Origin of the sequence: Rossellomorea aquimaris (genome assembly GCF_020172085.1) — a bacterium.
GTDB classification, from domain to species: domain Bacteria; phylum Bacillota; class Bacilli; order Bacillales; family Bacillaceae_B; genus Rossellomorea; species Rossellomorea aquimaris_E.
Genome location: NZ_JAIVAT010000007.1, coordinates 917,898 through 973,075 on the forward strand (window position 1 = coordinate 917,898; position 55,178 = coordinate 973,075).

Genomic DNA, 55,178 nt, shown 5'->3' on the forward strand with positions numbered 1-55,178 from the left:
TGTTTTTGTGGATGAATCCTTTTATATCAAGAGTTTAGTAGTGAAACTAGAGGTCCGTCCCTCAAAACAAGTCCTCATGAAAAAAGATGCTTACCGAGGTAAGCATCTTTACTGGTTTTATGCGTTATACTGTTCAACATTCTTACTGTGACTTGATTCATTACGCTTGTTGGCAAAGTAACCTAAGAGCAAGATCAGGACCGTCAACCCAATGGTAATGATGGTGGTGATTGCTCCATGCTCTATATTTACCAGGTTTAAGAATTTCTCATCTGACACGATCATTTCTCCTGCTGTGTAGGCAAGGATCCCTGCTCCAAGGTATGCAATCCAGCGATATTTTTCGAGGATTTTTACAATGGCTTTTGATCCGAATATCATGATCGGAATCGAGATGAATACGCCAAGGGCGATCATGCCGATATGTCCATGCGCGGCACCGGCCACAGCAACGACATTATCAAGACTCATAGCGGCATCGGCAACGATGATGGTCATGATGGCCTGTCTAAGTCCGGTATGCGATTTGATATTGGCATCTTCTTCATCTTCAACGAGTACCTGATAGGCAATCCATAGAAGAAGGATGCCTCCGATAAGATGCACAAATGGAATTTGCAATAAATAAACAATAACGGCAGCAAATAAAATTCGCAGGATGACAGCTCCAGCCGTACCCCAGAATATCGCTTTGTTTTGGAGGTCTTTTGGTAATCTTCTTGTCGCCATGGCAATGACGATTGCATTATCTCCAGACAAAATGACGTCGATGGCTATGATTTTTAAAAGGGCAATGATTGCATCTGTCGAAATGGCAAGTCCAAGTGGAAATAAGAAATCCATATTAGTTCCTCCTTGTATAATCTATGAACGAAATACTAACTAATCTATAGTACCACAAATAATAGATTTATAAACTTCCAACATTTTAAAGATCCTTTTTCTTTATCCTTTAGAGGAAATTCGTGGTTAATAGAGAAAGTGACATGGAGGAGAATGAATGATAAAGGAGGAGCAGGATTGAGAGAAGAAATTCAATTTCATAAAACGATTCCGATCTTGAGAATATTTGATATTGAAAAGGCAAAAGAATTTTACATGGATATCCTTGAATACACTCTTGATTGGGAGCATGCATTTGAAACATCTTTCCCTCTTTACATGCAGGTGTCAAAGGGAAATAGCATTCTTCATCTTTCAGAACATCATGGAGATTGCAGTCCGGGTGCAGCCATTAGAATGGAAGTAGAAGGGATAGAAGAGTTTCTAACAGGCATTTTAAGAAAGAATTACCGGTTCGCAAAACCAGCAATAGAACATACCCCTTGGAAAACAAAAGAATTTCAAATAATCGATCCGTTTGGAAACAAGCTGATCTATTATCAAGAACTCACATAACATGAAAAATCCCCGACTCCATTTTAAGAGCCGGGGATTTTTTCGTTGATTAATATTGCGGGTAAGGCGGTGGATAAGGGTACGGGTAGGGATATGGATACGGTACTGGTACCGGATAGGGTCCCGGTGATGCCGCAGCTCCGACGGCCAGGCCTGTCACAGCACCTGCAGCGAATGGGTATCCACCGTGATGCCCCCAGTTCCAGCCATTATTCCAATTTCCTCCGTGTCCCCAGGAGGCATGCCCATGGCCATGGCCCCAACTGGCGTGACCTCCACCTCCGTGCACCCGACTATGCATACTCAATGGTAAATTCAATGTCAGTCTCACCTTTCTCAAAAAAGAGGAATTGCTACATCATATGTGGATTTTCCTTAAAGGGGATATAAAGTTTCACAGGATCACAAGGAAAAGCATTTCTCACGTGAACTTTATGAACAAAATACACAAAAGTTTTCTTTTGACGTTTATTTTCAATTTATTCTATTAAGTTTCGGAATTTTCTATAATGAAAGCGTTATCAAAAATATTCAAAGGGGGAGAAAATGAATGAAAAAGAAAAACGGTGTATTGGCTCTTATTTTATCAGGATTATTAGTCGCAACCACTGCATGCGGAAGCTCGGATTCTGCCAGTAATACTGAAACGGATGGGAAGTGGGCACCCTCAAAGCCGATTGAAGTCGTGGCTCCGGCAGGCGCTGGCGGAGGCTGGGATACAACGGCCAGAACCGTATCAAAGGTGATGGAAGAACAGAAAATCATTGACCAACGTATGGCTGTGGTCAATAAGCCTGGTGGTGGTGGATCTGTCGGCTGGTCCTATATTGATAGCAAAAAAGGGGATAATCATACAATGTTCGTGACATCTCCGCCAATCTTCTTTGTACCACTTAATGGGCAGTCTACATTATCGCATAAAGATTTTACTCCAATAGCGGGGGTGATTGCTGACTACGGGGCTTTTGTTGTAGATGCCGATTCTCCATACGATACGATGAATGATCTTGTGGATGCATTAAAGAAGGATCCGACATCTGTTTCAATCGTTGGTGTTTCTTCACCTGGAAGCATGGATCATATGCAATTCGTTAAGGCCGTTAAAGCAGCAGGAGTGGATGTGAAAAAATTGAAATATGTTTCCGCACAGGACGGTTCAGGTATGAGTATGCTCCTTGGCGGAAAAGTAGATGTCTATTCCACAGGACTTGCAGAAGCTTCTGAACAAGCACGTGCCGGCAAGGTGAAAGTTCTGGCTATCACAGCACCAGAACGCCTGGAAGGGGATACCGTATCAGATTTCCCTACGTTGAGAGAACAAGGGATCGACGATGAATTTGTTGTGTGGCGCGGTTTCCTGGGACCAAAGGATATGGATCCTGATGCCGTCGCCTATTATGAAAATGCGTTCAAGGAAATGATCGAAACGGATCAATGGAAGGAAATGCGGGACAAGTTTGGCTGGACGGATAACTATATGTCTTCTGAAGAGTTCAGTGATTTCCTGGATAAAGAATACAAGGAAATCGAAGCATTGATGGAGGAAATCGGCTTGAAAAAATAGAGGTGTTGGGAGCAGATTTCTCTGTTCCCTCCTTTCTTGATTGGAGTGAATCATATGAGAACCAAACCAGATCGCATCATATCAATTATTTTATTAGTATTTTCAGGGATCTATTTAGCTCTAAGTTATCAGCTTCCTGCATTTCCCTATGCCATCATAGATAGCGACGTGCTTCCAAAAGGGCTGGGATACCTGCTGATTGTATTAGCACTTGTCCTATTTTTTCAGGCAAAAGATGATACCGATGAAGATAAGAAAAGGCGATATGTTAAAAAAGAAGATGTCATCATTTTATTATCGGTGCTTGGAGCGCTGCTCATCTATATCTATTTATTAGAACCAATTGGATTTTTATTATCTACGATTCTGTTTCTGTTAGTGATCCCATTTGTCCTGGGGTTCAAGAAGAAAGTGACTACTGTATTAGTCGCCTTTCTCTTTTCAGGAATCATGTATTACTCATTTACCTATTTACTCAATATTACTTTACCACAGGGGATTCTACCCTTTTAGGAGGTGACCAGCATGATTGAAAGTATCTTATACGGGTTTCAAGTAGCCTTCACACCCGAGAACCTGTTTTTCGCATTTATCGGTGTTTTAGCAGGCACCATCATTGGCATGCTGCCAGGGTTAGGTCCAATCAGTGCCATTGCGATCATGATCCCACTCAGTTATGGAATGTCTCCCGCATCGGCATTGATTCTGATGGCGGGAGTGTATTACGGTGCCGTTTTTGGCGGTTCCACATCTTCGATTCTATTAAATGCCCCCGGGATATCGGGAACGGTGGCGACTGCGTTTGACGGATATCCCATGGCGAAGCAGGGGAAAGCAGGCAAGGCTCTCGCCATTGCCGCGATCTCTTCATTCGCAGGAGGAACGATCAGTGTCGTGGCCCTCATGCTCGTTGCCCCTTATATGGCGAAGCTTGCCATCACATTCGGTCCAACAGAGTATTTCGCCCTCATGCTGTTGGGACTGACTGCGATTTCGAGCTTATCTGAGGGATCGACGAATAAAGCACTGATCTCTGCGACAATTGGCTTGATGATCGCGACAGTGGGGATCGATCAGCAAACGGGAACGCAGCGATTTACGTTCGGAAACCCTGGTTTATTGGAGGGCATCGATTTTCTCATCATCGCACTGGGGCTATTTGCTCTTTCGGAAGTGTGTCAGCTCATCATTTCAAGGAATGAAAATTCGTTAAAGGGGAAGGAGGCAGTTGGTAGCTTAAAGCTGGAGAAGCATGAGTTGAAAGAAATGGCAGGTCCGATCAGCCGCCATTCTGTCCTTGGCTTTATTCTCGGGGTACTTCCTGGAGCAGGTGCAACGATCGCATCCTTTTTATCCTATATTTCAGAGAAGCGTTTATCCAAAGATCCATCTTCATTCGGAAAGGGAAATATTAAAGGGCTTGCTGCTCCTGAAACGTCTAATAATGCCGCAACAAGCGGCGCCTTTGTTCCTTTATTGACATTAGGGATACCGGGATCGGGAACCACTGCTGTCCTACTTGGAGCCTTATTGGTTGTAGGGGTGCAGCCGGGACCATTGATGCTGCAGGATCACCCGGATGTTTTCTGGGGAGTCATCGCCAGTATGTATATAGGGAATCTCTTTCTTTTAGTTCTAAACCTTCCACTCATACCAATATTGGCGAAAATCCTATATATTCCTAAACAACTGTTAATTGCCTTGATTATCGTGTTCTGCCTAATCGGGGTGTATGCCGTCAGCTTTAACACATTTCATTTATACCTTCTTGTCGGGTTCGGTGTGCTGGGCTATTTATTGAAAATGTTCAAGTTTCCTGCACCGCCATTTATTCTTGCGTTTATATTGGGTGGGATGATGGAGCAATCATTCCGGCAGGCGATGACGATTTCAAACGGTTCATACAGTGTATTTTTTCAAAGCAATATCACCATCGGGTTACTGGTTGTTTCATTCCTCTCCCTGGTTCTTCCGACTGTTGTAGGATTAAGGAAAAAAGGAAAGCCCGCTGAGTACAAGGAGTTAAAGAAAGAGGCTTGATCATGGAAAAAGCAGTGTGTCGACACACTGCTTTTTTTCTATTCCTGAAAGAAGTACCTTCGTTGAGGTCTGCCGACACCTCCATAGGTCAGTTCTACGATGATTTTCTTTTGTGATACAAGGTATTCCAAGTACCGTCTGGCGGTTGTGCGGGTAACGCCGACTTCTCCAGCCATTTCTTCTGCTGTATATCCCCGGTCATCTCCCGTTCTGATGCTCTTGAGAATGGATTCCAATGTAAGGGTATCAATGCCTTTCGGAGGCGGTTGGATGGTCTGGATGGTTCCGGTAGCTTTCTTTCTATTAAAAAGTCTATCCACTTCATGTTGATTTTCCACTTGAGAATGATTCATTCTCTCTTTATACTGTTGATATTTTAGCAGGGTGTCTTCAAACCGGTTAAAGATAATCGGTTTTAGTATATAATCGAATGCACCGCCACGGATCGCATTGGAAATATGCTCCGTCTCCTTGGCTGCAGTAACCAGAATGACATCTGTGTTTCGGTGGTTTTTTCTGATCTCCCATAAAAACTCACTACCGGTTCCGTCGGGAAAATACACGTCGAGGAGGATCAAGTCCGGCTTTACGACATGTAATACTTTTTTTGCTTCAGTTATCGTGGTGGCGATCCCACCCACCTGGAATCGTTCCAATTGAGCGATATACTGACTGGTGATTTCAGCTGTTTGAATGTCATCCTCTATAATAAATACGTTCCACTTACGCAATGTGCTTCCCCCTTACTATCGCTTTGGAATACTGACCGTAAATAAGGCTCCACCCAGTTCACTCTTCTCCACTGTTAAATATCCATTCAAATGTTCCACGCTTTTTTGTACGAGGTGAAGGCCGATTCCCCTGTCTTTGCCATGCTTAGTGGAGTACCCCTTCTTAAATATTGATTCTATATTCTGGATTCCTGCACCGCTATCTTCTATTTCAAAAAGGTAATCATTCCCGAGATCAGTCATGAACATTTGAACCTGCCTGTTATGTTTCGGCAGGGAAAGTAATTCTTCAAAGGCATTATCTAGAAGATTCCCGATGATCGTGATCAATTTTTCCCGCTGGACATCCGAAAGCGGTGTGGTGATCGAGCTATCAGGGTGAATCGAGAAAGACACCTTAAGTTCCTGAGAACGATTATATTTTCCAATGATAAGGCCGGCAAGGACCGGATCAGGAACTGCTTTCAATAAAAATTGAATCAGATCCTCATATCCGGATGATTCCTCTTGAATGAGAGTCAATGCTTCTTCGTGGTGATGAAGTTGAATCAGGCCTGCGATTGTGTTCAATTTATTACGATACTCATGTGTCTGGGAGCGTAAGATGCTTGAGTATTCCTGAACCTGGGAGAGTTCTTTGGAAAGCTGATCCATTTCATCTTTTCTTCTAAAACTGGCAACCACGCCTACAATCTTTTCTTTTTCCATAATAGGCAGTCTGTTCACAATAAGGTCATGATGATTCAATGAAATCTCATCATCCAGCTGACTTTCTCTCGTTTTCAGCACATCCATCATCTTCGTATCGGGGATGACGTCCAAAATATGTCTGCCCCTGTTGGAATGTTGATAATTCAATGCGAGGATCCTATGTGCATTCGCATTGATTTCAGTGATCAATCCATGTTGATCGATGGCGATGATCCCTTCACGGACCGATTCGATGATTGCCCGTTTTTCCTTGAACTGCATGGCTATCTCGGCGGGCTCCAACCCGAAGATCGCTTTCTTGATACCTTTTCCTATGAAAAATGAACCGATGATCCCGATTAACAGGATACCGGCGACGAGTGTCAATACCTTCGTCCGATATGGTATGACAATGTCGTGGATATTATCTTCGAGGAATCCGACAGACACCACTCCGATGATGTCCCCTTGAGCGTTTCTGATGGGTACCTTTCCCCTGACTGAAGGTCCCAATGATCCGGTTGCGTGAGAAACGTAGGATTCCCCCTGTATTAATGCCCGGTCATTATCACCACCCACCATTTTTTTGCCGAGCCGTTCAGGCAAGGGGTGGGAGTACCGGACAGAGTCTTTATTGCCGACGACAATGAAGGTTGCACCGGTTTCCTTTCGAATATCTTCGACAAGGGGCTGGATGATATCTTCCGGCTGGTTTGTACGAAAAGCTTCGATGACAGCGGGCATTTTTGAAACAGATTGTGCCACTGCAAGGGCTTGCTTTCCTTTCAAATCCGTCAAAGTACCTGATAACATCCGAAAAAAGATGATCGATAGAGATAAAATTAAAATGGAAAGAAGTGTTAATACGATCACGATGATTTTGGACTGAAGCGAGAACTGTTTCAACATGGTCTCCTTTTTTAGAAAATTCTATTATTACTAGAATAAAAGAGTTCGGATATTTGTACAAGGGGATGAGAAGAGGAGGGGGAAGGAAATGTAATAGGGTATATTGGCTTTAAGACAGTGCCGTGTTCACAATTTGGCACAAATTTATCCAGAAGTGGCCCAATAACTTTCTAAAGTGGCACAATTTTAGTGAAAAGTGGAACGATAAAAGTCCAAAGTGGCCCAAATGGTGAGGAAAGAATGGTTTAATACAGATGGGGGTAAATGATTTTCATCGCCATTCCACAGTAAAAAACGTGTACCAGGTACAAACATCAGTCATTGTACCTGGTACACGTACCACTTTACGCCCACATCCCAGGCTTGACGACCATGAACCACAGCATAGCCAAAAGCAGGAAGAGATAAATCCAAACGGTCCGGTGTAATTTTCTCACCAGCCGTTCCCGATCCGCATGATCCTCTCCGAATTTCCGCAGGGTCGGCGAGAATGCCCGTGCAAGAAAGAACAGGGAGCAGAACATGATGACGAGTGTCATGATGATCCACGGTGTTGTCCATGTCCATGGTCCGAGTAGTACCAGAAGAATGCCCGTTCCTACAAGGACATGCCCTGAATGCTTGGAAAGCTGCACGGTGATACGGAACGTGTCCAGATAGGTTGGGAGGATGGACTCTGAAGCGAAACGGATCTTCCTCATCATCGGCAATAATATGAAAAAGGGCCCTATGGAGGCCACGACACTGATGACGTGAAGGTAGATCAGTGTTCTGTATAGTAGATGCTCCATGATATGCTCTCTATTCAGTCACTAAGCTGAATTCATGGACCCATACTTTCATGTCGGGGTGCCAAGGCATTCCCGGATGGTAGGAAAGGATGGTGTTTTTATATTCCTCCACTGTTTGAAACCCTTCTTGACTGGCGTGTTCATTCGTCAGTTCGCCGAGTGATTGTGAATAGACATTTTCCACTATGTATTTCTTCCCCTGAAGCTCCATGATTTCCCCGATATCCGCGTATCTTCCATTACGGCGGGTCGCCGTTTTCTTTCCTTGAAGCACCTTTTCGACGTCTTCCGCTTTGGTGACAAGGCGTTCAATCGTACATGTCTTTGGTGGCAATGGTTGATTTGTCATTATTATCAAACCCCTTTCGACCTTTACTATAGCATAGTCCAGGTATGAGAAGAATGTGGAGATTTCACTTAGCCGATCTGTATTTCCAAATCTGGATTTCTTTCTCTGGCAGTGAAGGATAGGTGGTGCTATGATGGGATGAAATAATTGAAATAGAAAGAAGGCGCAGGAAGCTTTGAAAAAATGGCAAACGTATATGATTCTTGTGTTGATCATGTTGATATGGGGCTTCAATGTACCTGCATTAAAAACGTTGGTGAGTGAATTCACACCTGTTACGATCACCTCACTCCGTATTTTCACTGCAGGCGTTTCCGTGTTTATTATCCTTGGTGTGATGGGGAAGGTCAGGAAGCCGACACCTAAAGAACTTTTGTTCATCATTAGCGGAGGGCTGTTGAATGTGGTCAGTCACCATTATTTTTTATCAGTCGGGCTAACGGGGACGTCGTCTACTAATGGAGGATTGATCCTCGGAACGGGACCGCTCTTAACGGCTTTGATGGCTACGATCATCCTAAGGAATCGTCCGACCGTGATCAAGATCCTTGGGTTCCTTTCCGGAGGGATCGGAGTGGCAATCATCGTATTGTCTGGAGGTGAAGGAATAGGCGGATTGAAGATGGGAGACCTTTTCATTTTTGTTTCTATTTTTTCTCAGGCTTTGAGCTTCATCGTTATAAGTCGTGCTGCGAGAACCTTGGATCCACGGTTGCTGACGGGGTATATGCTTGTGTTCGGCTCCGTCGTTCTGTTTGTCATTAGTTTGTTCACAGAACCAGGTGGGCTGAGACAATTAGGAAATGCATCTGTTTCGATATGGGTATTGTTCTTTGCCTCGGCCATTTTGGCGACAGCTGTGGGACATATGATATACAACCATTCCATTGGAAAAATCGGTGCTGCGGAAACATCGATTTTCCTGAATCTCAATACATTCTTCTCCCTTGTCGGAGCATCCATATTCCTCGGTGAGTCTGTGACGACCTATCATCTGATCGGATTGGTGTTCATTGTACTTGGAGTCGTGTGCGGTTCCGGTACATTTGAAGAATTTGTGATAAGAAGAAAACAAAAGCGCTACTTAGAGAGAAAGCAGAATCATCAGATGTAGATGGTTCTGTTTTTTTTATCCATCATATTTCTCTTATCCACACAATAAAATAAATGGTCAGTACATTTTGAGGAGGACAGGTATGCTGAATGATCAAATTCAAAAACTGGTGAATAATCTGATTCAAATCGAGCATGTGTCGACTACCTTATATCTGGCCATGTCCGCCTATATGGCGAATCAGAATTATACGGGGATGGCGAAGTGGCTGAGGATCCAGTCAGAGGAAGAGCGCACTCATATGCTGAAGCTGATCGACTATATGACGGACAGGGGAGGCCTGGTAGACCTTCAACAGCTTCCCGCTCAACCGAAGGAATATGGAACCCCTCTGGAAACCTTTCAAAAGGTGCTTGAGCATGAGCGATTTGTGACGAATTCCTATCAACAGGCTTATCAGTATGCGGCCCAAAATGATCAACAGACTGCGGTGATCATCCAGGAATTCTTGAGAGAACAAATCGATGAAGAAGCTCAGGCACAAACGATAGTCGATCGGTTGAAAATGGCCGGGGACAATCCTGCTGCTGTATTGGTACTCGATCAAGAGCTTGGTCAGCGGACAGCGGCACCTGCTGCAGGAGCTGCACCTGGCGGCGGTTGATATCACCAAACGGAAACCTGCTTAGCCTTCATTAAGCAGGTTTTTTTATTGAAATCCATCCGGTGAGGATACACCATGATCATTAAGCCCATACTGAAGAATACAGACTCTTCTAAGGATGATCATATTGATTTATATCTATAACGATTTTGGCGGAACACATACCACATCTATGGCTGCAGCGTATCATTTACATATTTTGAAACCGGGAATTCTGTCTAATGAAGACATCCTTTCTGTCCCATTCTTTAACCAGCTTAAAAAAAAGGATAGGGGACGCATTTTTTATCATGGTAAGGATGAAGAAGGAAATCCAGTGTTCACGATTGGGCGCAGGAATTCAAAATATGTTGTCCCTGCTATGACAGATTTAAGCTACATCCTGCTTGAGAGGTACGGGCAAAACGAAAAGATCGTGATTTCCAACACATCACCAACGGTTCCGCCACTCATGACTGCTGGAGGCTTTTTCTCCCGTGAATTGGGGATCGACTCGATCGGTGTTCCTCTTCTTGTCAAAGGGGCAAAGCAGTGTCATGGTCTCATCCAGCATCTAGTGGATGAGACGAAAAGAGTAGCGGCTGCCTCCCAAGAACAAGTGACAGTACTGGAGAACAAAGAATATCAGTACAAAATGGGAAAAAAGGATATCTTCTGGAAGTGAAGCATATTATAATTAAGAAAATACTACTGGGTAAAAGGTCTGTTCTTAAGAGCTAGGGAAAAATGGAATGGACCCGTACATAATGGCCATACTACAGTAAAACGGAGGTGTCGATATTGGAAGGTAAACCATTTCACTTTGATGGCAGTCACCATTTCGCAACAGGGGAAGCACAAGAGAACACTCCATTCGAACTAACAGACGAAATGAGAAAAAATATCGGGGGAAACCCTTTTGAAGTGCCTGGTGAAGAAGAGTAAGGCATTTCCCAAAACGCTGCCCTAAACAGGCAGCATTTTTTTTATCTGTAAATGAGGATAATTCCATCCATATCTTCACAAAATACGATTGTCTATAAATAGAAGCAAAGGATGGATGATGATGGCACAAGTATTATATATAACCGCACATCCCCATGATGATACACAGTCGTATAGCATGGCGGTTGCAAAAGCATTCATGGATACATATAAGGAAGTGAACCCAGGAGACCAAGTGATTCACCTCGATTTGTATCAGGAACATATCCCACATATTGATGCAGATGTGTTCAGCGGTTGGGGGAAGCTTCAATCAGGTAAGGGATTTGAGGAGCTTTCGTCTGAAGAACAAATGAAAGTGAGACGCCTGAATGAATTATCAGATCAGTTCATAGCAGCAGACAAGTATGTATTTGTCACTCCATTCTGGAATTTTTCATTCCCGCCGGTGATGAAAGCATATATTGATTCCGTTGCAGTAGCAGGGAAATCGTTCAAGTATACAGAGCAGGGACCGGTTGGATTATTGACGGACAAGAAAGCCATCCATATCCAGGCCCGGGGCGGTATATATTCTGAAGGACCGGCAGCAGGGATGGAAATGGGGCATCGGTATTTGAGTATCATCATGCAGTTTTTCGGAGTCCCTTCCTTTGAAGGCGTATTTGTGGAAGGACATGCTGCCATGCCGGACAAAGCCGACGAAATCAAGCAAAATGCCATTTCTCGTGCGAAAGATGCAGCCCATACGTTCTAAGAATCAGAAAGAAATGGAAAGAAGCAGGGACAAAAGGGTTTCAGCAAAAGAAAAATCCGAACGAGTGATTGGAAGAAAATCTCGTTCGGATTTTTTCTTGTTTTTTTAAAAGTAAAGACTGTTTATTTAGCTGGATCTAGCTGTTGATTGGAGTGCAAGACGAAGACTCCTACGGGAAAAGCGGAATAGGTGAGTCCCCGCAGGAGCGAAAGCTGTGAGGAGGCTCGCCTTCCGCCCGAGGAAAGCGAAGTCTTGCACGGAAATCAACAGCGGTGAAACACGTGATCCCAGATGGTTCGCCTTTAAAGTTGGTTCATATAATGATGTCCCTGAAACTTTTTACATTTACACAATCGCAGACTTCTCCACTTCATTCCCTTTTGGCTCGGGAACGAAGGCGAGTACCACGATTCCAATGATAAAGAGGATGACAAGACTGAAAACACCACTGTTGGATGCACCTGTCACTTGAGCGGTGACAGCGACGAGCAGTGGACCGAGGATCGAAGCAAACTTCCCGAAAATATTATAGAACCCAAAGAATTCGTTTGCATTTTTCTTTGGTATCAGTTTGGCGAAATAGGCCCTGCTAAGTGCCTGTATTCCTCCTTGAGAAGAAGCGACAAGCATGGCAAGAATCCAGAAGTCCATGGTCGTTTCTAAGAAATAGGCGTAAATACACACAATGATATACACGCAGATTCCTACATACAACATCTTTTTGCCTGTGAATCTTTCGGCCAGCCTTCCATATAGAATCGCGAATGGCCCGGCCACCACCTGGGTCACAAAAAGAATGATCAAAAGATTGGTGGAAGTGATACCAAGGTCCGAGCCGTATGCCGTGGACATGGTAATGATCGTGCCAACCCCGTCAATATAAAAGAAATAAGCCAGCAGGAATAAGAAGAGTGCGCGGTATTTCCTGATTTCTTTCATCGTTTTTCCAAGTCGTTTAAAGCTGCGAGCCACAGCGTTCTCTTCACGTTGGATAAAGTAACGCTGGTGGACATTTTTTATGAGGGGAATGGTGAATAGCCCCCACCATAATGCTGTGATCACAAAGGCAATCTTGCTTGCAACGGTTACAGAGAAGGGAAGGATTCCATTCTGGGATAAGATGATGATGGCGATACTGATGATGAATGGAATCGTACTTCCGATATATCCAAATCCAAATCCCCGTGACGATACCCGGTTCATTCGTTCTTCCGTCGTCACGTCGGTCAAAAAGGCATCGTAGAAGACGTTCGAGCCTGCGGAACCGACGGCTGCCACTGTATAAAAGATCAACAAGAGCAGCCATTGATCACTTGGAACAAATGCGAGGAGGGCAGTGAAGGTCACCCCTAACGCAAAGAAGAAAGAAAAGAATTTCTTTTTGTATCCTTCATAATCGGCGATGGTTCCGAGTATGGGACCAATCATGGCAAGAATGAAGGTGGCAATGGCAATGGTATATCCTAAATAGGCCGTTGAATCCGCAGCGCTAACCCCGGCGTTTGTCGCGGCAGCTTTATAAAAAAGTGGAAAGACGGCGGTAGAAATGATAATGGAATACGCAGAATTCGCCCAATCGTAAAATATCCAGCTGCTTTCTTCTTTCGAAAATCGCTTCATTGTTTTTCCCCCTAAGGAAACAGAATCTTCTTTATATGTTCAGCAATGCTTCAATCGGTTCTCCATCGGTATCTTCCAAGGTAAGGCCGAGAAGTCTTGCAAATGTCGGCCCTTCATCGATGAGACGCATAGAAGGGATTTCGACGTTCGAGCGTATCCCTCTTCCGGCAGCCATAAAGATCGTGGAGTAGTCTGCCTTTTCTGGAGAATATCCGTGAGATCCATACGTATAACGCTTATTCTTCACATCTTCCTTCGTAACCGAATGAATGAAGGATCCGTCCAGCACATCTTTAAAGTAAAAGCCGGGTCGTGCTTCCAGCATAAAGGAACATTGCCCATCTGCCCCTTTTGCAGCGGCTTCTTCACCGGTGAGAATGAATTCGATTCCATTGGAAGGGTCCTGTTGCAGCTTGGACAAAAGGGACTTTACTTCTTGTACAGTTGCAGGATCTTTCGTGTAGACGTAGGCAGAGCCATCACATCCTTTGCAATAGGCTTTCCAGTCGGTCACCTTTCCCCGGTCCGTTACTGTGATCAATCCCTTTTCCTTTAGAAGGGTATTGAGTTGAACAGCCTTTGATTCATCCAAGGCACTATGATCTCCAAGGGCGACGATGGTCGATTTGTCATAGAGACCGTTATCCTGTAAAGCCTTTATGATTCTTCCTAATCGCTCATCATGTCGACGGAGGGCTGCATGTGCTTCCTCTGAAGCGAATCCATGGTAGTGACGTTGCGTATCAAGGTCTGTAAAATGGACAAGCAATAGGTCAGGTTTCCTTTTAATCGTTTCGATCGTCGATTCCAGAACGAAATCATCCAGTTCGGGCTGATCCAATCCCTTCCGGATGTGGCCAAAGAGGCGATTCATTTGCAATTGATAAAGTGGGGTGCCATTCAAAAGGGAAACAAGGATTTGATTATGCCAAGGACGATTGGCAAAGATTTCGGGCATGTTGTAATCAATATCCGCCTTCGCTGTCACCGGCCATAACAGGGCAGCGGTGGTCATATTGGCTTTCCTCGCTTCATCATACAAGGTGGTACCCTTAACCGATTTTCGGTGCCAGTGCCAGTCAGGGGAATCCCTCCCAGGCTGTAAGAGAGTATTATTCACAACACCATGGCGATTAGGGTATTTACCGGTGACAAGGGTTGCGTGACAAGGATATGTCACAGATGGATAGATGGTTTTGACATGCCTGCAAAAGGATCCTCGTGCAAGAAGTTCCTGGAAGTGGGGAAGGTCCTTTAATATGGGGTAATCCAAAGCAGATAAACAATCGAATGAGATGACAATCAAGTGCTCGGTCAAACGTTTCATATGTGCCTCCAGATTTCTCGTATGATTGTACTATATACCTATTAATATAGCAGAACATTCAGAATAAAAATATGAATTTTCAGTTAAAGGGATACGAATGTGTGTAAAGGGGGAAGGGGATGAAAGAAACAGGGAGGGAAGGACCCCGCCCTGTCACAATTCAAAGGTTAGATTTTCACTTTTTTTCCGATCCGGCTATCCTTGTGTACATCGACAGTGCCTGAGTATTCGATCGTATCAATGTCACAATTCTCCTTGATCACAACATTTTTACCACGAACGAGCTTCGCTTTCGTGTTTTCAAGGTGAACTTCATCGCCTTCAATCAATTCTGAAGATAAGATATCTTCCTTTTGCAGAAAGAAGTTGACCACTTGCTTGAACAGCCTGTTCGAGTTATGGTGAGTCACCGAAATCGTTTCGCCACCAATCTCTTTAATGAATGATTCGTGATTGATCTCTATTTGAACGTTGTCGGCATTCAACAGTCCGTCGATATGGACAGAGCCCGAAGAAGAAAAGGTTTCGACTTCACAATCCTGTTCCACCTTTAATGCTCCGCTTGCTTTGACTGTTCCGCCCTGGATCTTTCCACCTACCTTGCACGAACCGCTGACCTTGAATTTTTCAATAATCAGATCCCTGGCCACTTTACTTGAACCACTAATGTTCATTTCAGCCGCCATTACGGAGCCGTTGTACTTAGAACTTCCGCTCGTTGTAATCGTTTCTGCTTTTGTATCTCCTTCAATGGCGGAGGAACCGCTTGTTTTAATGACACCTGCTTTAACATCTCCTGCAACGGTTCCAGATCCTGAAATCTTCATCTCACGGCAATCAACATCTCCTGCAATCTTACCGCTTCCACTGATCTTGACTTCATCAAATTGTCCGCCGCCTGACGTTCCTGACCCGCTGATCTTCAAATCATGCAGCTTTTTCTTTTCCACTGTATTCATTCATTTTTCCTCCAATTTTAGGGATGTCATATCCCTTTCGTATTCGTTAATGTGATCTTCAATTCTTCCGTCATTTGTTGTAAATCGAATCTCAACACAACTTGAGCCATATGATCCACCAGAAAATCTGAAGGGAGGGGAAGGAGCAGCCATACATACGAAGTTCCTTTACGGATACCAATGAGCTCAAGGGAAGATTCTTTCAGTGGAGTAAACTTCTCATGAAGAAAAAGAAATAAGGTTTTCTGATCTTCTTGTGGTACCTGTAATTTTCTTGCCTTCTCAATAATCATCATATTTAGGATGTCACCGAATTCAATTGCGTTTTTAACCGGTACTAGTGATGTGCAGAGGTTCATCGTCTGTTCTGAAAGAATGTTATGTGAGCGTAATTCTTCTTCCTGGATTTCAATCTTCGTCGGATTGGGTGAAAAAAAATCCGAGAGCTCATCAAGTGAATAGCCATCTTTCATCTCTTTAATCGTGTCAATTCTCGCAAGCATCTTTTCCCTTGGGAAAAACGTTTCCTGACCGGTGTAGCTCGATTTCTTGATGAACCAGCTTTCAGGGATGATATTCTTTCGTTTCCAGCGGTACAGCTGTCCATATGATATACCGGTCAGCTCTAATACTTCCTTCTTTGAAATAAGGTCTGTTTCCAATGAGGGGTCACCTCTTTTTCGTAACAAAACATTGTTACGTTACTTTAGAGATAGTGTAACAGAACAATGTTACGTTCGTAAAGAGGGTTTGAAAAAATTTTGAACGGCATGGACCGGTGTGAGTCCATTCAGCATTAGAATGGTGTTTAATGGACCTGGTTACAACCATTTCATCCACTCCATCCCAAACTGTCCAATATATGTTTATAACAAAGCAATAAGGGTACTAGTGAAGCAGAATGTTTTACATAGTAAACTTCAATAATCACAGAGAGGGATGAAAGAATGGCAGACGATCATCGTACGCAAGTGAACGGAAAGACGAAGGATAAACAGCTTGAACAGTTCAGGGTTGAAGATGAAGGAAAGCATCTAACAACCAATCAAGGGTTGAAAGTATCAGAGGATGAATTCTCTTTGAAAGCGGGAGAAAGAGGACCTACGTTGATGGAGGATTTCCATTTCCGAGAGAAAATGACTCACTTCGACCATGAACGGATTCCTGAGCGGATCGTTCATGCACGGGGATTCGCGGCACATGGGGAGTTCGAACTCTATGATTCTATGAAAGAATATACACGTGCCAAATTCCTGCAGGATACATCAAAGAAGACACCTGTATTTGTCCGTTTTTCCACTGTAGCGGGATCGAAGGGTTCTGCTGAAACCGTACGTGATGCACGAGGATTTGCAACCAAATTTTATACCGAAGAAGGTAATTATGACCTTGTCGGAAATAATATCCCTGTTTTCTTCATTCAGGATGCCATCAAATTTCCGGACCTGATCCACGCGGTGAAACCGGAACCGCACAATGAAATGCCCCAGGCTGCTTCTGCCCACGATACGTTCTGGGACTTTGTAGCGAACAATCAGGAATCTGCACATATGGTCATGTGGGCCATGTCCGATCGTGCTATTCCTCGGAGCCTTAGAATGATGGAAGGATTCGGTGTCCATACATTCCGTCTCGTAAATGAAGATGGAAGAGCCCATTTTGTGAAATTCCACTGGAAGCCGGTACTGGGAACTCATTCCCTCGTATGGGATGAAGCCCAGAAGATCAACGGAAAGGATCCTGATTTTCATCGCCGTGACCTATATGAGTCCATTGAAAATGGGGACTATCCGGAATATGAACTTGGCGTGCAACTCATTAAGGAAGAAGATGAATTTCATTTTGACTTTGATTTACTCGATCCTACCAAGCTATGGCCGGAAGAGGAAGTCCCAGTGAAGATTGTCGGGAAAATGACCCTTAACCGCAATGTCGATAACGTCTTTGCCGAAACGGAGCAGGCCGCTTTCCATCCAGGCTCTGTGGTGCCGGGAATCGACTTTTCAAATGATCCGTTATTACAAGGCCGCTTATTTTCCTATACCGATACACAATTGATCCGCCTTGGCGGGCCAAACTTCCACGAGCTCCCAATTAATAGACCGGTGTGCCCTTTCCACAATAACCAAAGGGACGGATACGGACGCCACACGATCAATAAAGGTCAAGTGAGCTATCATAACAACTCTCTTGCTCACAATTCTCCAGCACCTGCTTCTAAAGGAGAAGGGGGATATACTCACTACCAGGAGAAAATGGAAGGACGCAAGGTCCGTGCCAGGAGTGAAAGCTTCAAGGATCATTTCTCACAAGCGACCATGTTCTGGAATAGCATGAGTGAACCAGAGAAAGAACATATCATTCAAGCCTTTAGCTTTGAACTCGGTAAAGTGAAGAGCAAATCAGTCCAGAAGCAGGTCGTTGATATGTTTGCACATGTAAGCATGGACCTGGCGAAAGGGTTTGCCGAAGCAATTGATATAGAAGTACCTGAAGGAGAAGGGTCAAAGGTAACGAAGTCATCTCCAGCCTTAAGTCAGGAAAATACGATTAAGAAACCCGCTACCCGCAAAGTAGGTGTCATCATTGGAAACGGTTTTAAGGGTGAAGAAGTGAAGATGGTTCTTACTTCCCTTAAGGAAGAGGGGATCCAACCTGAAATTATCAGTGATAAGCTTGGCTTTCGTAAAGGGAATAATGGTACAGAGCTTGAAGTTGACCATACATTCTTAACATGTGAATCCGTGTTATTTGATAGCCTTTACGTGGCAGGCGGAGAGGATGTAGATAAAAAATTCTATCAAGATACGACATACTTTGTGAAAGAAGCCTATTCTCACTACAAACCGATCGGCGCAACACATGAAGGGGTGAACTGGTTGAAAGACGCTGGTGTCACCGGTTCAGGAGTCGTAACGGGAGAGGATATGAAATCATTTGCCGATGAGTTCACAGCAGCCGTAGCTGCTCATCGTCATTGGAACCGTGAATTGATATAAGTTTATGCGGTAAGGAAGATTCTTTCTCTTTTCAAAGAGGAAAATGCTAGACCTGAAAAAAGGGTCTAGCATTTTTTTATTTCAAGAATGCCCTTTTTACTAGTAAATAGACGATAGTATCAATCGAAACTAGCAATCTAAACATATGATAAACATGTAAAAGTGCTTTGCATTCACTGGATAAGCAGGGTGCTATTGGTTGTGTGTCAGTCATTCTTAAAGTGAGTTTGATATTTTTGATTGCATTTGATTCTACTAACCGTTAGTACATTGATTTACGAGTTTTACATTGACATTTGCGAAGAGAGGGAGGGGAAATCAATGAGTGAAAAAAATAATCCGTTGGAAGAAATGATGGATTTAATCGGTCAATACACAAAAGAAGATGGCAGTAAATTGGACTTTGAGTCGGTAAAGGATAAATTAAGTTCATTATTTAAAGAGGATTCTCAAGGAAAGGGATCTGTTGATGTGCTTGGTTCACTTGGAAACCTGGGGGCTGTTGGTAACATGATGAATGTTCTTCCAATGCTTGAAAAGGTGGTGAGACAACATATGAACAAATATGGTTGCTGCAAAACACACAAGCAAAATTGCAAAAATGATTTGGATGACATCAAAGAACTTCTGGAAGATATTCTAGACGAATTGAAGAAAATTAAAAAATGTACCTGCCATAAAAAGAAGCATGGTTGTTATAAAGACAACTGGGAGCACTGGTATTAATCGAGAAAGTTGGCGTAAAAGCCAGCTTTTTTGTTTGGGTCTGGAATGGACACTATTTCACATGTTCATACATAGTAATTTCAATTAACAAAGTGCCTTGAAATGAAAAAATTCCCATAAGCAAAAATCTTGAAAGTCAAAAAAGGTCAAAGTATACTAAGTTTGTAAGGTCAAAGAAAGTCAAAGTCAACGATTGATCTTACCTAAACCAACTAACAATTGATTTAAATATAGAAAACTACAGGAGGTCATGTTTAATGAAATGTCAAGTATGTCAACACAATCAAGCAACGGTTGAAGTGTATACGCAGGTGAATGATCAGAAGTCCAGTATGAAGATGTGTTCAGCTTGCTTTCAAAAGCAGCAGACACCTTCTGGAATAAACGGAGGATTTCCTTTTGAAGAATTGTTCAAAGGAATGAACATGGCAGGAAACCCAACTCAGGGATTCCAAAAACAGCACCATCCATCTTCACCCCAAATCCAGAGTGGAAAAGGGGGAGGAGGCGTCCTTGATCAATTCGGTCGAAATGTCACAGGAGCTGCCAAAGCCGGTTTGATTGACCCCGTCATCGGTAGGGATAAGGAAGTGGAGCGTGTCATTGAAATCCTGAATCGCCGCAACAAAAACAACCCCGTATTGATTGGTGAGCCAGGTGTCGGTAAAACAGCAATCGCAGAGGGGCTTGCCCGTAAAATTGTGGCGGGTGATGTCCCATCCAAACTATTGAATAAAGAAGTATATGTGATGGATGTTGCATCATTGACTGCAGGTACAGGTGTACGAGGATCATTCGAAGAGAGGATGAAAGCCATCATCAATGAACTGCAGAATCGCGAGAATGTCATGCTGTTCATCGATGAAATCCATCAATTAGTGGGAGCGGGTTCTGCAGAAGGTTCCATGGATGCAGGGAATATCCTGAAACCAGCCCTGGCCCGTGGTGAGCTGCAGGTCATTGGAGCCACCACGCTTAAGGAGTATCGTCAAATCGAGAAGGACGCTGCCCTTGAACGCCGTTTCCAGCCGGTCATGGTGAATGAACCGACTCCAGAGGAATCGATTGAAATTCTTAAAGGATTAAAGGAAAGATATGAAGACTATCATGGAGTGGAATTTTCAGACGAGGCCATCGAGGCTTGTGTGAAGTTATCACATCGTTATATCCAGGACCGGTTCCTCCCGGATAAAGCGATTGATTTGATGGATGAAGCCGGTTCGAAACTCAACCTTCTCTCAGAAGGCAAAGATAAATCCGCCATCCACAAAAAATTAAATGATATTCGAATGAGGAAAGAGCGAGCAACGAAGGAAGAGAACTACGAACAGGCTGCCATTCTTAGGGATCAGGAAGCAGAATTGGAAAAACAGCTGGGCGAAGGATCATCCCAAGCAAAGGCTAGAGTAGAAAAGGAATTGATCCAGACGATCATCGAAGGAAAAACAGGCATCCCGGTTGGAAAGCTTCAAAGAGATGACCGGAAACGTATGAAATCACTGGAAGAAAACCTTGCCCATAAAGTGATCGGACAGGAGGAAGCGGTGAAAAAAGTAGCGAAGGCCATCCGCCGCAGCCGCGCTGGACTGAAAGCGAAGCACCGGCCGATCGGATCATTCCTATTCGTCGGACCGACGGGGGTAGGGAAAACAGAACTTACGAAAACTCTGGCAGAAGAACTGTTTGGTTCTAAAGATTCCATGCTTCGATTGGATATGAGTGAATATATGGAGAAACACTCTGTTTCTAAACTGATCGGGTCACCACCAGGATATGTAGGGCATGAAGAATCCGGTCAATTAACAGAGAAGGTGCGACGAAATCCTTACTCCATCATCCTTTTAGATGAAATTGAGAAGGCACATCCCGATGTTCAACATATGTTCCTGCAAATCCTCGAAGACGGGCGTCTTACGGATAGTCAGGGCAGAACAGTCAGCTTTAAAGAGACCGTCATCATCATGACAAGCAACGCAGGTGTGACAGACAAGAAGGAAGCGGTTGTCGGCTTCAACACCGGCGGCACAGACGCGATTAAAGAAACAAATATTCTTCAATCATTGGGTGCTTACTTTAAACCGGAATTCCTGAATCGATTCGACAGCATCATAGAATTTGGAACCCTTGAAAAAGAAGAGCTGCTTCGAATTCTCGACCTGATGCTGAATGAGCTGGAGACCGAGCTTAAAGAGCAGGGAATTACTGTGGAAATTGATGGGGAAGCGAAGCAGAAGCTTGTGGAACTGGGCTACCACCCTGAATTTGGGGCACGTCCATTGCGTCGTGTCATCCAGGAAAGAGTGGAAGATAAGATTGCCGATTTCCTTTTAGATGAAGAAGGCGTGAACGAACTGATGGTGTCAGTTGAAAATGATGAAATCATTGTGAAATAAATGAGAAAGAAGCATCCGTGAAGGGTGCTTCTTTTTTAATCTTTCCTTTTCAAAATCGCGATATAAATGGCCATTGTTAAATAAACGCCTAAAACCAAAATAATAAATAGTGGTGTAGAAAAGGAAGACATTGAAACACCCTCACTTTAAATCTTGTAAAGATGGATGGAAAATGAATAATAGGATGGCAATGATGGGTAAGGAGATCATGATGGCAAGGAGAGGTTTCTTATGATGTAACCCTAAAATTGAAAACATGATGATGTTAAACAATGCGGACCACCCTAAATTCCAGTCATTTTCATACAGGAACAGCCCTTTTTTATGAAACAGGAATTCAAGAAATGTGAAATAGGTTATCCAGCAGGTAAGATACAGCCATTTCTTTTTACCATAGGGATAGTAGCGAAGAAAGATCATGATCACAACAGGAATAATGAAAAAGGTGAACACGAGTTCAATAAGGGTATGGTTTAGCCAGTCCACCGTTACAGCCTGGTACTTCCATAAAGTATGATTATAAAAAATGACGTTATATGTAAGGTTACAGATGATATAATATTGAACCGTCGGGTAATAATCTTTCCAGCGTTTCCAATCAATAAAAAGCTTGGCAAAAATCAGATAAACAGCCACTACCAATAATAAATACATATCGCGTACAATCCTTGTTTTTAACACTCAGTATGGACGTAATGAGAGAAGAATAGACACTCAGGATAGAGAAAGTGCCTGATTCTCGTTGAATCAGGCACTTTAGTGTGTATTTATTCGATTTCTTCCAAAACTTTATCGATCGCTTGAGCGACACCATGATCGGTGTTGATGGCTGTTATCCAATCAGCCGCTTCCTTTACAGCTTCCTGTGCATTCCCCATCGCCACACCGAAGCCTGCTTCACGGATCATAGCAATATCATTCATGCTATCGCCAACTGCCATAACCTGATCCATTGAAAGGTTCAGCCATTTACACACCTTCACCAATGCTGCGGCTTTATTGACACCGGCGGGATTGATTTCAATATTGGTTGGAGATGAGTTTGTGATTTCAAGTGCTTCATTCTTCATCAGTTCATCCATCATAACTTTACGGACCTCATCATCCTGGATATCAAATCCGAACTTCAGCCAGTTATAGGTTTCAATGTCTTGGTCAAAAGGCTTCTTGCTATTGAATAACCCCTGGGAAGTGGAAGACCAAAAGTACACATCATGCTCCTCCTTCAACGCCCAAAGCTGTTTCACAAGATCAATATCAAGAGGGATGCTGTCTACGAGATTATATTCATGATCGTAGATTTCCCCGCCATTCACAGTCACAAGATAGGATGATCGGCCAAGCTCATCTGAAATATCCCGGCATGTGAAAAGGGAGCGACCGGTACTTAACACAACATGGATTCCCTTTTCCTTAGCCCGTTGGATGGCTTGTTCGTTTTCCGGGGATACTTCACCCTCATGGTTAACGAGAGTCCCGTCCATATCCAGTGCAATCAGTTTAATGTCCATTTTCTATCACGTCCTTCTATTCATTCATATACAGTTTAATATACTGGGAGCAAATCTTCTAGGAACGCGACTTGATTTCCCTATATTCACTTCTACGTATTACAATGGTAAAAGGCCGTATTTCGAGAGGGAAAGTAGAGGTGATAATCATGAAGCCGTTTACAGAACGAACGGTAAAAATCATAAAGATGATTCCTCCCGGGAAGGTCATGACGTATGGACAAATCGCTGCGCTTGCGGGCAGTCCAAGGGCGGCAAGGCAGGTCGTACGGATCCTCCATTCTATGAGTGAGAAGTACAGCCTCCCGTGGCACAGAGTTCTGAATAGTAAAGGGGAAATTGGTTTTCGAGATGAAGAGCAAATGATGACTCAAAGGCTATCACTGGAAGCGGAAGGGGTTCATTTTATTGGCCATAATCGGGTTGAGCTGGGGGAGTATCAGGTCAAAGAGGTGAACTTCATGGCCTCGAATGTCAATAAAGAATAGTCAGAATCAGGACACAAATAGCACCAATGCCCATGAATCCAAAAAGAACATATCCGATGATCCGGATCCCAAGTGGAAGACTTCCCAATTCGGGTTTGTTCATGGGAGCCCCTTCAATTTTTGACATATGATCGGTCACATCATTAAACGGTTCTTTAGAGTGAGTCATTGTATCCCTCCTGTTTCGATTTTACTATAAAAAGGTAACCTTATTTTAGGTTACCTTTTTACATTTAATGCAGTTGGCCATTCTTCATTTTTTTGAGCCATCTTCTTTGCTTGCTACCGATGACCCAATACGCTGCAAAACCAAATCCGGCAAGTCCAAAGCTTCCTTGCCAGAAAAGCTCCATGTCCATTGTCAACCCGGCAAATCCACCAAAGCTTCCTGCCAGTAGGAGAATGAATGCCTGCTTCTTTTGATTCTCATACATCTTAAAATGAAACTCATTTTGTTGATGATGATCTTTTTGCTCCAGTGCCTTTTCCGGGATATCCAACAGCTGTCGTACCTTCTGGACAGTCTGAAAGAGGGGTTGGGCCCCAACCCATTTCATGAGGAGATCCCATTTGTTCGTGTTACTGTCCTTCACCCATTCCAGGAAGGCAGGCTTGACGACATCAAGGGTTTCTTCATCCGGACTCAGTGTATGAACAAGTCCTTCGATGGTGGCAAATGAACGACCCAGAAAGATAAATCGGGTGGGCACCTGCACAGGAAGTGACTTCACCATATCGTTGATTTCCTTTTTTACTGAAATCAAATCCATTTGTTTGAACTGCTCCATATCGAGGGTGATAAACTCCTTCAGTACAGGCTCGATCGTTTTCGGACTTGCGTCGGGAAGCAGGAAACCAAGTTGAGCAAGTGCCTCTGATGCTTTTCGGAAATTTTTTAGAAGGACTCCTTCAAGAAGATGCTGAAAATGTGTGGAATCCCTTTTCGAAATTTCCCCGATCATTCCGTAATCCAGGAGAACGAAAGTCCCATCAGGTTGGAGGAGAATATTTCCGGCATGAGGATCGGCATGAAAGATCCCCGGCTCGAGCCATTGCGGGAGGAAGAGACGGAATAAATCTTGCGCCAGCTTCTTCCCGTCTAATCCATATACCCCTATCGCTTCTCTATCATTTAAACGGACACCATCAATCCACTCCATTACCAGCACCTTGTCTGTGCATAGCTCAGGGTACATAGAGGGGATTTTTACATTGGAATGTTCTTTAAACCGCTGTTTAAATGAGATGGCGGTATTCATTTCCTTGGAGAAGTCGAGCTCCTGTTCGATGACCAGTTTCAATTCCTTATAAAGCATTTTAAAATCAATGAACCCTTTCGGCATGGGAGCAAAATGTCGGGCAAACCAGATGATGATGGAGAGTGTACGAAAATCCGTCTTGACTAGTGAAGGGATCTCTGGCCTTTGAACTTTGATGGCCGCTTGTGTTCCATCAAGAAGGGTCGCTTTATACACTTCCCCAATGGAAGCTGAAGCAACGGCTTCATGGTCAATTCCCTGTACCTTGGAAGAAATGGAGCTTCCCCATTCTCGTTCAAGAACACTCTCGATTTCTTTCCACGGTGAAGGAGGGACGTGATCGACCAGATCCTGAATTTGACTGATAAACCCTTTCGGAAGCAGGTCCTCGCGTATACTCAACAATTGTCCAACCTTTATCAACACTCCATTTAATTCGAAAAGTGTTTCTTTAAATTCTTTTCCGATACGTTCCCAAAGTTTATCTTTTTCCCATTGGGACTTACCGCGCAATCGGTACCAATAGACCCTTACGACAATTGACAAGGCCAAAGATAATACCTTCCACATTCTCCAAAGCTTGTTCTCTGATTTCATGGTTTCATCCCCCGTAAACGGAAACTGTTTTTTCTCTATTATGTAATACGAGTGGGAAATAAGAAAGTTTCGGTTTTAGGTATGATCTGAACATGAGGGATATTTAATAGAGAAATGTACTCCATTATTAGGATGTTTAGATGGATGTAATGAGGGGGAGAGAAGAAAGATTGGGGACCGTTGCTACGATCATACCTTCAGATGCTGAACTATGGAGGAACTCCTTACACAAGACTATTTTGACACCTTTGTGAACGGAATGAATGCCTATTGTATTCCGGGTGGGGAAGAGGTATATTATAGGTGTAAAGTAAATGTGAAATGATTCACAATCATCCATTCTTCACTTAAGCTGAATTCTTCATTTCGTCATGATATGTGAATAATTTCACAAAAAACAACCGTAAGGAGATGATCCATCATGAAATGGTGGGAAAATCAAAAGGTGAGCGTTGTTTGGACGATGATGAGAATTTGGTTGGGTGTACAGTGGCTGGAGGCAGGTTGGCATAAAGTGAATGGTGGCTTTGATGCGAGTGGTTTTCTGCAAGGGGCATTGACCAAAGCGACAGGAGATCATCCAGCCGTTCAAGGCTGGTACGCTGAATTCCTGAATGGGGTTGCCTTACCGAATGTAGAACTGTTCAATGTTCTGATTCCTTGGGGAGAGATTATGGTGGGAATCGGATTGATTGTTGGATTTATGACCATACCGGCGCTGATTGCAGGAGCATTCATGAACTTAAACTTTTTACTCGCGGGAACCGTCAGCACGAATCCAATTCTATACACAGCAGCGATCATCCTTCTGTTTGCAGGAAGAGGGGCATATTGTTGGGGGGCTGATCACTGGATGATTCCTTATATGAAACAGATGTTCAACCATCATGAAAAGAAGCATAAAAAGCCGATTGTGGTTTGAAAAAAGGGACCCGAGCTGTCACAGCTGGGGTCCCTATTCTTGAATTTCCTCAAAACCTAACTTTTTTTAACGAACGGGAAAGTACTATTGGTTTTTCTTTACTCTTGCACGCTGGTTTGCAGCGTTTGCCCGAGCCTGTGCTTCCATATCTGCCTGATCGGCAAGTTCACGAGAGAACTCTTCATCAACACCATCAGATTTGAGCTGAGCGGGTGTTTGTGGCAGGCTGTTTTTGTTTCCTCTTTTGCTATGGCCGCGTGATCTTCCCAATATCAACATCCCCTTTTGGTTAAAAAATAAAGGTACAGGCTCACGGCCTGTACCTTTATCTTTCTTCAAAGTCAGGATTTTTAGTTAGGTAATAATTGACTATCTGTGGGCTTTTGAACTGAAGCCACCGGCACGGTCAGCTGCTTTGAACTCCCTGGAGTACGTTACTTCCTGTGCGCTTGATAGAACCGACTTGTTTTTGTCTTTCTTCTTCTTATTATCCATTCCTATGTACATCCCTTCTTTTCAAGATTAGTATCATTTTTGCCTTGAAAAGGAGGGGGCATACCTTCATTTAATGATAAATATCTTTCAGGGCACCCTTTAATTCTGGATATTGAAACTTGAATCCATTTTCTAAAAGGACGTTTGGCAGCACTTTTTGCCCTTCTAACACAAGGGAGCTCATTTCCCCCATCGCTACTTTTAACGCGAGTGAAGGGACTGGTATCCAGTGGGGACGTCCCATAACGGAACCTAGTGTCTTACCGAATTCTTTCATGGTGACGGGGGATGGTGCAGTGACATTTACCGGGCCCGCAATCCCATCCGTATCGGCCACAAAATGTACGGCTCGTGCGATATCTTTAATATGGATCCACGACATCCATTGTTCACCTGAACCGACCGTCCCACCGACGAACATTTTATAGGGGAGTGCGATACGTGGAAGAGCACCTTCGTCCTTGCCAAGAATGATGCCGAATCTCGTATAGGCCACTCGTATACCGAGCTGTGTGGCCTTGGCTGCTTCCTTTTCCCAAATCTGCACGGTTTCCCCGAGGAAATTATCTGCAGTCTCCGTTGAGGTTTCTGTATACGTATCACTCTTAGAAGAAGGGTAATAGCCGATTGCGCTGGCATTGATAAGGCATGCCGGTTTTTCATTCAGTGCCTTAATGATATTGATCACTTCTTGAGTGGAATGGATCCGACTATTGATGATGCGTTTCTTACGCTCGTCTGTCCATCGTCCACTGTTAATGGATTCACCAGCAAGATTGATAAATGCATGTATCCCTTCAAGCGTCTCTTCTGGTCTTGCGCCATCGGAAAGCCATTTCACATATGTCACACCTGGGCGTGCTTCGTATTTATCAGGATTACGTGTAAGAATCATGACTTCATGTTGATGTGAGAGAAGTTCCTCTGTCAGCGCACTGCCGACAAAACCTGTTCCACCAGTAATGGCAATCTTCATCTTCATCCCTCCAGTTATACTTATTATTTTACCTATCTTCAGAATAAAAAACATATGTTGAATGTGTTACGATTATGGTGAGGTGGAAAAAATGGGGAAGATTACGAAAATCACGAAACAAGTGAAAAACGATGAGCGTTATAATTTATTTATAGATGGAAAATATGCCTTCAGCGTCGATGAAGCTGTTCTTGCCAGATTTCAGCTGAGAAAAGGACTGGATGTGGATGAACTTGAAATTTCTGAAATCCAGTATGAAGACGACGTGAAAAAAGCATTTAACAAAGCGATTCAGTACCTTGCCTACCGGATGAGGACGGAGAAAGAAATCCGTGATTACTTGCAGGAAGGGGACCCTGAGGATGGAATCATCCAAGAAGTGGTCCATAAATTGAATGAAATCAAATACATCAATGATTTGGAATTCGCACATGCATTTGTCGGTACTCAGATGAATACGTCTGACAAGGGACCGACTTGGATACGGGGCGAATTAAGAAGGAAAGGGGTAGGGGACTCCCATATTGAAGAAGCGCTCGCTGCTTTTACACTGGAGAAGCAAGTGGATAAAGCAGTCGCATTAACAGAGAAGCTCCTCCATAAGTATCGAAAAGACTCCAGGATGATTGCAAAGCAAAAAATCGAGCAGAACATGATGAGGAAAGGGTACCCCGGGCCTGTCATGAAAATCGTATGGGAAACGGTCGAATCCGACAGGGATGACGATGAGAGATGGACAGCAGTTTATCATCAGGGATTGAAGGCTCACAGAAAGCTTAGTTCAAAGTATGACGGATATGAATATGAACAAAAGATGAAACAAACGTTGTATCGGAAAGGATTTTCCATGGAGGATATCGAAAAGCTATTAGTAGAATTAAGAGAAAATGAAGAATGAAGGAAAGAATTTTACAATTCAGCCCTCGTCATACGACGAGGGCTGTTTGATTATTTTTTTGATTCAATGACGATTTCATCTTTTTCAGGATAGTCATTCATGATCAGCTCTGCCACTTCTTTAGGGGAGCGGAGTCGTGAAGGGTCACTGATATGGTCGCTATTGTCCCAGAATGGAGTGTTCATTCCGCCCATATAGGCATTAACGATTCTGAGGTCAGTGTCTTCATATTCTTTTTGGAGACTTTCTCCAAATCCTCTGAGAGCGAATTTACTTGCGACATAGAGTGATTCATTCTTCTTTCCTCTAAGTCCGGCTGTAGAGATGATGTTCAGAATGGTGCTGTGTTGATCAAGAAGAGGCAGTAGGGCCTTCGTTAACCGGATCGGCCCAAGTGCATTGGTTTCGAACATGCTTACTAATTCATCGTCATTCGAATCTTTAAACGGACCGAAATAGCCTACACCTGCGTTATGTATGAGGAGCTGAATGCTGTGATTTGAAAAATGGTCATGCAGCTTTTCGATGTCATCATTTGAACGGATATCCAGTGTGGCAAATGAGGCTTCTCCGCCAATACTTTCAATTTCAGCCACTGCTTGTTTTAAAGTATCTTCGGTTCTTCCGAGCAAGAAGATATGAAATCCTTGTTCGCTTAGGAGTTTGCCTAATTCTTTACCGAGGCCAGAGCCTCCGCCTGTGATGATGGCTGTTTTCATGTTGATTCATCCTTTCTTGTGGGTGTCGGGTCTAATCAAAGCCCCTGCGCTTTTCTTATTGTATCATTTTCTCTATACTACTATTAGTAGAGGTGATGAGAATGGAACAAGAGAGAAGATATAGTGAGATGACGGAGCATGAGTTGAAGCAGGAGATTGCTTCGTTGAAGGAGAAGGCAAGGAAGGCTGAGCAGCTGGGGATTGTGAATGAGTTTGCCGTATTGGAGCGTAAAGCCCTTATGGCACAGGCTTACCTCATGAATCCTGATGCGTACAAGCCTGGCGGTATTTATGCGATTGAGGGTGATCCGGGTACATATTTCAAAGTGGATTACTTGAACGGTGTATTCGCCTGGGGATACCGCCTTGGTGGAGACGGTAAAGAAGAAGCCCTTCCGATTTCCCTTTTGGCAGGGGAAAAGAAATAGGGAAGAGGTCCGTCAAGAGGGACGGACCTCTGTAGGTCTAGGAACGCTTACGTGTCTGGTTCTCTAGAATGATTAAGTCTTGAGTTTGTGTCGTTTGTCCATTAGCCTGTGAATGGGCATGCTTCGGATTGTAGAATGCCTTGTTAAATGGACTGCTGTACTTGTTGCGGTAGAAGTTGTTTTTCATGTTTGCCATCGTGACTACCCCCTAATCAAAATGTCACTTTCTTAAAGTGAGTCGTGATCTCTTTGTCCAGAAGATTTCATACGTTCTTGTGGATGGGTATTGATGGTGCCGTTGGCCCTTTTAGATGCATATTCCGCCTTTGCTCGCGGTTCACCTTCGAATTTGTTGTTGTTCATGTTGGGGAACCCTGTCGATTTATTTCGCATAATGTGCCTCCTAAAAGGTGAAATGTACTGACTTATACCGTGAAGAAGCAAAGATTCAAACTAAGCTTAACCACGTATCTTTAGTATGGGTGAAATGGTCGACATTATCATGAATGTACGAACTAAATATATGGAAAAGGAGGAGACAATATGGAGTCAACATTCCACGAATTAACACAATTGTTAATGGAAAAAAATCAAAAGCTTTCCTATGAAAAAGCGAGGACCTGGATCGAACTCGTATGGGAGGATTTCGAAGCGACATATGCTAAAGCAGGTTATGACTATAAAGGAAAAGTCGTAACGGAGAAAGTCGTTCGACAGTGGGTCAATACATATGGTGAACAGATCCATGAGTTTGCTGCCCAAAACCCTAAATACAAGCATCTCATCGATGATAAAGACGACAATCAGGTGCATTGATGGAAAAAAATGAGGGACGGACCTTTAAAGGTCCGTCCCTCATTGCTTTAATCAATTAAAATGTCGATGTCGACTTTTGAGCGTAGTTTTTCTTCGCTGAACACCCAGCCTGTGTAGGAACTGACGATGTTCAGGTCTTTGTCCAGCTGCACCAGCGCGACGAAAGGATAGTGTCCATTGTTGCGATAACGGAGATCGATGAAGCGGACTTCATAATGGTCATCGTACTCATCCACTTCCCAGCGGTAAACCGGGGAAAAGGAGAGAAAAGCGGCCAGGTTTCTATCTTTTTGGGCGGCGCGGATGACGGGATTTTCCGGTATCGCCACGCGTTCGAATTTATCAAAAATCGTAATCGACCTTCTATAAGCCCTTGCCACGTAATAATGTTCTTTGGTGACGACGGCCAGGCGCCATTGGAAGAATCGGATCGTAGGGGAGACGATAATTTTTTCCGCTTTCGGGATTCTTCTTTTCACCGCATTTTTTACCGCTTTTTGTACTTGGAATCTCAGTACATAGTAGGCAAAAATGACAAGGTACATGACCAAAAAAGTTTTTCCTGGCGGCAGTCCGATGCCCCAAAGGATCAATCCGACAATATGAATCCCGAAAATAACCGGATCAAATGTGTTGATGACCCCTAATGCGACCCATTTCGACGATATTGGACGAATTGCCTGTGTCCCGTAAGCGTTGAAAATGTCGACAAATACATGAAGGAATACGGCCACAAATGTCCAAATCCATAAATGAAGCAGGTCTGCCCCAGGGAAAAACGGATAAAGACAAGCAACGATCAAAAGCGGCCAAAGTATAACCGCGGGAATGCTATGTGTAATTCCACGATGGTGGCGTATATAAACGGCATTATTACGTAATTTCAAAACGGTATCAATGTCAGGTATTTGAGAGCCGATGACAGCTGCAACCAACACGCTTTGAGAAGTGGCCGCACTTTCGGCAACAACGGGATCCAATGTAGCCAATCCCCCGAGAGCGAAGCCCATGACGATATGAGTGCCTGTATCCAAAAAAAGTCCTCCCTTGGCTCGCAATTTCTAAGATTTGTTTATGACTTGTCATTGGTGATCATGATATGGTTAAAAGGAGATCATTACAAATGAAAAACACCTTGCACATTTATATGGAATACGAAATAAAGCAGAATCTACAGTCTCGATATAAGCAAATTATGACCAGTATCGCAGAGACATTACCACAATATGATGCTTTCAATGTCCATTGGGAGAAAGCCGGAGACGAATCGAATCGCTACATTGAAACCTTTGTGGTTCCAACTGAATCCCATTTTCATGTGTTAAAACGTTTACGGATGTCCCGTCATCATTTATTATTTGGATTATTGGACGAATGTATTTGTGGTGGATTGCAAGAAATAAACCTTTTATGCCTAAAAACAGGTCGCTAATTAATTATTCCCTATTCAATGTAACATTTAACATCCTGGAGGTACAAAATTGATAGAAGAACCATTGAAACATTTACAGACCATCAACAGTGAGGAATTTCAGAAAGATTTAATTTCATGGTTTTCGAGAGAACAGCGTGACTTGCCGTGGAGGAAGGATCAGGACCCTTACAAAGTGTGGGTGTCGGAAATCATGCTTCAGCAAACGAGGGTGGATACGGTCATACCTTATTTTAACCGATTCATAGAAAAGTTTCCTACCATAAATGCTCTTGCTTCTGCTGATGAAGAAGATGTCCTGAAAGCATGGGAAGGGCTTGGTTATTATTCCAGAGTCAGAAATTTGCAGACTGCCGTTAAAGAAGTAAATGAAAAGTACGAAGGGGTCGTCCCTGATACCCCTAAGGAAATTTCTTCTTTAAAAGGAGTGGGACCGTATACGGCGGGGGCGATTTTAAGTATTGCATACAGTAAACCGGAGCCTGCTGTAGATGGAAATGTGATGAGAGTCTTTTCACGCATTCTCTCCATTTGGCTTGATATCGCAAAGCCTTCTTCGAGAAAAGTGTTTGAAGAAGCGGTAAGGGACTTGATTTCCAAGGAAAATCCATCGTACTTCAACCAGGCATTGATGGAACTTGGTGCTTTGATTTGCACCCCGACATCACCTTCATGTCTTCTTTGTCCTGTGCGGGAACACTGCCAGGCTTTTGAAGAAGGAGTGCAAGCCGAACTTCCCGTTAAATCAAAGAAGAAATCTGCCCGCAAGCTCAATATGGCGGCTGCCGTGCTGTTCACTGAAGATGATCGGGTCGTGATTCATAAACGTCCATCTAAAGGGCTGCTCGCTAATTTATGGGAATTCCCTAATTTTGAAGTGGGGAATACTAGCAGTGGACGGAAGCAATTGCTTGATCTTATGGAAGAAGAATATGGAGTGGATTGCTCTGTCAAGGCTGGTGTTGTGACAAAGATACAGCACATTTTCTCTCATATTGTTTGGGATATTGAAGTATATGTGGGATCAGTTGACAGTACTACCCTTGAAGGAACAGATCTTATGGCTGTTACCCAAGAGGAAATGGAGAAGTATGCTTTCCCTGTCTCACACCAAAAAATCTGGAAGGAAACAGGAGAAGGAATATTACAGAAATAGAAGGAAGCAGCGCGGACGGCTGCTTCCTTCAGTCATGTACATTCAGTCGTAACTGATCTTTGTGCCATGAGTGTAATCAGCTTCTCCTCGCTTCAATCCACCCCGGTTTTCAATTTCTTCGACGATTTCCCGGTGAATAGATTGTCCTTCTGCGTTTAAATAGGGTACTATTTGTTGTAGTGAATGATGAAAGAAAGCAAGTTCGCTTTCTTTCCATTCATCTTTCGAGATCATTGAAAGCTCGGTCATATCTCTGCCTACATACATAACTCATTCCTCCAATTAACTGATATGTTCTTATTAGTTTGCTTGTTCAGGGTCTGTTTATGCCTTGGAGCAATTGGAAAATGAAATGGAAAGGATGAAGAATCATGAGTCAAAAAGTAGCATTAGTAACAGGAAGCAGCCGCGGTCTTGGACGGGAAATCGCCATCCAGCTGGCTGAAAAAGGATACGATATCGTCATCAACTATGCCAGAAGCAAAAAAGGTGCCCTTGAAACAGCTGAACAAGTTGAAAAACTTGGACAGAAAGCATTTGTTGTCCGTGCGAATGTCGGTGATGTGGATAAAATCAAATCCATGTTCGAACAGATCAAAGAAGAGTTCGGCCGTCTGGACGTATTGGTGAGCAACGCTGCCTCAGGAGTTTTGCGTCCTGTGATGGAACTTGAAGAATCTCATTGGGATTGGACGATGAACATCAACAGCAAGGCTCTATTGTTCTGTGCCCAGGAGGCGGCAAAATTAATGGATAACGGTGGACGCATCGTGAGCATCAGCTCGTTGGGATCCATTCGCTATTTGGATAATTACACAACAGTGGGGGTGTCAAAGGCTGCAGTAGAAGCCCTTACGCGTTATCTTGCTGTTGAACTTGCACCAAAAGGCATCATTGTGAATGCAGTCTCAGGTGGGGCAATCGATACAGATGCTCTGAAGCACTTCCCTAACCGTGAAGAGCTGCTGGAAGATGCCCGCAGTAAAACACCTGCAGGACGCATGGTCGAAATAGATGACCTTGTGAAGTCGGTCATGTTCCTTGTTTCGGACGATTCTTCCATGATTAGAGGGCAAACCATCATCGTGGACGGTGGTCGTTCCCTGCTTGTTTAATGGAATGTTTTTCCTGAAATTGGTCGAATAGTGAAATCCACGCTTGGTTATCTTAATAAGCGTGGAGGTGATTACAATGGCAAAACAACCAAACAAAACTCAATCTGGTACAAGCGTTCAACACGTGAAACAACAAAACGCTCAAGCTGGAGCGACTAACCAACAATACGGTACTGAGTTCGCTTCAGAAACAACTGCTGCACAACAAGTGAAGCAACAAAACCAACAAGCAGAAGCTAACAAAGCGAAAGCTTCTGGTAAATACGGTCAACAACAATAATTGAATTGTTCTTGACGGAAAAAGCACCCATTTAAATGGGTGCTTTTTCGTTTTTGGGGGGAGGATATGACCGGTTCAGGGGTAATTCTGTCTGAGAAAGCATGATAGGTTTTGAGAAAGTGCTCGATTGGAGGGGGAATGTCTTTTTTGAAGAGGGGTTGGAGGGTTTATTGCTTCTTTTTTATAGGAATCGCGTCGTTTTTTTATTTTTTGCGTCATTCTGCAAGGCAATTCCGTCTTTTAACATACATGAAATCATCACCAACCCCACCACCTCTATCATTCACCTCGACAAAACTTTCCCCATTGTGACAGAAGTAGTCAAAGGGTTTGTGAACTGAAGGGAGAATGTGTTAGGAGAGCTTGTTTAGAGGAGTTGGTTGAAGTGATACAGCAGCGTTTTAATGAGTTGGTTACTGTGCAGTTGGAGACGATGGATAAGTTGCTATATCTTCAGTCCGAGATAGAGCGTTGCCAGGTGTTGGAGGAAGAATTGATCGAGCTTCAGGAGATGACAAAGGTAGAATCGATACAGAAGGAAATCCTCACTAAAAAGAGGGATCTCAAGGAAATCCAAAAAATCTTTCAAAAGCAAACCGATGAGGTGATTCGTTCTTATCAAAAGGAACAAAACGGAGTCACTACCTGAACATTAACAGGTGTTCTGAGGAGAACACCCCCAGTTACTATCAATTTCGGGCCATTCTTAAGGATATTTTCTTTAAGGGTAGCCCTTTTGTTTTAAATTTTCTGTGGAAACGTTATAATGATAAAATAGACAAGTATATATAAGGGTAATTTTGAAACGAAAGAAGGGGGTACGATGGCGGTTCCCACTGAAGGAAAATCTGTACAAATACATAGCTTTAAGCATGACGGAAACATTCACCGAATCTGGAATGAGACGACTGTCCTGAAAGGGACGACGAATCAGATCATCGGTGGAAATGACCGGACGATGGTGACGGAGTCAGACGGAAGGACGTGGATGACCCGAGAACCGGCCATTTGTTATTTTCATTCGGAGCTATGGTTCAATATTATTTGTATGATTCGTGAGGACGGTATTTATTATTATTGTAATTTAAGCTCACCATTTGTATATGATCATGAGGCGATCAAGTATATCGATTACGACCTCGATATTAAAGTGTTTCCCGACATGACCTATACCTTGCTTGATGAAGATGAGTATGAAGCTCATCGAAAATTATACGGTTATCCGGATGTGATCGATCACATCCTAAAGCGGAATGTCGAAAAGCTTGTTCGCTGGATCCGACAAAGAAAAGGTCCGTTTGCCCCGGATTTTATCGATATTTGGTACGAGCGTTATCTGACGCATAGGGGATAACTGGACTTGAAAAATTGTATAAGTGTCAATGGGCTGACCTGGTAAGAAGCAACCTTCCCCTGATCGATTGTTAGGTCTTTATGGAGGAGACGCACTTCTTTCTATACAGGGTCACCCCTTTTTATTGGGGTAAACTAAACATATACATCTTAGAAAGGAGTATTTGATTGGATAGTATTAAACGGTACCTTCAGTTTGTCAAACCTTATAAATGGCAGATCATAGGTACATTAATCATAGGTATCATCAAATTTACGATTCCCCTTCTGATTCCGATATTAATCAAATATGTCATCGATGATATTGTCGGAGCCAAAGGGTTAAGCGCTGATGAAAAGACGAGTCAGCTGCTCATGATCATGGGAATCATGCTCGTTCTGTTCCTGCTCGTCAGACCACCGGTGGAGTACTATCGGCAGTATTTTGCGCAGTGGACGGGAAACAAGATCCTGTATGACTTGAGGGACCATTTATTCTCACATATACAACGGCTCAGCTTTAAATATTATTCCAATACGAGGGCGGGAGAAGTCATCTCTAGGGTCATCAATGATGTGGAACAAACGAAGAATTTCGTCATCACAGGATTGATGAATCTTTGGTTGGACGCGGCTACCATTGTCATTGCCCTGTCCATCATGTTCACGATGGATATTTCCCTCACCTTAGTATCTCTAATTGCCTTTCCTTTCTACGCTTTCTCTGTCCGGTATTTCTTCGGGAGGCTCAGGGGATTGACGAGAGAACGCTCCCAGGCGCTTGCAGAAGTACAGAGTCATCTGCACGAACGGGTTCAGGGTATGGCTGTCATCAAAAGTTTTGCAGTGGAAGATTATGAACAAAAGCAATTCCAGGAGCAGAATAATAATTTCTTAACGAAGGCTTTAAAGCAGACAAGCTGGAATGCGAAAGCATTCGCAGTGGTCAATACCATTACAGATATTTCACCTTTAATCATTATCGGTTATGCAGGTCTGCAGGTAATTGAAAAAGACCTTACCATTGGTACAATGGCTGCCTTTATTGCATATATCGACCGTCTGTACGGACCGCTCAGACGACTGGTGAACTCTTCTACAACCTTGACTCAATCGATTGCTTCCATGGATCGAGTGTTTGAGTTCATGGATGAAAAGTATGATATTGACGATGATCCGGGAGCCGTTCCTTGTAATAATGTTCGTGGGGATATCACGTTTAACAATGTCTCGTTCCGTTACGAATCAGATGAAGACAGAGTACTCCGCAACCTTAATTTGGACATTAAAACGGGAGAAACTGTTGCATTGGTCGGAATGAGCGGTGGAGGAAAATCATCCTTGGTCAGCCTGATTCCACGCTTTTATGATGTGACGGAAGGTGAAATCCTTTTAGACGGTACGGACATCAGGAGATTTCAGGTCAGGTCGTTGCGGGATAATATCGGAATGGTGTTACAAGACAATATCCTCTTTAGTGAATCCGTCAAAATGAATATTAAGTTCGGTAATCCCCTGGCGACGGATGAAGAGGTCATAGAGGCGGCGAAAGCGGCAAATGCCCATGAGTTCATCATGAAACTGCCTCAAGGGTATGACACCCGTGTTGGAGAACGCGGTGTGAAGCTGTCCGGCGGTCAGAAGCAAAGGGTGGCAATCGCACGGGTATTCTTAAAGAATCCACCGATCCTTATCCTGGATGAAGCGACATCTGCCCTAGATTTAGAAAGTGAACATCTCATCCAGGAGTCTCTTGAAATCCTGGCAAAAGACCGGACAACCTTCATCGTGGCCCATCGCCTGTCGACGATCACCCACGCGGACCGAATCATCCATATGGAACATGGGGAAGTTGTCGAAATGGGAACACATGAAGAGTTGATGGCAAAGCAAGGTCACTACTACAAACTCTTCCAGGTACAGCAGCTTGACCAATAGCATTGTAAGTCATGACTTATCACAATTTTCGTGATAAAAGTCATGACTTTTTTTGTGTTTCCAAAAAACATATCAAACTTATTTCAGGTGTGACATGAGTATCGTAGGACTAAATAACTTTATCTGGAAGGAATGAACAGGTTAATTGGACATATATTGAATTGAGTTAGGAATATCGACTTTGTGTAGAAAAATTCTGAAAATGGATTGCAACATTTGTAACATCTTGTATAATAAGAAACATATAAAAATTTAGAAAATAAGCACTATTAAGAAAAGAGAGATAGTTCATAAGAGGAGGATTTGAATGAGCGAACAGCGTCCTTTACTGAAAGTGGAAGATTTAAGGACCTCCTTTTTTACGGATGATGGAGAAGTTCCTGCAGTCGATGGAGTCAGTTTTCATGTGAATGAAGGGGAGGTTCTCGGGATCGTCGGGGAGAGTGGATGTGGAAAAAGTGTTACATCCCTATCCATCATGGGTCTCGTACCGAATCCACCGGGGAAAGTTGTAGGTGGGAAGATCCTTTATAAAGATGAAGATCTGACACAAGCATCCGAGAAACGGATGAGGGATATCCGGGGAAATGATATAGCGATGATTTTCCAAGAACCGATGACATCGTTAAACCCTGTTTTTACCATAGGTGATCAATTAATTGAAGCAATACGAATACATACGAAGGTTGGAAAGAAACAAGCAAGAGATAAAGCTGTAGATATTATGAAAATGGTCGGACTGCCGAGAGCGGAGGAATTGATAAAGGAATATCCTCATCAATTATCCGGTGGGATGAGACAAAGGGTCATGATTGCCATGGCGATGGTATGCGACCCCCGCGTCCTGATTGCAGACGAACCGACAACGGCACTGGACGTGACGATCCAGGCCCAGATATTAAAGCTGATGAAGAGGCTGAATAAAGAGCTGAATACAGCGGTACTTCTGATCACACATGATCTGGGAGTCGTTGCTGAAACGTGTGAACGGGTAGTCGTTATGTACTCAGGCAAGGTGGTGGAGGAGGGGACCGTAGAAGAAATCTTCAAGAACCCTCAACATCCTTACACCAAAGGTCTGATACAGTCCGTACCTGATATGCGTATTAAACAACAGCGATTACATTCGATTCAGGGGAATGTTCCGAAACCGGGGTCCATTAAGACTGGGTGCCGTTTTGCAGCACGCTGTGATTCAGCATTCGATCGCTGCTTAGTGGAAACACCTGAATTATATGAAACATCACAAGGACATTGCACACGATGCTTCCTGTTCGATGAAGTGGAGGAGGGAGTTTATGACGGAACCGTTGCTAAAGGTTGAGAACCTTAAGAAACATTTTCCTATCACAGGCGGCATATTGGGACGACCTGTCAGCTCGGTGAAAGCGGTGGATGGGGTTTCCTTCACCGTCAATAAAGGAGAAACACTAGGTATCGTAGGAGAAAGTGGTTGTGGAAAGTCGACGACCGGCAGGATGCTCATGAGACTCATCGATCCATCTGACGGAAAGGTCACATTTGAGGACAGGGAGCTTACGAGTCTATCAAACTCGGAGATGAGGAAAATTCGCAGGGAAATGCAGATGGTCTTTCAAGATCCGTTTGCATCGTTGAACCCAAGGCATACCGTAGAAAAGATTCTTGAAGAACCTTTGAAGGTTCATGGAATGGGGTCTGCCAAGGAAAGAAAAGAAAGGGTTCACGAACTCCTCAATATCGTAGGGTTAAGTAGCTACCATGCCAAACGCTATCCCCATCAATTCAGTGGGGGGCAAAGGCAGCGTATCGGGATTGCAAGGGCACTTATGACAAAGCCGAAGCTTATCATAGCCGATGAACCAGTATCGGCCCTTGATGTATCGATTCAATCCCAAGTATTGAATTTAATGCAGGATTTACAAAAAGAATTCGGACTCACCTATATTTTCATCGCGCATGATCTGGGTGTAGTCAGGCATATAAGTGACCGAGTGGGTGTGATGTATCTCGGGAAAATGGTGGAGCTGAGTGATAGTGAAAACCTGTATGAAAAGCCGCTTCATCCATACACCCAGGCACTCCTTTCAGCGGTTCCGGTGCCGGATCCCGATTTCGAAAGGGATACGATCCTTTTACAGGGGGACATTCCGAGTCCTTCCAATCCACCGAGTGGATGTACATTCCATACCAGGTGCCCGCATGCCACAGACATGTGTAAGCAGAAGGTACCTGAATTCAAGGAACACCAACCAGGGCATTATGTAGCTTGCCATCTTTACTAAAGCGGCAAGTCTCATAAGTATATAAACATTATTCAGGAGGGGATTTAGTTGAGGAAAAAGAGCTGGTCAATTTTAATGCTGCTCATCCTGCTCGTATCATCCGTACTTTACGGATGCGGAGGAGATGAAAAATCTTCAGGGAACAGCGGCGACAGTGGAGATAAGGGAGATCCTAAAGTACTGATCTTTGGTCGCGGAGGAGACTCTGTTGGACTTGATCCAGGAACAGTAACCGACGGTGAATCATTTAAAGTAACAAAGAACATCTTCGAAACACTTGTGAAATTCGGAGAACAGGATACAGAAGTAAACCCGGGATTAGCTGAAAAGTGGGAAGTATCCGAGGATGGTCTGACGTATACATTCATGCTGCGTGAAGGCGTGAAATTCCAGGATGGCACTGATTTCAACGCAGATGCCGTTGTGAAGAACTTCGAACGCTGGATGAACGGGAATGCAGATCAATTCCCATATTACGGTTCCATGTTTGGTGGTTTTAAAGCTGATGAAGGTCATGTTATCAAAGAAGTGAAAGCTACTGATGATATGACGGTTGAATTCGTATTAAAGCGTCCTCAAGCTCCATTCTTAAAGAATGTTGCCATGAGTCCTTTCGCTATCGTAAGTCCTAAAGCAATTGATGAATTAGGAGAAAAGCTTGCTGAAACACCGACAGATGCAGGGACAGGTCCTTTCAAATTTGTTGAGTGGAAGCGTAATGACAAAATCGTACTAGAGAAAAACGAAGACTACTGGAACAAAGATTTACCAAAGTTAGATCAAGTCGTATTCAAATCGATTCCTGAAAACTCAGCTCGTCTGAATGCACTGATTTCTGGTGAAATCGACCTTGCTGATGGAGTAAATCCGAGTGATGCGAGTAAAGTTGAGGGTGATGACAACCTGCAATTATTCGAACGTCCGTCTATGAACGTTGGATACTTAGGTTTGACATCTACTCGTAAACCTTTTGATGATCCTAAAGTACGTCAAGCAATCAACTATGCAATCAACAAGCAAGAAATCATTGATGCTTTCTTCGAAGGAAAAGCAGAAATGGCGAAAAACCCGATGCCTCCAGTAATCGGTGGATACAATGAAGATATCGAGCCTTATGAATACAATCCTGAAAAAGCGAAAGAACTTCTTGCTGAAGCAGGTCATAAGGATGGATTTGAAATGGAACTATGGGCTATGCCTGTACCTCGTCCATATATGCCTGACGGTCAAAAAGTAGCAGAAGCAATTCAAGCGGATTTAGCTGAAGTAGGAGTTAAAGCGAAAATCGTATCTTACGAGTGGGCTACTTATCTTGAAAAGGCGAAAAACGGAGAAGCAGACGCATTCTTACTTGGTTGGACAGGGGATAATGGAGACGCAGATAACTTCCTATATGTCCTTCTTGACCAAGACAATATCGGAAGCAACAACTACTCTTACTACAAAAACGATGAGGTACACAAAATCCTGATCGATGCTCAAACAGAAGTAGATCCAGCAAAACGTGAAGAGCTGTACAAGAAAGCACAGGAAATCATCCATGAGGATGCTCCGTGGGTACCACTTGCTCACTCTACACCACTACTTGCAGGAAGCGCTGCACTTAAAAACTTCAAACCGCATCCAACTGGTTCCGACTGGTTAGGCGCAGTTGACATGGAGTAATAAGCAACAAACCAAAGGGGAGACATCGCAGATTTCTCCCCTTTGTACATAGAAAAGCGGAGGGGCTTTGCCCAGAGGCGACAAGTATAAGGCAAGTCCACCGGAAAGGCGCCTTTTGCCTTTTTGGTGGGCTGGACTTATGACCTCGAGCCTCTAAGCCCCGCAGCTGGACAAGAAGAAAAGCGGAGCCGACTGTTCAGCACCGACAAGCATTATTATTCTATCGAAATCAGAATCTCCACATAGAGAGGTGAACATGATGTTCCAATACACCATTCGTCGATTATTGCAGCTCATTCCTGTTTTACTCGGGATGACTCTTATCGTTTTTTCAATCATACGTGCTATTCCTGGTGATCCTGCACAGGTCATCCTTGGGCAGCAGGCTACGAAAGAAGCCGTTGCTGCTTTGAGGGATCAGTTGGGTCTCGATAATGCCTGGTATATTCAATACATTGATTATCTTAAAGGATTATTGACCGGGGATTTAGGAAGTTCCCTTCGGACAAAGACAGAGGTTTCAACCGAGATCTGGCCTTATCTGGCGGCTACGGCGGAACTTGCGATCGTAGCCATTATCATTGCCATCGTAATAGGAGTGAATGCCGGTATCATCAGTGCATGGTTTCAAAACTCCTGGTTCGATTATACAGCCATGATCCTGGCACTTGTTGGAGTTTCCATGCCGATCTTCTGGTTAGGACTGATGGAGCAATGGACATTCGGGATACAGCTTGACCTTCTGCCTACTACGGGAAGGGAGAATATACGAAACCCCGTGGACTCTATCACCAACTTCTATATTCTGGATACCATCATGCAGGGGCGGTTCGACCAGCTTGGTGATGTTTTGAAACACATCATCCTACCGGGCATTGCCCTTGCGACCATCCCGATGGCGATCATCGCCCGTATGACCCGTTCCAGTATGTTGGAGGTCATGCGTTCGGATTATATTCGTACTGCACGTGCGAAAGGTCTGAAAATGTTCTGGGTCGTGTACAAGCACTCGTTGAAGAATGCCATCATTCCGGTCCTGACGGTCATCGGTTTGCAGATGGGTCTTCTCCTTGGAGGGGCGATCCTGACCGAGACGATCTTCGGCTGGCCGGGAATCGGACGATATATTTATGAAGCGATCGGTTACCGGGATTATCCTGTCGTACAATCCGGAATCCTCGTCGTGGCCACGATCTTTGTCACGATTAACCTGATTGTCGACTTACTGTATGCGGCTGTCGATCCCCGTATTAAATACAACTAACATCAATAGAAGAAAGAGGTGATCTCTCATGGCAGAAGTAGCAGAACCGCAAAAGGAACTCCACCCTTCTATGGAAGAAGAAACAGTATCTCCCTGGAAGGAAGCTTGGAAAAGCTTCACTAAAAATAAAATTGCCTTAGTCGGCTTTTGCATCGTTCTTTTCTTTGTCATCCTGGCGATTGCAGCCCCGGTTATCGCACCGCAGGGAATCAATGAACAGGATCTTTCGAAAAGACTGCAAGCACCATCCTCGGAGCATTGGTTAGGGACGGATGACTTTGGACGAGATATTTTATCAAGGATTATCCATGGAGCTCGTATCTCCCTCTGGGTCGGATTCTTCGCGGTCATCGGTTCTTCCGTGATCGGAAGTTTACTTGGGATCGTAGCCGGATATTACGGCAGATGGGTCGATACGATCATTTCCCGGGTATTTGACATCATGCTTGCATTTCCGAGCATCTTGTTAGCCATTGCTGTGGTAGCAGCTCTTGGGCCATCTCTCCGTAATGCTTTGATTGCCATTGCCATCATCAATATCCCGAATTTCGGACGACTCATACGTTCGAGGGTGTTGAGTGTAAAGCAGGAAGAGTATGTAATGGCTGCGAAAGCCATCGGGATGAGTGATTTTCGGATATTATTCAGTCATGTGCTGCCAAATAGTATGGCGCCGATCATTGTACAGGGGACACTTGCCATTGCGACTGCCATCATTGAAGCGGCAGCTCTTGGCTTCCTTGGACTAGGAGCTCAGGCACCAGAGCCTGAATGGGGGAAAATGCTGTCGGATGCAAGGCAGTATATGCTTCAGGCACCATGGACGATGATCTTCCCAGGGCTTGCCATCATGCTTACTGTATTAGGATTCAACCTGATGGGGGACGGCCTTCGGGATGCCCTTGATCCTAAAATGAAAAACTAAACAAAAAATGGAGCAGAGGATATGATCCTCTGCTCCATTTTTATTTATTCTTCCTCTTCCCCGATCATGACCTCGTTATCCTCTTTGTGATACGACTGGAAGCTTGTAATCAGTTTTTCTAAATGCTCCAGGTGCTCGTCGTATTCAAAAATGGCAGAAAAGATGTGAAGAAGGTGGAAGTTATGAATGTTATCGTCTTTTGTATGGTGTTTGACCTCTTCAAGCATAATTTTCATCAGCTCTTTACGATGCAGACATACATCCTGCTGTGCCTCTGATTCTGCATGCGGGTGCATCTTACCGAGGAATTTCAACAGTAATTGTTCGTGATAGGTCAATAAACAGTCGAGTTGATTTTTAATCACGCCCCGTAATTCGTCAGGTAATTGAAAGATTTCATTTTCATACCGGTTCAGCCGCTTTAAGATTTCAAAGCTTCGATTGGTTGAAGAAATCATTTGTCTGAAAATCACGAGCTTCCGACTTTTGACGATGGAATTTTTCTTGAAATAGTCCCGTTCTTCTTTATAAAGAAGATACAGCTGGTCTACTTTAATCAGCTTTTCTTTAATGCGTTCCAGATCTTTTTTTAAAAGGTGGAATTCTGTGGCGTGTCTCATGCTCAATCTGATCCACTTCAGGATTTCCTCCGTTGAGTCCGACACTTTATGATAAAGCTTGGTTTCGTATTTAGGCGGAAGGAAGACCAAATTCACCACGAAAGATGAAAAGACCCCGATCATGATTGTCGAGAAACGGATGAATGCAAACTGGATGAAGTCCTGATCCGTCACTTCCATGATCGCAATCATCGTCACGAGAGCGAGACCGATCGTATTTTGTAATTTTAATTTTAGAATGATGGCAATGGCAATGACAGCTGCAAGTCCAACGATAAGTGGATTACTACCGAATAGCAGGACAAACAGTACGGCGATACCGGCACCGATCAAATTCGCCTGAATTTGTTCGATGATCGTCAGGTAAGAACGGTAGATGGTGGGTTGGACGGCAAAGACCGCCGCAATTCCAGCAAACACCGGAGACGGTATACCCAGAAGCTCTGATACAAGTAATGCTAATACAATCGCAATTCCCGTTTTGAGGATGCGAGCACCAAATTTCATGGAATTAGAATCCTTTCTTGTGTAACGTTTTTATAAACAATACTGTACTATACATGTACTTACAAGCAATATCAATAGGAAATTTTAAATAAGTTTCTACAAAAATATGTACCTTTCAGGAAGGGTGGATAAACCATCTCACTTCTACAAAATACATAGATATGTAATGGGGAAGATCATTATTCTTTCCCTTCATAAAAAAAGCCTGCCGCCTTGGCAGATTACCAGGCGGACAGGCTTTTCATTTTCTTCAATTCTATTATAATTGTGCAAATGCACGGTCAACTGCTTCGAGTGTCACCTTGATATCCTCTTCTGTATGAGCCGTCGTCAGGAACCATGCTTCATATTTTGATGGAGCAAGATTGATTCCCTGATGGAGCATTAGCTTAAAGAACTTTGCAAACATTTCTCCATCCGTCGCTTCTGCCTGTTCATAGTTTTCTACTATTTCTTTCGTGAAGTAGAGGGTGAGGGCTCCCTTCAGCCTATTGATGGAAATCGGCGTGTTATGCTTTTCTGCCGCAGCCAAAATCCCCTTCTCAAGCATTTCTCCCAGCTGATCTAGTCTTTCATAGACGCCTTCCTCTTTCAGTACTTCAAGACAGGCAATCCCTGACAAGATGGAGGCTGGGTTCCCGGCCATCGTTCCTGCCTGATAGGCAGGTCCTAACGGAGCTACTTGTTCCATGATTTCTTTCTTTCCGCCGTATGCTCCGATCGGAAGGCCACCGCCGATGATTTTCCCTAATGCGGTCAAGTCCGGCTTCACCTGTAACATGTCCTGTGCCCCGCCATAAGTAAAGCGGAATGCCGTGATGACTTCATCATAAATAACAAGGGAATTTGAAGCATGGGCAATGTCATTTACCTGTTGGAGGAAGCCTTCCTTCGGTTCTACGATCCCGAAGTTACCGACGATCGGTTCAACAAGGACAGCTGCGATTTGATCTCCCCATTTTTCCATTGCTGCCTTAAATGGCTCGATGTCATTGAATGGGACAGTGATGACTTCCTGGGCGATGCTTTTAGGAACACCGGCTGAATCCGGCGTTCCCAGTGTAGAAGGGCCAGATCCTGCTGCAACCAATACAAGGTCCGAGTGTCCGTGGTAACAGCCTGCAAACTTGATGACCTTATCTTTACCTGTGTATGCTCTTGCCACACGGATCGTCGTCATGACCGCTTCGGTACCGGAATTGACGAAACGTACCTTGTCCATGTAAGGCATGGCTTCCTTAATCATTTTGGCAAATTTCACTTCATGACGTGTAGGAGTACCGTATAGAACCCCATTTTCTGCAGCCTTCGTAATTGCTTCCGTAATATGAGGGTGTGCATGACCCGTTATGATCGGACCGTAAGCTGCCAGGTAGTCGATGTACTTGTTGCCATCCACATCCCAGAAGTAGGCACCCTTTCCTCTTTCCATGGCAACGGGAGGTCCGCCGCCAACGGCTTTGTATGAACGAGAGGGGCTGTTGACGCCTCCGACGATATGTTCCAGTGCTTCTGTATGTAAAGTTTCTGATTCAGTGAATTTCATGTTTTCCTCCCGAGTATATTTTTTCTTTGCATTACCCTTCTATTGTAGTACGGCCTTTTCCACTTTAGCAAATAACGAGTCATGGCTGATGATTTTTTCAAGCAGACTGTTCAAATAGATACAGCTCCCTGTGGTACACTATTCTTTGTTTGTAAAAGTGAAACCTAGGAGGACGCATGATGAATGCAATTGAAGTAAATCATTTGCGTAAGGAATTCAAAGCTTTTTCCAGTCGTTCAGGACTGAAGGGAGCTTTCAGGGATTTGTTTACGCGTAATTATAAAGTCGTTCCCGCAGTGAACGATATTTCGTTTAATGTGAAACAAGGGGAGATGGTCGGATACATTGGTGAGAATGGAGCGGGGAAGTCCACCACCATTAAAATGCTGACAGGCATCTTGACTCCGACTGGGGGAGAATTGACCGTAAATGGCATGAATCCCCATCGGGATCGTGAAAAATTCGTACAAACAATCGGTGTAGTATTCGGGCAGCGTTCACAACTCTGGTGGGATATTGCGGTCCAGGAGTCTTTTCAACTTCTAAAAAAAGTGTATAAGGTTCCCGACCAGCAATATAAGGAGCACATGGGTCATGTGATTGAAACTCTGGATATTGGTCCGCTGCTGGACAAACCTGTCCGTAAGTTATCCCTGGGGCAGAGGATGAGATGTGAATTAGCGGCAGCTTTGGTTCATAACCCGCCTTTACTCTTCCTGGATGAACCAACGATCGGGTTGGATGTCCTTGTGAAATTGAAGATACGCCAGTTCTTAAAAGAAATCAACGAGAAATATCAGACAACCATATTGCTGACAACCCATGATTTATCAGATATCGAAGCTCTTTGTGAGCGGGTCGTGATGCTGGATGAAGGGAAGATCATTTATGATGGTCAATTGAACCAGCTAAAAGAAAATTGGGGAGATCAGAAAGAAGTCGTATTTCAATTCCTGGATGGGACGTCCCTCACGGCGCTATCGGATCTTACAAAAGATCAGAGCATTTCATGGTCATTTGATGAGAAAAAGCAGACCTATTCCGCGATTACTGAAGCCGATGAAGAAGTCATTTCACAGCTCATCACTAATGTTGTGGCATCCTTCAAAGTGAAAGACATGAAGATAGAGGAAACGACCACCGAGGAAATCATCCGAAACATTTATGAAAAAGGGGCTGTCTCAAGATGAGAAATGTGACTGGCCAACCCGGGAGAGGGTATCATGGCTAAATATATTGAAATGATCCGAATTCGATTTCTCATGATGCTTGCCTATCGGACGAATTATTATAGTGGGATTTTAATTTACAGCATCAACATCGGAGCGTATTACTTCTTATGGCAGGCCATCTACGGAGGGAAACAGGACATTGAAGGATTATCGATCATTCAGATGACGACCTATGTTGCCGTTTCCTGGATGGCAAGGGCTTTTTATTTTAATAATATCGACCGTGAAATCGCACAGGAAATCAAAGAGGGAAAAGTGGCGGTAGAACTTATCAGACCATATAACTATCTTGGAATGAAGACGATGCAGGGTCTTGGTGAGGGAATCTTCCGGTTGGTGTTTTTCTCCTTTCCGGGAATGATCATCGTGAGTCTGATATTCCCTCTTCAAATCGGTTCAGGGTTTGATACATTGGGGTTGTTTTCCGTTTCCATCCTGTTCAGTTTTATCATCAATACTCAAATCAATCTGCTGACCGGTATCACGACCTTTTTCTTATTTAATAACGACGGTTTGATTCGTGCGAAACGGGTTGTCATTGATTTGTTTTCAGGACTGTTGCTGCCCATTCACTTCTTTCCGCTATGGGCGCAGCATGTAATGGAATATCTACCGTTTCAAAGCATCAGCTATGTTCCGAGCATGATTTTCACGAATGGCTTTTCGACTTCGGAGGCATTTAACGCAATTATGATGCAAGGACTTTGGTCGTTGATCCTTCTCATTCCGATTAATGTACTGTGGGCCATGGCTAAAAAACAAATGATCATTCAAGGAGGGTGACCGATGTTTTATGTAAAGATGTTCTTTCAATACGTCGCCCAATATATGAAGATCAGACTTCAATACCGGGCGGATTTGATTGTAGAAATTCTGTCAGACTTATTATTCCAAGCTGTTAATCTTGTATTTATCCTCGTTGTCTTCGGCCACACCCAGCTGTTGAGCGGATGGACGAGAGATGAAATCATTTTTATTTATGGATTTTTCCTAGTTCCATTTGCGTTATTCAGTTCGTTCTTTAATATTTGGGATTTCAACGACAGGTATGTGGTGAAAGGGGAGTTCGACCGGATCCTGACGAGGCCGATCCACAGCTTGTTTCAAGTGATATTAGAAAGGATGGAACTTGAGTCCCTTTTCGGTGTGGTTACGGGAATGGCCGTCATGTTTTACGCAGGGGGGAGGCTTGATATCTCGTTTGAATGGTATGAACCGATTCTTTTCATCATTTTTGTCTTCGGAGGGGCACTAGTGTATGCAGGGATTTTCATTTCCCTTGCGAGCATTGCCTTCTGGTCGGATGCGAAAACGTCCATCATGCCTATGATGTACAATATCGGAAACTACGGGAGATATCCTGTTGATATCTATAATAGTGTGATACGGTTCGTGTTAACATGGATACTTCCTTTTGCGTTCGTTGGCGTGTACCCTTCTGCCTTTTTCCTTGAAAAGACGGAATGGTACCCTTATTCATTTCTCACTCCATTTGTCGGAATCGGATTTTTCATCTTCTCCATTGTTCTGTGGAATGAAGGTGTAAAACGGTATAGAGGAGCAGGTAACTAGAATTTTTTCTTCTTGATAAGCGTACATATACTAAGACAAGCAGAAAAAAAGAGGGTATGTACATGCTTCTTATCATTGGTTTTTTTATACTGTTCTGCATGGGTATGAGCCTCCGTGCATTATTCTATCCTTCGAAATGGAAAGAACATCACGTTTCCCTTCATCATTTTCTGTTTTTGGGGATGAGTTATATCACTATTATGATCGGTTTCGGCTTATTGTTTACACTCCTCGAGCTTGAGGGGATCCCGATTCTCGTAGAGGGGGGGGCCCCGCTGACGGGAGACTTTCTTGATCACTTTTTTACGACGATGTATTTCAGTGGAATCACCCTTTTTTCGGTAGGGTACGGAGATGTAACACCAGTCGGAATCGGGAGAGGGATCGCTCTCATTGAATCATGGCTTGGCTATACAATCCCGGCAGCGTTCGTCGTGAAATCCTTCCTGAACTATGAAAACAAGTAGCGTATGGTTTGAGTTTTTTCCTTCTATTGGGTACGCTAAGGTCAGAACAATATTCAATTGGAGGGGAAAATAGATGACAGTTGGTCAAAAAGCACCTGAATTCGAATTACTTGCAAGCAATGGAGAAAAGGTAAAGCTTTCAGACTATCTAGGGAAAAACGTAGTCCTTTACTTTTATCCAAAAGACATGACACCCGGCTGTACGACAGAAGCATGTGATTTCAGGGATCAGCATGAGAACTTTGAAGATCTTGATGCCGTTATCCTCGGTGTGAGTCCGGATCCGGTTGATAAACATGAAAAATTCATAGACAAGCATGGACTGCCTTTTCTTCTACTTGTAGATGAAGACCATCAAGTAGCCGAGGAATATGGCGTATGGAAACTGAAGAAAAACTTCGGGAAAGAATACATGGGAATTGAGCGTTCCACCTTCATCATCGATAAAGAAGGAAACCTGTCCAAGGAATGGCGAAAGGTGAAAGTGAAGGGGCATGTGGAGGAAGCTCTTCAGTACATTCAAGAGAATCTTTCCTAAGCCTATTTTCATGCCTATTTTAACGGGTTCGAGGCTTTTGTCCATTCACAAAAGCTGTAGGGACATATAGTAAGAGTAGGGCAACCTCCTCAAATAAGTCAGTCTCATCCGTGTAGCAGGATCGACCATGTCGATCCTCTTTTTTTATGCCCTCTTGGGGTTGAAACTAGGGTCATTCCTCGTCAATATGGTAAAATAATGAACAATAGGATGGGAGGCAGGTATATGAAAATCATCGTTACATTTCAGCCAAAGGAAGAATTCGTCTCAGATTTAACGAACAGCTTCCCTGAGGTTGAGTTCCTGTTTTATAAAAAAATTAAAGATGCAGAAAGCGAACCGCCAAATGCAGACGTGATCGTCACAATGGGGGAAGATTTAACAGACGATCATATTGAAAGAAGTAAGAAATGCAAATGGATCATGGTCACTTCTGCAGGATTGGAAAAAATGCCGTTTGAAGCCATTCAAAAAAAGGGGATCCTCGTGACCAATGCAAGGGGAATCCATAAGATTCCAATGGCGGAGTTCACGATCGGATTGATGCTTCAACATGCGAAACAACTTCAAGCGGTAAGGGAGCAGGAAATGAATGCCGAGTGGAGTAGAAGATTACCCACCTCCGAGCTTCATGGAGCATCTCTTCTCATTCTTGGTGCTGGGGCTATCGGAGGTGAAATCGCCCGTCTCGCGAAGGCATTTCATATGAACGTGAGCGGAGTGAATTCTACTGGCTTACCAGGAGAACATTTTGACAGCATGTTCACATTGGAGACCTTCAATGAACAGCTGCCGAAAGCCGATTACGTGGTATCCGTGTTGCCAAGTACCAATCGTACGAAGCACATCCTTAAAGTCGATCACTTCGAGCAGATGAAGGATACAGCTGTTTTTATCAATATTGGCCGGGGTGACCTTGTTGAAGAATCCGTCCTTCTTGAAGCGGCGGAAAGGAAGCTGATCGGTCATTTATTCCTGGATGTATTTGATCATGAGCCACTCCACCGAAATCACCCATTTTGGGAGGCGGAAGGCATCACGGTGACACCTCACCTATCAAGCATCACAAAAAAATACATGCCAAGAGCATTTGAAATCTTTAAAAAGAATTTATCTACATATAGTAATAACAAGGAACATTTTATTAACGTGATTGATGCAGAGAGGGGCTATTGAATATGAAAATCTATACAAAATCGGGGGATAAAGGGACGACCTCCCTTGTTTACGGGACACGTGTATCCAAAAAGGATCAACGGGTAGAAGCTTACGGGACATGTGATGAAGCGAATTCCATGATCGGTCTTGGTCTAAGTTATGCTAAAGCGGAATACTTTGATGGGAAGGAACAATTCGATGAATTCTTCCATAAAGTACAAACCATCCTATTCCATGTTGGGGCGGAACTTGCGACGCCTGTAGGCAAAGAAGTGAAATGGAAGCTTGAGGAAACACATATCAAAGAATTAGAAGATCAAATCGATTTCCTAGATGGGGCTCTGACCCCTTTAAGTAATTTCATTCTTCCAGGAGGACATCCAGCCGGTGCAGCACTCCATACTGCAAGGACGATTGTGAGGAGAGCAGAGAGAGAAGCTGTTTCAATTGAAGAAGACATCAATCCATTGGTGCTTTCTTATCTAAATCGACTATCTGACTACCTTTTCGTGGCCGGCCGTTATATCAATCAACAGCTTGGGGAGCAAGAGAAAAACCTTCATGAGTAATAGGGTCAAAGATTGACAAAAGGGAACATTGATTAGTACACTATTTATAAAGATTATAAAATAATAATTCTTATGAAAAGAGGTGCATGACGATGTCTGAAGAAGGACAATTAAAAGAAGCGATTTCGACATTGAAGGAAACGGGAGTCCGCATCACTCCTCAGCGTCATGCGATATTAGAGTATCTCATTGATTCAATGGCCCATCCTACAGCTGATGACATATATAAAGCACTAGAAGGGAAATTCCCTAACATGAGTGTGGCTACCGTTTATAATAATTTACGCGTATTCCGTGAAGTAGGCTTAGTGAAAGAGTTGACATATGGAGATGCTTCCAGTCGTTTTGACTTTGTGACAACGGATCATTACCATGTCATCTGTGATGGCTGCGGCAAAATTGTTGACTTTCATTACCCGGGATTGGATGAAGTGGAACAACTCGCTTCCCATGTAACGGGATTCAAAGTGAACAATCACCGTATGGAAATCTACGGGACATGTGCTGAATGTTCTGCAAAAGAAGCTCATTAGGAAAGAATGGTTCTAATCTAGAACCATTCTTTTATTTTTTTGATTCAAAAAAAGACCTTCCATCGAAGGTCTTTTCTCATGCCACATTATTTTTTCTTTTTGTTATAATCTTCGTCGAATTCTTCGCCTTCAAGGTTCGGGTCAAGAGTAAGCGGTTCGTTGCAATACATGCACATGTCAACACGGCCGAGAACCTTGGTAACCTTCCCGCAATTCGGGCATGTCACCTGCACAGCTTTTGTGGACAGCATCCCGATCCAGAAGTAGACAACCGTACTTCCGATGATTCCCAGAAAACCCAGCAGCATAAATGTTGTCATGACCCATGGATGTTCTCTAAAATATATACCGACGTACATAATGATAAATCCGATGAAAACCAAGCTTAAGGCAAACGTACGGATTTTATTGATTTTACTTGAATAATTCTTAGCCATTTGATTGTCCCTCCTAAAAAAATACTATACCATATTTGTTATCATAAGAGGGATACGAAACCGCTTTGTCGAAAAATGACTATATTCAGAGAAGGAAATCCCCTTTGAATGTCGAAATAGTAACCAACCAATGAGTGATGTGGAGGAGTATGAAATGGAAGACATTTTACGACCAATATACCAAGAGCGTACAAGTCACCCCAATACTTTAGGAGCGCTTTTAATAGAACAAAGCAAGAAATCAAGTCCGTTGACCGATACCTTTGATTTAGTACTGTTTCTCGTTGTGAAAGAAGCCGAAGAACCAGTATTCATCAAACACTACTCTTATAAAGAACAAAAGGCGGCCTTACATATCGTAACAGAAGCTAAACTAAACGAGTGGATTCTTCTTGGTTCCAATCGTAAAGTGATCGATTGGCTTTTCAATGGTAAAGTCTTGTTTGACCGCAACGAATTTATTCACAATCTAAAAACGGAGTTAAAGGATTTTCCTTTCTATGGAAGAAAGATAAAGATGGGCATGGAATTCGCTAAATTGATTCGCCGTTACATGGACGGTAAAGAATTCTTTGAAAGCAAGCATTACTTGGATGCCTACAATCATATTGTTCATTCCTTGCATCATTTAGCAAGGCTTGCCGTCATCGAAAACGGATTTCATCCTGAAGTCACTGTCTGGAATCAGGTAAAACAGATAGAGCCCGAAATTTATAAGTTATACGAAGAGCTCGTGACGAGTGATGAAGAAATTGATAAGCGACTGGAACTGCTATTTTTGGCAAGTGAGTTTCTCATCCACTCCAGAACCAAGGTTTCAACTGAGCATCTGTTGGACATCTTGGCTCAAAAGGAACACTGGTCGTTCCAGGACCTTCTTAATCATTCTGAAGCCAGGCAATACTCTGTAGATTTAAGCATGCTCATTGAATATCTCACCGATAAGGGTCTTGTGGAAATTGTAAATATAGAAACAAAGGGACAAGGGATTTATCACCGATATTATCGGGCGAAGAAATAATTATAGTAAAATACTAATTTATCGTTGACTTCACTCAGGTACCTTGTTATATTAGTAAATGTCGCTGCTGAACGACGGTAACGAGCGGTCAGTGGCGACTTAAAAAAACTTAAAAAGTTGTTGACAAAATAAGGGCAACTTGATAAGATGGTTAAGTCGCTCAAATGAAGCGCTTACACATTGAACCTTGAAAACTGAACAAAACAAGACAATACGTCAACGTTAATTCTAGATTTATTTTAAAGAGCTATTCAAACTTTTATCGGAGAGTTTGATCCTGGCTCAGGACGAACGCTGGCGGCGTGCCTAATACATGCAAGTCGAGCGGATTGATGGGAGCTTGCTCCCTGATATCAGCGGCGGACGGGTGAGTAACACGTGGGTAACCTGCCTGTAAGACTGGGATAACTCCGGGAAACCGGGGCTAATACCGGATAACTCATTTCCTCGCATGAGGAAATGTTGAAAGGTGGCTTTTAGCTATCACTTACAGATGGACCCGCGGCGCATTAGCTAGTTGGTGAGGTAACGGCTCACCAAGGCGACGATGCGTAGCCGACCTGAGAGGGTGATCGGCCACACTGGGACTGAGACACGGCCCAG

The 55,178-nt window shown here is 43.6% G+C and carries 63 protein-coding genes and 1 rRNA gene; 39 read left to right on the plus strand and 25 right to left on the minus strand.

Features of this window, described 5'->3' with window-relative positions:
- Window positions 1-117: 117 nt before the first annotated feature.
- Window positions 118-843, minus strand: a complete 726-nt coding sequence (locus LCL96_RS17360) for a TerC family protein (RefSeq protein ID WP_224943281.1) — start codon at window positions 841-843, stop codon at window positions 118-120.
- Between the two features lie 177 nt (window positions 844-1,020).
- Here LCL96_RS17360 and LCL96_RS17365 point away from each other — a divergent pair, with 177 nt between their 5' ends.
- Window positions 1,021-1,398 carry a glyoxalase superfamily protein gene (locus LCL96_RS17365; protein ID WP_224943284.1) on the plus strand — a complete coding sequence of 126 codons (378 nt, stop codon included), beginning with the start codon at window positions 1,021-1,023 and terminating at the stop codon, window positions 1,396-1,398.
- Window positions 1,399-1,447: 49 nt separating this feature from the next.
- Here the strand turns inward: LCL96_RS17365 and LCL96_RS17370 are convergent, their stop codons facing one another.
- Entirely contained in the window at window positions 1,448-1,717 is a 270-nt protein-coding gene (locus LCL96_RS17370) for a hypothetical protein (protein ID WP_224943287.1), read from the minus strand.
- A gap of 231 nt (window positions 1,718-1,948) precedes the next feature.
- Here LCL96_RS17370 and LCL96_RS17375 point away from each other — a divergent pair, with 231 nt between their 5' ends.
- Genes LCL96_RS17375 through LCL96_RS17385 form a run of 3 tightly spaced genes read left to right on the plus strand, consistent with a single transcriptional unit; the run spans window position 1,949 to window position 5,002 of the window.
- Window positions 1,949-2,962 carry a tripartite tricarboxylate transporter substrate binding protein gene (locus LCL96_RS17375; RefSeq protein ID WP_224943291.1) on the plus strand — a complete coding sequence of 338 codons (1,014 nt, stop codon included), beginning with the start codon at window positions 1,949-1,951 and terminating at the stop codon, window positions 2,960-2,962.
- A 54-nt stretch (window positions 2,963-3,016) separates the two neighbouring features.
- Complete coding sequence (locus LCL96_RS17380; protein WP_224943293.1) at window positions 3,017-3,475, plus strand: tripartite tricarboxylate transporter TctB family protein; 459 nt, start codon at window positions 3,017-3,019, stop codon at window positions 3,473-3,475.
- A 12-nt stretch (window positions 3,476-3,487) separates the two neighbouring features.
- Window positions 3,488-5,002, plus strand: a complete 1,515-nt coding sequence (locus LCL96_RS17385; RefSeq protein WP_224943294.1) for a tripartite tricarboxylate transporter permease — start codon at window positions 3,488-3,490, stop codon at window positions 5,000-5,002.
- A gap of 38 nt (window positions 5,003-5,040) precedes the next feature.
- Here the strand turns inward: LCL96_RS17385 and LCL96_RS17390 are convergent, their stop codons facing one another.
- The 4 genes from LCL96_RS17390 to LCL96_RS17405 all read right to left on the minus strand — a co-directional run bounded on the left by LCL96_RS17390 (window position 5,041) and on the right by LCL96_RS17405 (window position 8,472).
- On the minus strand, window positions 5,041-5,733 hold the full coding sequence (locus LCL96_RS17390; protein ID WP_224943295.1) for a response regulator: 693 nt from the start codon (window positions 5,731-5,733) through the stop codon (window positions 5,041-5,043).
- Between the two features lie 15 nt (window positions 5,734-5,748).
- A complete protein-coding gene (locus tag LCL96_RS17395) occupies window positions 5,749-7,332 on the minus strand; it encodes a sensor histidine kinase (RefSeq protein ID WP_224943296.1) in 1,584 nt (527 codons plus the stop codon).
- 344 nt (window positions 7,333-7,676) lie between these two features.
- Window positions 7,677-8,123 carry a hypothetical protein gene (locus LCL96_RS17400; protein ID WP_224943297.1) on the minus strand — a complete coding sequence of 149 codons (447 nt, stop codon included), beginning with the start codon at window positions 8,121-8,123 and terminating at the stop codon, window positions 7,677-7,679.
- 10 nt (window positions 8,124-8,133) lie between these two features.
- Entirely contained in the window at window positions 8,134-8,472 is a 339-nt protein-coding gene (locus tag LCL96_RS17405) for an ASCH domain-containing protein (RefSeq protein ID WP_224943298.1), read from the minus strand.
- A 175-nt stretch (window positions 8,473-8,647) separates the two neighbouring features.
- On the opposite strand from LCL96_RS17405, the gene LCL96_RS17410 reads away from it, so the two are divergent.
- The 5 genes from LCL96_RS17410 (at window position 8,648) to LCL96_RS17430 (ending at window position 11,871) form a co-directional block, all read left to right on the plus strand.
- Window positions 8,648-9,586 carry a DMT family transporter gene (locus tag LCL96_RS17410; RefSeq protein WP_224943299.1) on the plus strand — a complete coding sequence of 313 codons (939 nt, stop codon included), beginning with the start codon at window positions 8,648-8,650 and terminating at the stop codon, window positions 9,584-9,586.
- A gap of 85 nt (window positions 9,587-9,671) precedes the next feature.
- Window positions 9,672-10,190, plus strand: coding sequence for a ferritin (locus LCL96_RS17415; protein WP_224943557.1), 519 nt, complete (start codon window positions 9,672-9,674; stop codon window positions 10,188-10,190).
- Window positions 10,191-10,317: 127 nt separating this feature from the next.
- A complete protein-coding gene (locus tag LCL96_RS17420) occupies window positions 10,318-10,854 on the plus strand; it encodes a DUF3189 family protein (RefSeq protein ID WP_224943301.1) in 537 nt (178 codons plus the stop codon).
- Between the two features lie 116 nt (window positions 10,855-10,970).
- On the plus strand, window positions 10,971-11,114 hold the full coding sequence (locus tag LCL96_RS17425; RefSeq protein ID WP_224943304.1) for a hypothetical protein: 144 nt from the start codon (window positions 10,971-10,973) through the stop codon (window positions 11,112-11,114).
- Window positions 11,115-11,235: 121 nt separating this feature from the next.
- Window positions 11,236-11,871, plus strand: a complete 636-nt coding sequence (locus LCL96_RS17430) for an FMN-dependent NADH-azoreductase (protein WP_224943307.1) — start codon at window positions 11,236-11,238, stop codon at window positions 11,869-11,871.
- Between the two features lie 345 nt (window positions 11,872-12,216).
- On the opposite strand, the gene LCL96_RS17435 is transcribed toward LCL96_RS17430, so the two are convergent.
- From LCL96_RS17435 to LCL96_RS17450, 4 genes are all read right to left on the minus strand, one after another.
- Window positions 12,217-13,491 (minus strand): MFS transporter, encoded by a 1,275-nt coding sequence (locus tag LCL96_RS17435; protein WP_224943310.1) that lies wholly within the window; start codon window positions 13,489-13,491, stop codon window positions 12,217-12,219.
- Window positions 13,492-13,522: 31 nt separating this feature from the next.
- Window positions 13,523-14,818 carry an ectonucleotide pyrophosphatase/phosphodiesterase gene (locus LCL96_RS17440; RefSeq protein ID WP_224943313.1) on the minus strand — a complete coding sequence of 432 codons (1,296 nt, stop codon included), beginning with the start codon at window positions 14,816-14,818 and terminating at the stop codon, window positions 13,523-13,525.
- Window positions 14,819-14,985: 167 nt separating this feature from the next.
- Entirely contained in the window at window positions 14,986-15,777 is a 792-nt protein-coding gene (locus LCL96_RS17445; RefSeq protein ID WP_224943315.1) for a polymer-forming cytoskeletal protein, read from the minus strand.
- A gap of 26 nt (window positions 15,778-15,803) precedes the next feature.
- The gene (locus LCL96_RS17450) at window positions 15,804-16,439 is read right to left on the minus strand and encodes a DUF4004 family protein (RefSeq protein ID WP_224943318.1); all 636 of its coding nucleotides are present in this window, start codon (window positions 16,437-16,439) and stop codon (window positions 15,804-15,806) included.
- Window positions 16,440-16,724: 285 nt separating this feature from the next.
- Between LCL96_RS17450 and LCL96_RS17455 the strand changes: the two genes are divergently transcribed.
- The 3 genes from LCL96_RS17455 to LCL96_RS17465 all read left to right on the plus strand — a co-directional run bounded on the left by LCL96_RS17455 (window position 16,725) and on the right by LCL96_RS17465 (window position 21,895).
- Window positions 16,725-18,776 (plus strand): catalase, encoded by a 2,052-nt coding sequence (locus LCL96_RS17455; RefSeq protein WP_224943321.1) that lies wholly within the window; start codon window positions 16,725-16,727, stop codon window positions 18,774-18,776.
- A gap of 321 nt (window positions 18,777-19,097) precedes the next feature.
- On the plus strand, window positions 19,098-19,502 hold the full coding sequence (locus tag LCL96_RS17460; RefSeq protein ID WP_224943324.1) for a hypothetical protein: 405 nt from the start codon (window positions 19,098-19,100) through the stop codon (window positions 19,500-19,502).
- A gap of 257 nt (window positions 19,503-19,759) precedes the next feature.
- Complete coding sequence (locus LCL96_RS17465) at window positions 19,760-21,895, plus strand: ATP-dependent Clp protease ATP-binding subunit (RefSeq protein WP_224943327.1); 2,136 nt, start codon at window positions 19,760-19,762, stop codon at window positions 21,893-21,895.
- Between the two features lie 141 nt (window positions 21,896-22,036).
- Here the strand turns inward: LCL96_RS17465 and LCL96_RS17470 are convergent, their stop codons facing one another.
- Both LCL96_RS17470 and LCL96_RS17475 read right to left on the minus strand, forming a co-directional pair.
- Window positions 22,037-22,549: a CBO0543 family protein gene (locus LCL96_RS17470; RefSeq protein WP_224943329.1), complete on the minus strand. Its 513-nt coding sequence runs from the start codon at window positions 22,547-22,549 to the stop codon at window positions 22,037-22,039.
- A 113-nt stretch (window positions 22,550-22,662) separates the two neighbouring features.
- Window positions 22,663-23,406, minus strand: coding sequence for a Cof-type HAD-IIB family hydrolase (locus LCL96_RS17475; RefSeq protein ID WP_224943332.1), 744 nt, complete (start codon window positions 23,404-23,406; stop codon window positions 22,663-22,665).
- Between the two features lie 149 nt (window positions 23,407-23,555).
- Between LCL96_RS17475 and LCL96_RS17480 the strand changes: the two genes are divergently transcribed.
- A complete protein-coding gene (locus LCL96_RS17480) occupies window positions 23,556-23,894 on the plus strand; it encodes an MGMT family protein (RefSeq protein WP_224943334.1) in 339 nt (112 codons plus the stop codon).
- On the opposite strand, the gene LCL96_RS17485 is transcribed toward LCL96_RS17480, so the two are convergent.
- Both LCL96_RS17485 and LCL96_RS17490 read right to left on the minus strand, forming a co-directional pair.
- Window positions 23,881-24,063: a hypothetical protein gene (locus LCL96_RS17485; RefSeq protein ID WP_224943337.1), complete on the minus strand. Its 183-nt coding sequence runs from the start codon at window positions 24,061-24,063 to the stop codon at window positions 23,881-23,883. The two genes, LCL96_RS17480 and LCL96_RS17485, sit on opposite strands and share 14 nt — an antisense overlap.
- Before the next feature lie 64 nt (window positions 24,064-24,127).
- Window positions 24,128-25,750: an ABC1 kinase family protein gene (locus LCL96_RS17490; protein ID WP_224943339.1), complete on the minus strand. Its 1,623-nt coding sequence runs from the start codon at window positions 25,748-25,750 to the stop codon at window positions 24,128-24,130.
- A gap of 421 nt (window positions 25,751-26,171) precedes the next feature.
- On the opposite strand from LCL96_RS17490, the gene LCL96_RS17495 reads away from it, so the two are divergent.
- Window positions 26,172-26,672, plus strand: coding sequence for a DoxX family protein (locus LCL96_RS17495; RefSeq protein ID WP_224943345.1), 501 nt, complete (start codon window positions 26,172-26,174; stop codon window positions 26,670-26,672).
- A gap of 84 nt (window positions 26,673-26,756) precedes the next feature.
- Here the strand turns inward: LCL96_RS17495 and LCL96_RS17500 are convergent, their stop codons facing one another.
- From LCL96_RS17500 to LCL96_RS17510, 3 genes are all read right to left on the minus strand, one after another.
- The gene (locus tag LCL96_RS17500; RefSeq protein WP_060673389.1) at window positions 26,757-26,942 is read right to left on the minus strand and encodes a YfhD family protein; all 186 of its coding nucleotides are present in this window, start codon (window positions 26,940-26,942) and stop codon (window positions 26,757-26,759) included.
- A gap of 99 nt (window positions 26,943-27,041) precedes the next feature.
- Window positions 27,042-27,167: a YfhE family protein gene (locus LCL96_RS17505; RefSeq protein WP_079531092.1), complete on the minus strand. Its 126-nt coding sequence runs from the start codon at window positions 27,165-27,167 to the stop codon at window positions 27,042-27,044.
- A 70-nt stretch (window positions 27,168-27,237) separates the two neighbouring features.
- Complete coding sequence (locus tag LCL96_RS17510; protein ID WP_224943347.1) at window positions 27,238-28,143, minus strand: TIGR01777 family oxidoreductase; 906 nt, start codon at window positions 28,141-28,143, stop codon at window positions 27,238-27,240.
- A gap of 91 nt (window positions 28,144-28,234) precedes the next feature.
- Here LCL96_RS17510 and recX point away from each other — a divergent pair, with 91 nt between their 5' ends.
- On the plus strand, window positions 28,235-29,041 hold the full coding sequence (gene recX / locus LCL96_RS17515; RefSeq protein ID WP_224943349.1) for a recombination regulator RecX: 807 nt from the start codon (window positions 28,235-28,237) through the stop codon (window positions 29,039-29,041).
- 50 nt (window positions 29,042-29,091) lie between these two features.
- Here recX and LCL96_RS17520 read toward each other — a convergent pair whose 3' ends face one another.
- Window positions 29,092-29,760, minus strand: a complete 669-nt coding sequence (locus tag LCL96_RS17520) for an SDR family NAD(P)-dependent oxidoreductase (RefSeq protein WP_224943351.1) — start codon at window positions 29,758-29,760, stop codon at window positions 29,092-29,094.
- Between the two features lie 101 nt (window positions 29,761-29,861).
- On the opposite strand from LCL96_RS17520, the gene LCL96_RS17525 reads away from it, so the two are divergent.
- Window positions 29,862-30,188 (plus strand): YfhH family protein, encoded by a 327-nt coding sequence (locus tag LCL96_RS17525; RefSeq protein WP_113970051.1) that lies wholly within the window; start codon window positions 29,862-29,864, stop codon window positions 30,186-30,188.
- A 37-nt stretch (window positions 30,189-30,225) separates the two neighbouring features.
- On the opposite strand, the gene LCL96_RS17530 is transcribed toward LCL96_RS17525, so the two are convergent.
- Both LCL96_RS17530 and LCL96_RS17535 read right to left on the minus strand, forming a co-directional pair.
- Window positions 30,226-30,384, minus strand: coding sequence for a YpzG family protein (locus LCL96_RS17530; protein WP_082051311.1), 159 nt, complete (start codon window positions 30,382-30,384; stop codon window positions 30,226-30,228).
- Window positions 30,385-30,416: 32 nt separating this feature from the next.
- Complete coding sequence (locus tag LCL96_RS17535) at window positions 30,417-30,581, minus strand: small, acid-soluble spore protein K (RefSeq protein ID WP_034762570.1); 165 nt, start codon at window positions 30,579-30,581, stop codon at window positions 30,417-30,419.
- Between the two features lie 150 nt (window positions 30,582-30,731).
- Here LCL96_RS17535 and LCL96_RS17540 point away from each other — a divergent pair, with 150 nt between their 5' ends.
- A complete protein-coding gene (locus LCL96_RS17540; protein WP_224943353.1) occupies window positions 30,732-31,004 on the plus strand; it encodes a YfhJ family protein in 273 nt (90 codons plus the stop codon).
- A gap of 47 nt (window positions 31,005-31,051) precedes the next feature.
- Here LCL96_RS17540 and LCL96_RS17545 read toward each other — a convergent pair whose 3' ends face one another.
- Window positions 31,052-32,038 (minus strand): metal-dependent hydrolase, encoded by a 987-nt coding sequence (locus LCL96_RS17545; RefSeq protein WP_224943363.1) that lies wholly within the window; start codon window positions 32,036-32,038, stop codon window positions 31,052-31,054.
- 89 nt (window positions 32,039-32,127) lie between these two features.
- Here LCL96_RS17545 and LCL96_RS17550 point away from each other — a divergent pair, with 89 nt between their 5' ends.
- Window positions 32,128-32,436 (plus strand): hypothetical protein, encoded by a 309-nt coding sequence (locus LCL96_RS17550; protein WP_224943365.1) that lies wholly within the window; start codon window positions 32,128-32,130, stop codon window positions 32,434-32,436.
- Between the two features lie 49 nt (window positions 32,437-32,485).
- On the plus strand, window positions 32,486-33,592 hold the full coding sequence (gene mutY, locus LCL96_RS17555; protein ID WP_224943368.1) for an A/G-specific adenine glycosylase: 1,107 nt from the start codon (window positions 32,486-32,488) through the stop codon (window positions 33,590-33,592).
- A 42-nt stretch (window positions 33,593-33,634) separates the two neighbouring features.
- Here the strand turns inward: mutY and LCL96_RS17560 are convergent, their stop codons facing one another.
- Window positions 33,635-33,859 carry a hypothetical protein gene (locus tag LCL96_RS17560; protein ID WP_224943371.1) on the minus strand — a complete coding sequence of 75 codons (225 nt, stop codon included), beginning with the start codon at window positions 33,857-33,859 and terminating at the stop codon, window positions 33,635-33,637.
- A gap of 104 nt (window positions 33,860-33,963) precedes the next feature.
- On the opposite strand from LCL96_RS17560, the gene fabL reads away from it, so the two are divergent.
- The 10 genes from fabL to nikC all read left to right on the plus strand — a co-directional run bounded on the left by fabL (window position 33,964) and on the right by nikC (window position 44,375).
- Window positions 33,964-34,707 (plus strand): enoyl-[acyl-carrier-protein] reductase FabL, encoded by a 744-nt coding sequence (fabL, locus tag LCL96_RS17565; RefSeq protein ID WP_224943373.1) that lies wholly within the window; start codon window positions 33,964-33,966, stop codon window positions 34,705-34,707.
- Window positions 34,708-34,783: 76 nt separating this feature from the next.
- Window positions 34,784-34,987 (plus strand): gamma-type small acid-soluble spore protein, encoded by a 204-nt coding sequence (locus tag LCL96_RS17570; protein ID WP_224943375.1) that lies wholly within the window; start codon window positions 34,784-34,786, stop codon window positions 34,985-34,987.
- Between the two features lie 385 nt (window positions 34,988-35,372).
- Window positions 35,373-35,636 carry a YgaB family protein gene (locus LCL96_RS17575; protein ID WP_224943377.1) on the plus strand — a complete coding sequence of 88 codons (264 nt, stop codon included), beginning with the start codon at window positions 35,373-35,375 and terminating at the stop codon, window positions 35,634-35,636.
- A 174-nt stretch (window positions 35,637-35,810) separates the two neighbouring features.
- Window positions 35,811-36,341, plus strand: coding sequence for a DUF402 domain-containing protein (locus LCL96_RS17580; protein ID WP_224943379.1), 531 nt, complete (start codon window positions 35,811-35,813; stop codon window positions 36,339-36,341).
- A 167-nt stretch (window positions 36,342-36,508) separates the two neighbouring features.
- A complete protein-coding gene (locus LCL96_RS17585) occupies window positions 36,509-38,257 on the plus strand; it encodes an ABC transporter ATP-binding protein (protein WP_224943381.1) in 1,749 nt (582 codons plus the stop codon).
- A 307-nt stretch (window positions 38,258-38,564) separates the two neighbouring features.
- On the plus strand, window positions 38,565-39,581 hold the full coding sequence (locus LCL96_RS17590) for an ABC transporter ATP-binding protein (RefSeq protein ID WP_224943384.1): 1,017 nt from the start codon (window positions 38,565-38,567) through the stop codon (window positions 39,579-39,581).
- On the plus strand, window positions 39,556-40,521 hold the full coding sequence (locus LCL96_RS17595; RefSeq protein ID WP_224943386.1) for an ABC transporter ATP-binding protein: 966 nt from the start codon (window positions 39,556-39,558) through the stop codon (window positions 40,519-40,521). The genes LCL96_RS17590 and LCL96_RS17595 overlap by 26 nt, the downstream gene beginning before the upstream one ends.
- 75 nt (window positions 40,522-40,596) lie before the next feature.
- Window positions 40,597-42,186 (plus strand): ABC transporter substrate-binding protein, encoded by a 1,590-nt coding sequence (locus LCL96_RS17600; RefSeq protein ID WP_224943560.1) that lies wholly within the window; start codon window positions 40,597-40,599, stop codon window positions 42,184-42,186.
- Between the two features lie 259 nt (window positions 42,187-42,445).
- The gene (locus tag LCL96_RS17605) at window positions 42,446-43,450 is read left to right on the plus strand and encodes an ABC transporter permease (RefSeq protein ID WP_224943563.1); all 1,005 of its coding nucleotides are present in this window, start codon (window positions 42,446-42,448) and stop codon (window positions 43,448-43,450) included.
- Window positions 43,451-43,478: 28 nt separating this feature from the next.
- Window positions 43,479-44,375 carry a nickel transporter permease gene (nikC, locus tag LCL96_RS17610; protein ID WP_224943389.1) on the plus strand — a complete coding sequence of 299 codons (897 nt, stop codon included), beginning with the start codon at window positions 43,479-43,481 and terminating at the stop codon, window positions 44,373-44,375.
- 44 nt (window positions 44,376-44,419) lie between these two features.
- Here nikC and LCL96_RS17615 read toward each other — a convergent pair whose 3' ends face one another.
- On the minus strand, window positions 44,420-45,502 hold the full coding sequence (locus LCL96_RS17615; protein WP_224943392.1) for an FUSC family protein: 1,083 nt from the start codon (window positions 45,500-45,502) through the stop codon (window positions 44,420-44,422).
- 259 nt (window positions 45,503-45,761) lie between these two features.
- The gene (locus LCL96_RS17620; protein WP_224943399.1) at window positions 45,762-47,048 is read right to left on the minus strand and encodes a glutamate-1-semialdehyde 2,1-aminomutase; all 1,287 of its coding nucleotides are present in this window, start codon (window positions 47,046-47,048) and stop codon (window positions 45,762-45,764) included.
- 176 nt (window positions 47,049-47,224) lie between these two features.
- On the opposite strand from LCL96_RS17620, the gene LCL96_RS17625 reads away from it, so the two are divergent.
- The 8 genes from LCL96_RS17625 (at window position 47,225) to perR (ending at window position 53,117) form a co-directional block, all read left to right on the plus strand.
- Complete coding sequence (locus tag LCL96_RS17625; RefSeq protein WP_224943401.1) at window positions 47,225-48,238, plus strand: ATP-binding cassette domain-containing protein; 1,014 nt, start codon at window positions 47,225-47,227, stop codon at window positions 48,236-48,238.
- 33 nt (window positions 48,239-48,271) lie between these two features.
- A complete protein-coding gene (locus LCL96_RS17630; RefSeq protein WP_224943403.1) occupies window positions 48,272-49,063 on the plus strand; it encodes an ABC transporter permease in 792 nt (263 codons plus the stop codon).
- Between the two features lie 3 nt (window positions 49,064-49,066).
- Window positions 49,067-49,852 carry an ABC transporter permease gene (locus LCL96_RS17635; protein WP_224943405.1) on the plus strand — a complete coding sequence of 262 codons (786 nt, stop codon included), beginning with the start codon at window positions 49,067-49,069 and terminating at the stop codon, window positions 49,850-49,852.
- A 62-nt stretch (window positions 49,853-49,914) separates the two neighbouring features.
- Window positions 49,915-50,319: an ion channel gene (locus LCL96_RS17640; RefSeq protein WP_224943408.1), complete on the plus strand. Its 405-nt coding sequence runs from the start codon at window positions 49,915-49,917 to the stop codon at window positions 50,317-50,319.
- Window positions 50,320-50,392: 73 nt separating this feature from the next.
- Window positions 50,393-50,857: a thioredoxin-dependent thiol peroxidase gene (gene bcp / locus LCL96_RS17645; RefSeq protein WP_224943411.1), complete on the plus strand. Its 465-nt coding sequence runs from the start codon at window positions 50,393-50,395 to the stop codon at window positions 50,855-50,857.
- Window positions 50,858-51,082: 225 nt separating this feature from the next.
- A complete protein-coding gene (locus tag LCL96_RS17650) occupies window positions 51,083-52,033 on the plus strand; it encodes a D-2-hydroxyacid dehydrogenase (protein ID WP_224943413.1) in 951 nt (316 codons plus the stop codon).
- 2 nt (window positions 52,034-52,035) lie between these two features.
- On the plus strand, window positions 52,036-52,584 hold the full coding sequence (locus LCL96_RS17655) for a cob(I)yrinic acid a,c-diamide adenosyltransferase (RefSeq protein ID WP_224943416.1): 549 nt from the start codon (window positions 52,036-52,038) through the stop codon (window positions 52,582-52,584).
- A 92-nt stretch (window positions 52,585-52,676) separates the two neighbouring features.
- Complete coding sequence (gene perR, locus LCL96_RS17660) at window positions 52,677-53,117, plus strand: peroxide-responsive transcriptional repressor PerR (protein WP_318246440.1); 441 nt, start codon at window positions 52,677-52,679, stop codon at window positions 53,115-53,117.
- 86 nt (window positions 53,118-53,203) lie between these two features.
- Here perR and LCL96_RS17665 read toward each other — a convergent pair whose 3' ends face one another.
- A complete protein-coding gene (locus LCL96_RS17665; protein WP_224943420.1) occupies window positions 53,204-53,554 on the minus strand; it encodes a YgzB family protein in 351 nt (116 codons plus the stop codon).
- A 154-nt stretch (window positions 53,555-53,708) separates the two neighbouring features.
- Here LCL96_RS17665 and LCL96_RS17670 point away from each other — a divergent pair, with 154 nt between their 5' ends.
- Window positions 53,709-54,575: a nucleotidyltransferase-like protein gene (locus tag LCL96_RS17670; RefSeq protein ID WP_224943422.1), complete on the plus strand. Its 867-nt coding sequence runs from the start codon at window positions 53,709-53,711 to the stop codon at window positions 54,573-54,575.
- A gap of 259 nt (window positions 54,576-54,834) precedes the next feature.
- Window positions 54,835-55,178, plus strand: a 16S ribosomal RNA gene (locus LCL96_RS17675); the annotation flags it as partial.

Bases quoted from the DNA above. Each gene is read 5' to 3' on its own strand.
- LCL96_RS17375 (WP_224943291.1), top strand. From the start codon at position 1,949: ATGAAAAAGAAAAACGGTGTATTGGCTCTTATTTTATCAGGATTATTA.
- LCL96_RS17445 (WP_224943315.1), bottom strand. From the start codon at position 15,777: ATGAATACAGTGGAAAAGAAAAAGCTGCATGATTTGAAGATCAGCGGG.
- LCL96_RS17615 (WP_224943392.1), bottom strand. From the start codon at position 45,502: ATGAAATTTGGTGCTCGCATCCTCAAAACGGGAATTGCGATTGTATTA.
- LCL96_RS17655 (WP_224943416.1), top strand. From the start codon at position 52,036: ATGAAAATCTATACAAAATCGGGGGATAAAGGGACGACCTCCCTTGTT.
- fabL (WP_224943373.1), top strand. From the start codon at position 33,964: ATGAGTCAAAAAGTAGCATTAGTAACAGGAAGCAGCCGCGGTCTTGGA.
- LCL96_RS17620 (WP_224943399.1), bottom strand. From the start codon at position 47,048: ATGAAATTCACTGAATCAGAAACTTTACATACAGAAGCACTGGAACAT.
- LCL96_RS17385 (WP_224943294.1), top strand. From the start codon at position 3,488: ATGATTGAAAGTATCTTATACGGGTTTCAAGTAGCCTTCACACCCGAG.
- LCL96_RS17480 (WP_224943334.1), top strand. From the start codon at position 23,556: ATGAAGCCGTTTACAGAACGAACGGTAAAAATCATAAAGATGATTCCT.
- LCL96_RS17595 (WP_224943386.1), top strand. From the start codon at position 39,556: ATGACGGAACCGTTGCTAAAGGTTGAGAACCTTAAGAAACATTTTCCT.
- LCL96_RS17650 (WP_224943413.1), top strand. From the start codon at position 51,083: ATGAAAATCATCGTTACATTTCAGCCAAAGGAAGAATTCGTCTCAGAT.
- LCL96_RS17540 (WP_224943353.1), top strand. From the start codon at position 30,732: ATGGAGTCAACATTCCACGAATTAACACAATTGTTAATGGAAAAAAAT.
- LCL96_RS17635 (WP_224943405.1), top strand. From the start codon at position 49,067: ATGTTTTATGTAAAGATGTTCTTTCAATACGTCGCCCAATATATGAAG.
- LCL96_RS17400 (WP_224943297.1), bottom strand. From the start codon at position 8,123: ATGGAGCATCTACTATACAGAACACTGATCTACCTTCACGTCATCAGT.
- LCL96_RS17560 (WP_224943371.1), bottom strand. From the start codon at position 33,859: ATGTATGTAGGCAGAGATATGACCGAGCTTTCAATGATCTCGAAAGAT.
- LCL96_RS17670 (WP_224943422.1), top strand. From the start codon at position 53,709: ATGGAAGACATTTTACGACCAATATACCAAGAGCGTACAAGTCACCCC.
- LCL96_RS17505 (WP_079531092.1), bottom strand. From the start codon at position 27,167: ATGGATAATAAGAAGAAGAAAGACAAAAACAAGTCGGTTCTATCAAGC.
- LCL96_RS17605 (WP_224943563.1), top strand. From the start codon at position 42,446: ATGTTCCAATACACCATTCGTCGATTATTGCAGCTCATTCCTGTTTTA.
- LCL96_RS17395 (WP_224943296.1), bottom strand. From the start codon at position 7,332: ATGTTGAAACAGTTCTCGCTTCAGTCCAAAATCATCGTGATCGTATTA.
- perR (WP_318246440.1), top strand. From the start codon at position 52,677: ATGTCTGAAGAAGGACAATTAAAAGAAGCGATTTCGACATTGAAGGAA.
- LCL96_RS17525 (WP_113970051.1), top strand. From the start codon at position 29,862: ATGGAACAAGAGAGAAGATATAGTGAGATGACGGAGCATGAGTTGAAG.
- LCL96_RS17475 (WP_224943332.1), bottom strand. From the start codon at position 23,406: ATGGACATTAAACTGATTGCACTGGATATGGACGGGACTCTCGTTAAC.
- LCL96_RS17530 (WP_082051311.1), bottom strand. From the start codon at position 30,384: ATGGCAAACATGAAAAACAACTTCTACCGCAACAAGTACAGCAGTCCA.
- LCL96_RS17640 (WP_224943408.1), top strand. From the start codon at position 49,915: ATGCTTCTTATCATTGGTTTTTTTATACTGTTCTGCATGGGTATGAGC.
- LCL96_RS17590 (WP_224943384.1), top strand. From the start codon at position 38,565: ATGAGCGAACAGCGTCCTTTACTGAAAGTGGAAGATTTAAGGACCTCC.
- bcp (WP_224943411.1), top strand. From the start codon at position 50,393: ATGACAGTTGGTCAAAAAGCACCTGAATTCGAATTACTTGCAAGCAAT.
- LCL96_RS17600 (WP_224943560.1), top strand. From the start codon at position 40,597: ATGCTGCTCATCCTGCTCGTATCATCCGTACTTTACGGATGCGGAGGA.
- LCL96_RS17495 (WP_224943345.1), top strand. From the start codon at position 26,172: ATGAAATGGTGGGAAAATCAAAAGGTGAGCGTTGTTTGGACGATGATG.
- LCL96_RS17460 (WP_224943324.1), top strand. From the start codon at position 19,098: ATGAGTGAAAAAAATAATCCGTTGGAAGAAATGATGGATTTAATCGGT.
- LCL96_RS17360 (WP_224943281.1), bottom strand. From the start codon at position 843: ATGGATTTCTTATTTCCACTTGGACTTGCCATTTCGACAGATGCAATC.
- LCL96_RS17550 (WP_224943365.1), top strand. From the start codon at position 32,128: ATGAAAAACACCTTGCACATTTATATGGAATACGAAATAAAGCAGAAT.
- LCL96_RS17470 (WP_224943329.1), bottom strand. From the start codon at position 22,549: ATGTATTTATTATTGGTAGTGGCTGTTTATCTGATTTTTGCCAAGCTT.
- nikC (WP_224943389.1), top strand. From the start codon at position 43,479: ATGGCAGAAGTAGCAGAACCGCAAAAGGAACTCCACCCTTCTATGGAA.
- LCL96_RS17535 (WP_034762570.1), bottom strand. From the start codon at position 30,581: ATGCGAAATAAATCGACAGGGTTCCCCAACATGAACAACAACAAATTC.
- LCL96_RS17440 (WP_224943313.1), bottom strand. From the start codon at position 14,818: ATGAAACGTTTGACCGAGCACTTGATTGTCATCTCATTCGATTGTTTA.
- LCL96_RS17630 (WP_224943403.1), top strand. From the start codon at position 48,272: ATGGCTAAATATATTGAAATGATCCGAATTCGATTTCTCATGATGCTT.
- recX (WP_224943349.1), top strand. From the start codon at position 28,235: ATGGGGAAGATTACGAAAATCACGAAACAAGTGAAAAACGATGAGCGT.
- LCL96_RS17380 (WP_224943293.1), top strand. From the start codon at position 3,017: ATGAGAACCAAACCAGATCGCATCATATCAATTATTTTATTAGTATTT.
- LCL96_RS17580 (WP_224943379.1), top strand. From the start codon at position 35,811: ATGGCGGTTCCCACTGAAGGAAAATCTGTACAAATACATAGCTTTAAG.
- LCL96_RS17570 (WP_224943375.1), top strand. From the start codon at position 34,784: ATGGCAAAACAACCAAACAAAACTCAATCTGGTACAAGCGTTCAACAC.
- LCL96_RS17485 (WP_224943337.1), bottom strand. From the start codon at position 24,063: ATGACTCACTCTAAAGAACCGTTTAATGATGTGACCGATCATATGTCA.
- LCL96_RS17510 (WP_224943347.1), bottom strand. From the start codon at position 28,143: ATGAAGATTGCCATTACTGGTGGAACAGGTTTTGTCGGCAGTGCGCTG.
- LCL96_RS17490 (WP_224943339.1), bottom strand. From the start codon at position 25,750: ATGAAATCAGAGAACAAGCTTTGGAGAATGTGGAAGGTATTATCTTTG.
- LCL96_RS17455 (WP_224943321.1), top strand. From the start codon at position 16,725: ATGGCAGACGATCATCGTACGCAAGTGAACGGAAAGACGAAGGATAAA.
- LCL96_RS17520 (WP_224943351.1), bottom strand. From the start codon at position 29,760: ATGAAAACAGCCATCATCACAGGCGGAGGCTCTGGCCTCGGTAAAGAA.
- LCL96_RS17465 (WP_224943327.1), top strand. From the start codon at position 19,760: ATGAAATGTCAAGTATGTCAACACAATCAAGCAACGGTTGAAGTGTAT.
- LCL96_RS17430 (WP_224943307.1), top strand. From the start codon at position 11,236: ATGGCACAAGTATTATATATAACCGCACATCCCCATGATGATACACAG.
- LCL96_RS17405 (WP_224943298.1), bottom strand. From the start codon at position 8,472: ATGACAAATCAACCATTGCCACCAAAGACATGTACGATTGAACGCCTT.
- LCL96_RS17625 (WP_224943401.1), top strand. From the start codon at position 47,225: ATGATGAATGCAATTGAAGTAAATCATTTGCGTAAGGAATTCAAAGCT.
- LCL96_RS17665 (WP_224943420.1), bottom strand. From the start codon at position 53,554: ATGGCTAAGAATTATTCAAGTAAAATCAATAAAATCCGTACGTTTGCC.
- LCL96_RS17435 (WP_224943310.1), bottom strand. From the start codon at position 13,491: ATGAAGCGATTTTCGAAAGAAGAAAGCAGCTGGATATTTTACGATTGG.